Genomic DNA, 50,184 nt, shown 5'->3' with positions numbered 1-50,184 from the left:
GCCCGGCACGCCGCAACGCATCCGCCATCGCACTGTTCCCAGGCGGCGACGCCTGACGCGCCCCACCGCCACCGCCACCGCGGCCCTGCCGCTGCTGCTGCCCCCGCTGCTGCGGCGGACGCCCCCCACGCTCACGCTGGGGCCGCCCCCCACCCTGCGGCCCCTGCGGAGCAGCCTCGTCATCCAGCCGCAGCGTCAGCGAGATCCGCTTCCGCGGAATGTCGACGTCCAGCACCTTCACCTTGACGATGTCTCCGGGCTTCACCACATCCCGCGGATCCTTGACGAACGTCTTGGACATCGCGGAGACGTGCACGAGCCCGTCCTGGTGGACGCCGACGTCCACGAAGGCACCGAAGGCGGCCACGTTCGTGACGACCCCTTCCAGCACCATCCCGGAGGAGAGGTCGGAGATCTTCTCCACGCCCTCCTTGAAGGTCGCCGTCTTGAAAGCGGGCCGCGGGTCACGCCCCGGCTTCTCCAGCTCCTTCAGGATGTCCGTGACGGTCGGCAGACCGAACGTCTCGTCCACGAAGTCGGTCGGCTTCAGCGAGCGCAGCACACTCGTGTTTCCGACCAGCGAGGCGACCTCACTGCCCGCCGTCTTCACCATCCGCCGCACCACGGGATACGCCTCCGGGTGCACGCTGGACGCGTCCAGCGGGTCGGCACCCCCGCGAATCCGCAGGAAGCCCGCGCACTGCTCGTACGCCTTCGGACCCAGCCGCGCCACGCTCTTCAGCTCCGAGCGCGACTTGAACGGGCCGTTCGCGTCGCGGTGCGCCACGATGTTCTCGGCGAGCCCGGAGGTGATGCCGGAGACCCGGGAGAGCAGTGGCGTGGACGCCGTGTTCACGTCCACCCCGACGCCGTTCACACAGTCCTCGACCACCGCGTCCAACGAGCGCGACAGCTTCACCTCGGACAGGTCGTGCTGGTACTGCCCGACGCCGATCGACTTCGGGTCGATCTTCACCAGCTCGGCGAGCGGGTCCTGCAGGCGCCGCGCGATGGAGACGGCGCCGCGCAGCGACACGTCCATGCCGGGCAGCTCCTGGGAGGCGAAGGCCGAGGCCGAGTACACGGAGGCGCCGGCCTCGGACACCATGACCTTCGTGAGCTTCAACTCCGGGTGCTTGGTGATGAGTTCACCGGCGAGCTTGTCCGTCTCCCGCGACGCCGTGCCGTTGCCGATCGCGATCAGCTCGACCGCGTGCTCCTTGGCGAGCCGCGCGAGCTTGGCGATGGCCTCGTCCCACTTGTTCTGCGGAACGTGCGGGTAGATGACATCCGTGGCGACGACCTTGCCGGTCGCGTCGACGACGGCCACCTTCACGCCCGTACGGAACCCGGGATCGAGCCCCAGCGTCGTGCGCGTGCCCGCCGGGGCGGCGAGCAGCAGGTCGCGCAGGTTCGCCGCGAAGACGTTGACCGCCTCGTCCTCGGCGGCCGTCCGCAGCCGCAGCCGCAGATCGATGCCGAGGTGCACGAGGATGCGGGTGCGCCAGGCCCAGCGCACCGTGTCCGCCAGCCACTTGTCGGCGGGCCTGCCCCGGTCGGTGATCCCGAAGCGGTTCGCGACGATCCCCTCGTACGAAGAAGGCCCGTCCGTCGCCTCCTCGGGCTCCAGGACGAGATCCAGGATCTCCTCCTTCTCGCCGCGCAGCATGGCGAGGATGCGGTGCGAGGGCAGGTCCGTGAAGGGCTCGGCGAAGTCGAAGTAGTCGGCGAACTTGGCGCCCGCCTCCTCCTTGCCCTCCCGCACCTTGGCGGCCAGCCGCCCGCGGACCCACATGCGCTCGCGCAGCTCGCCGATCAGGTCGGCGTCCTCCGAGAACCGCTCGGTGAGGATCGCGCGAGCACCGTCGAGAGCCGCCTGCGGGTCGGCGACGCCCTTGTCGGCGTCGACGAACGCGGCCGCGGCCGCCAGGGGGTCGACGGACGGGTCGCCGAGCAGGCCCTCGGCCAGCGGTTCCAGACCCGCCTCACGCGCGATCTGCGCCTTCGTCCGCCGCTTCGGCTTGAACGGCAGATAGATGTCCTCCAGGCGCGCCTTCGTCTCGGCGCCGCGGATCCGCGCCTCCAGCTCGTCGGTGAGCTTGCCCTGCTCGCGCACCGACTCGAGGATCGCCGTCCGCCGATCCTCCAGCTCCCGCAGATAGCGCAGCCGCTCCTCGAGCGCGCGCAGCTGCGCGTCGTCGAGCATCTCGGTCGCTTCCTTGCGGTAGCGGGCGATGAAGGGCACCGTCGAACCGCCGTCGAGCAGCTCCACGGCAGCCCTGACCTGCCGCTCCCGTACGCCGAGCTCCTCGGCGATCCTGCCTTCGATGGACCCTGCTTCGATGGACCCGGGTGTCGTCACGATCCCGTACCGCCTTCTTCCCTGAGGTTGCGCGGCAATTGTGGCAGGTGACACCGACAACGGGGGATCAGGGCGGCATCAGAGCACGAGGAGAGCCGGACACGTTCTGGGCGTGCCCGGCTCCGATGGCGGTCCGCGGTCACACGCGGTGGGCCCGCCCGGTGCGGCGCGTCGAGTGCGAGGCGCCGCCGAAGAGCCGGGCCAGCGCCCGGAACGGCAGCGTCACCACTGTGGCGAGCGCCGCGCCTATCTGCCGCAACACGTCTGCAATCGCACGGAGCACGTGCTCCTCCTTTCATCTCCCGGCCAGGTCGGTCAACGGCCGGGGACGTCCGGGTACCTCGCAGCCGGGTCCCGAATCCCGAGCGGACCAGGGCCCTCAGCCCTTGCCGATCATGCCCTCGGGGAACGCTCCCGCGGCGAGCGCCGTCATCAGCAGGCCCGTCGCCAGCTCCGTGAGGCGCTCGACGCCCGCCGCGCCCAAGTGCTCGTACGGGGCCCGGTCGAGGCGGTCCGTCCGCGACTCGATCTCCTGGCGCAGGTCGATGCCCGCCGCCGTCAACTCGCCCTCGGCGTCGAGCAGCCCGCGTTCCCGCAGGCGGCCCGCCGCCGCATCCCAGTCCTCGCGCGTCCAGCCACGCGTGGCGAGGATCCACTTCGGCGCCATGCCCTTGCCGGTCGCGGTGTGGCTGACCAGCGCCTCCAGAGGGTCGAGTTCCGCGCCGAGCAGCACGGTGAGATGGCCGTCTCCGCGATGCTCGCGCAGCAGCGTGGCCGCGTGCCAGAGCGCGAGGTGCGGTTCGTCGGGCACCGGCAGGTCCGCGTGCGCCGCGTACAGCGGGCGCGCGGTCCGCACACACGCCTCGGCCGCCCGCAGCGCGAGCTCCGCCGCCTCGGCCATCTCCTCGGACGCGATCACCTCGTCACCGAGCAGCCGCCGCAGCGTCGCGTCGACGGCACGCGCGCGTGCCGCGAGCACAGCCGCCGGAGACGCGGTCCGCCACACCTCGGGCACGTGCTTCGCCACCAGCTCATGGCGGAAGTTGTAGAACGCCGCCGTCACCACGCCCGCACCCACCGCCCCCATGGCCGCGGCCCGCACCGCGAAATACGCGGCATTGCGGTCGGCGATCCCGATCGCGGCCAGCTCCCGCCCCAGATCCGGCGAGAAGTAGTGCGCGGAGTGAAGCGGATTGAGGACGTTGTGGCAGCGCCGCCCGGCGCGCACCTCCAGAGCAGTGGTCATGGCCCCGAAGAGTACCGACTGGTCGGTACGAGCGGAACGCCGGGGACGTCGATCCCCGTCGACAGGGTTCACCGTCATGGCAGGAAAGGTGGGGTGCTCGTCATTGCGGCCGTCGCACCGCGCGCCAAGAATCGGGACATGGCACCCCGAACCGTTCTTGTCGTCCTCTTCGAGGACATCCAGAGTCTCGACGTCACGGGCCCCGTGGAGGTCTTCGCGGGCGCCGAGACCGGCCACCCGGGAACGTACCGCATCCGCACGGCCACCCTGGACGGCGCCCCCGTGCGCACCTCCAGCGGCCTCACCCTGGTCCCGGACCACTCCCTCGCCGACGCGCCCGCCCCGCACACCCTGCTCGTCCCGGGCGGCCAGGGCACCCGGAACCCGGACCCGGACCTCGTCGCCTGGCTGCGCGAGCACGGCCCGCGCGCGGAGCGACTGGTATCCGTCTGCACCGGTGCCATCCTGCTCGCCGCGGCGGGCCTCCTGGACGGCCGGCGGGCGACGACCCACTGGGCGGCCTGCGGCATGCTCGCCCGCGACCACCCGGCGATCGACGTCGACCCGGACCCCATCTTCGTACGCGACGGGAACGTGGCCACCTCCGCCGGTGTCACCTCCGGCATCGACCTCGCCCTCGCGCTCGTCGAGGAGGACCTGGGCCGCAAGACCGCCCTCACCATCGCCCGTCACCTGGTGGTCTTCCTCCGACGCCCGGGAAACCAGGCCCAGTTCAGCGCCCAGCTCGCCGCCCAGACCGCTCAGCGCGCACCGCTCCGCGATGTTCAGCTGGGGGCACCTCCCACGCCCTTTAGGCAGTGGGGGAGGATCAGCGAGCACCCCGGCGAGGACCTGACCGTCGAGTCGCTCGCAGCCCGCGCCAGCCTCTCCCCGCGTCATTTCGCCCGCGCCTTCCAGACGGAGACGGGCATGACCCCGGGCCGGTACGTCGACCGCGTCCGCATCGAACAGGCCCGCCGCCTCCTGGAGGACACCGCCGACGGCATCGAGGAGATCTCCCGCGCCTGCGGCTACGGCACTCCGGAGGCGATGCGCCGCGCCTTCGTCAAGGCACTGGGCACGGCCCCGGCGGAGTACCGCCGCCGCTTCCGGCCCACGCCCGCGCCCACGTCCACGCACTGAAGTCACCGACCGACCCCGACCCGAAAGGACTCCGATGCAGATCGCCATCGTCCTCTTCGACCGCTTCACCGCCCTGGACGCCGTCGGCCCGTACGAGACTCTCGGCCGCCTCCCCGACGCGGAAACCGTGTTCGTGGCCGAGCAGACCGGCCCCGTCCGCACCGACACCGGCGCCCTCGCCATCACCGCCGACAAGACCCTCGCCGAGGTTCCGAGCCCCGACATCGTCGTGGTCCCCGGAGGACCCGGCCAGTTCGCGCAGATGGAGAACGAGACGCTCCTCGACTGGCTGCGCGCCACCGACGCCACGAGCACCTGGACGACCTCCGTGTGCACCGGTTCCCTGCTGCTCGCCGCGGCCGGACTGCTCGACGGCCGCCGCGCCACCTCCCACTGGCTGACCCTCGACTTCCTCAAGCAGTACGGCGCCGAGCCGACGGGGGAGCGGGTCGTGACCGACGGGAAGTACGTCACCGCGGCCGGGGTCTCCTCCGGCATCGACATGGGTCTCACTCTGGTCGGCAGGATCGCGGGCGACGAACACGCCCAGTCCGTACAGCTGTTGACGGAGTACGACCCGCAGCCGCCCTACGACGCGGGGTCCCCGCAGAAGGCGCCCGCGCATCTCGTCGAGGAGTTCCGCACGAACAGCCGCTTCAGCCTGATGTAGTCCACGTGAAGCGCGGCTGACGGCGCTCCAGGAAAGCGGTGACACCCTCCGCGGTGTCGCCGCTGCCACGCGCCTGCTCGGCCCAGTACGCGTCCCGGTCCCTGCGGCCGTCCGCGAACTCCTTCGCCGCGGCCTGCGTCAGCTGCGAACGTGCGGCCAGTACCCGCGTGAACTCCGCCACTCGCTTGTCCAGTTCGCCTTCCGGCAGGACCTCGTCCACCAGACCGGTCCGCAGCGCACGCTCCGTATCGATCAACTCGCCCGAGAACAACAGGTACTTGGCGGTGGCGGGCCCCACCAGCGACACCAGCCGCCGCGTGGAGGAGGCCGCATACACGATCCCCAGCTTCGCCGGAGTGATCCCGAACAGCGCGCCCTCGTCCGCGAACCGCAGATCGCATGCCGCCGCGAGCTGGCACCCGCCGCCCACGCAGTGGCCGCGCACCGCGGCGAGCGTCGGCTTGGGAAACGCGGCGAGCGCGTCCTCAGCACGCACGGCCAGCCCCTGGGCCTCGGCGGCGGAGCCCCGCAGCGTCGAGATGTCGGCCCCGGCACAGAAGGTCCCGCCCTCACCGGTGAGCACGAGCGCCCGTACGGCGGGGTCGGTGGCCAGCGCGTCGAGCAGGGGCGGCAGCTCCGCCCACATGCCGGCGGTCATGGCGTTGCGCTTCGCCGGATGGTGGATCACGACGGTGGCGACCCCGTCGACGACGCTGTGCAGCAGCTGCGGCTCCATACGCCGGATGCTATCCGTACCCGTACAACCCGAAGAGTTCCGAATTCGGCACAAGAAGGGCAGTGAGCAGTCTCGCGGCCAACGGTGTCATACGCGGACGGTCAGAAACCGTCGATACCCGCTGACTTCTGTTCAGCTCTTGGGAAGGCACCGGTGCGTTACCAACACTCGACATGTGGTGACAATCGAGCGCAGGGGTGGCGACCGGACAATGGACGACGATGGGCGGGGGCCCGGCCCACGTCCTGAAGGCGGCGGGGACATGAATGCCGACGGAAGACCGCCAGGCCCGCTGCCGTACGAGGGGGTCTGGCGGTTCACCGCTCCCGCCGTCGACGCCTCGGTGCCGCAGGCGCGGCACGCCGTCCGTGACCTGCTGGGCCGCCAGGGCGTGCCCGCCTCGGACGACCTCGTCCAGGGCCTGCTGCTGATCGTCTCCGAGCTGGTGACCAACGCGGTCCGGCATGCGGCGCTGCTCTCCCCGATGCTCGCCGTGGAGGTCGCCGTCGGCGCCGAGTGGGTGCAGGTCTCCGTCGAGGACAACCATCCCTACCGTCCGACCGCCCTGGAGGCCGACCACGGCCAGACCGGCGGCCGCGGCCTGCTCCTGGTGACGGAGATCGCGAAGGAGGCGGGCGGTGTGTGCGACGTCGAACACACCGCGAGCGGCGGCAAGGTGATCTGGGCCGCCCTGCCGCTCAAACCCACACCGCCGGACCAGTCCGCACCACCGAACTAGTTCACACCGCCGAACCAGTCCACGCCACCGATCCAGTCCACAGCGCCGAACTGGTTACCAGCCCGCGGTTGGCCCCGTCAGTTCCCTGATCGCCGGGCGGGCCGCGTCCAGGACTGTCATGAACCACGTGGAGAAGGGGTCCTCGACGTGCCGTTCCGTCAGCTCGGTGGCGGTCACGAAGGCCGTCGAGCCGACCTCCTCCGGATCCGGCCGCAGCGGCGACTGGACCATGCCGACGAAGAGATGGTTGAACTCCTGCTCCACCAGACCGGAGTGCGGGTCCGGGTGGTTGTAGCGGACCGTGCCCGCCTCGGCGAGCAGCGAGGGAGAGACCCCGAGCTCCTCGTACGTCCGCCGCGCGGCCGCCGCGAAGGGCGCCTCACCCGGGTAGGGGTGGCCGCAGCAGGTGTTGGACCAGACGCCGGGGGAGTGGTACTTGCCGAGCGCGCGCTGCTGCAACAGCAACCGGCCACGCTCGTCGAACAGGAACACGGAGAACGCCCGGTGCAGCATCCCGGGCGGCTCATGCGCGGCGAGCTTCTCAGCGGTGCCGATCGTCGTGCCGTCCTCGTCGACCAGTTCCAGCAAGATCGCTTCGGCGGTGCCGTTCGACGAGCTGTGCGTCGCGGTGCCACGTGTGATCGGCATACCCATCCTTCGCATTGGTCTTCAGGCCCCAAGTCTGCCGTACGAAACCGGCACTCCCGACACCACGCGGTGTCCCGCTTGTCCGGTTCCGCCACGTGGCGGAACCGGACAAGCGGGCGTCACCGATCAGACGCCGAAAGCGGCCGGATACTTGATCGTGCCCGGCGGCACGGAGGAGGAACCGTCCAGCACAAGGGCCATCATCGCCTCGTCCGGGACCTCGAAACCGGGCCGGATGCCGTACTCCGAGGCGGCCACGAAGCCGAAGCGCGGGTAGTACTCCGGGTGGCCGAGTACGAGCACCAACCGCTCCCCACGCGCGCGTGCCGCCTCCAGCACCGCGCGTACGACGGCCGCTCCGGCGCCCTGCCGCTGATACGGCGGCCGTACGGCCACGGGCGCCAGCGCGAGCGCGGGCGCGCGCTCGACAAGGCAGCGGGTGAGCAGCGCGTACGCCGCGACCGTGCCGTCCGGTGCTTCGGCGACGTACGACAGGCCCGGCAGCCACGCCTCAGGGTCGGCGCGCAGCGCGTCCACCAGGTCCGCCTCCGTCTCGGTCGGGAAGGCCGAGGCATTGACCGCGTGCACTTCGGCGCGGTCGGCGGCGGTCTCCGGACGGGTGAGCCAGCCGGACGCGTCCTTCGGCCGCAGTACGTATCCGGTGTAGCCGTACTCGCCGCTGTGCTCCCGGCGCAGCGTGATCTCCGCGCGGGCCCCTGCCACGGCCTCGGCCATGCCGGGTACGGCGACGTCGGTCGCGTCGGCCTTGGCGCCGAGCGGGATGTAGTACTCGTCCCAGTCGGACTGCGGCTGCGGGTGCACGCCGAGGACGGTGTACCCGGCGGCCTCGGCGGCACGGCGGTTCCCCTCGGTCGTACGCAGCTCGGTCTGTTCCTCCCAGAAGGCGCGGGCCCGGGGTGAGGGGGTGTCGGTGGTCCACTCGCAGTGGGTGAGCACGAGCGTGCCGCCGGGGGCGAGCAGGCGCCGCCATGAGCGCAACGCGGTGTCGAAGCCGATGATGTAGGCCGAGCCCTCGGCCCAGACGAGGTCGAACGAACCGTCCGGGCAGGGGAGTTCTGGGAGTTCGCCCATGTCTGCCTTGACGGTGTGGATCGCGTCGGCGAGCCCGCGCGCCTCGGCGGCCACCCGCAGCTCGTCGAGGAACGGCTCGTGCAGATCGACGGCGGTCACCTCGGCGCCCGCCTCCGCGGCGAGCAGCAACGCGGAGCGGCCGGGACCGCAGCCCAGGTCGAGCACGCGCGGACGGGCGGGCAGCGGGCCCGCGAGCGAGAGGAGGTGCCGGGTGGTGGCGTCGGAGCCGGGGCTCTGGCGCGGAAGTCCGTGGTGCAGGGTGAAGAACGCGTTGTGTTCAGCGTTGTCGGTCAACGTGGAAACCCTTGGGTGAAGGGCCCGGCCGACGATCCTGAACGATCAGCGAAGTCCAGCGAATGTCAGCCGTGGGCCCGGGAGATGGGGATGCCTGAGTCGCTGCGCACAGCAGCGCCGAACGCGGCAGTCATCAACCCACCTCCTGAATCGCGGGCCACGGTAGCACCGAGGGTGACGGCTCCGCCTCCCGATTGACCGACGTGAACCGGTCCTCGGTGCTTCCGTGTTCGCGGCGTACGCGGTGCGAGCGGCGTGAGCGGCGCGATCAGCCGGCCCGGTGGAGCTGCCAGCCCCGCCAGGCCGACTCGACCATCTCGCGCACCCCGCGCCGCGCGGCCCAGCCCAGTTCCTCGGCGGCCAGTGCGGCCGAGGCGACCGCGCGCGGGGCATCGCCCGGGCGGCGCGGCTCGACGAGTGCGGGACGGGTGTCGCCGGTGACCTCGCCGATGAGCGTCACGAGCTCGCGCACCGAAACCCCCTCACCGCGGCCGATGTTCACCGTCAGGTCGCCTGTCGCGCCGGGCACGGTCAGCCGCCGGGCCGCCGCGACGTGCGCGTCGGCGAGGTCGGCGACGTGGATGTAGTCGCGTACGCAGGTGCCGTCCGGCGTCGGGTGGTCGTCGCCGAAGATCCGCGGGGCCTCGTCGCGGGTGAGCCGGTCGAAGACCATCGGGACCACGTTGAAGACGCCGGTGTCGGCCAGTTCGGGTGCTGCCGCGCCCGCCACGTTGAAGTAACGCAGGCACACCGTCGCGATGCCGTGCGCCCGGCCCGCGGCCCGCACCAGCCACTCACCGGCCAGCTTCGTCTCGCCGTACGGGCTCATGGGAGCACAGGGGGTGTCCTCCGTGATGAGATCCACCTCCGGGTTGCCGTAGACGGCCGCGGACGAGGAGAAGAGGAACCGCCGGATGCCCGCCTCGGCGACCGCTTCGAGGAGGGTGGCGAGGCCGCCGACGTTCTCCTGGTAGTAGCGCGTCGGCTGTGCCACGGACTGGCCCACCTGCTTGCGCGCGGCGAGATGCACCACTCCCGTCACCGTGTGTTCAGCGAACGTCCGCTTCAGTAGATCGCCGTCGAGCGAAGAGCCCTGAATGAGAGGGATGTCCGGCGGTAGTCGGTGGGGAACGCCGGCCGAGAGATCGTCGAGCGCGATGACCTGCTCTCCCGCCTCGGCCATGGTCCGCGCCACATGTGCCCCGATAAATCCGGCTCCGCCGGTGATCAGCCATGTCATGGTCATTCACCCTATGCCGGACCGATCCGCTCCCGCGCGGGCCGCGGGAATTGCTCGGAAAAGCACCCTTCTGGAAGCGCGATTTGGGGCGCGGGACCCGGATCCATGATGATGATCGCAGCGGACGCAACGAGCACAGCGAGCAGATCGTGCTGATCGGGCCGTGAACGGGCGGTGAACGGCAGTTTCCCATCATCCGATAGCCTCTGCCGACACACCGCCCGGCCGCCCTCGGCCCGGGGCGCCCCCACCACGTACATGCCGACGCCGTGGACGCGTCGGAACCAGGGAGTGAGTTCGTCTGTCGACCGCCATCCTCACCGGCCAGCCGGTCCTCGGATCGTCGCTCGAGGGCGATCTGAGGTCGCTGGGCTTCGACGTGCGGCTCGCCTCCGACGCGGCCGACGCCGAGACACTCCTCGCCGCCGTGCCCGCTGACCAGCGGGTCGCCGTCGTCGACACTCGCTTCGTGGGACATGTCCACGCGCTGCGCCTCGGGCTCACCGACCCCCGCTTCGACGCCGCCGCGATCCCCGGCGCCGTGACCGCCCGGCCCGCGGCGCGTCCCGCGCTGAGCCGCGCGCTGCGTACGGCCGCCGGTGACGCCTCGAACGGCTCCGTGGTGGTCGGCATCGTCGCCGACCGCGTCGCGGAGGCGCTCGAGACCGATCTGCACCGCCCCGAACTCGGCGAACTCGTGGCCGTCGTCCCCCGCGACCCGCAGGCCCGCAACGAGGCCCGCCAGTCCGTGGCGGCCATCGACGACGAGGCGATCAGGCTGCGTACGGCGGTGAAGGCCCGCGACGGCTTCTTCACGACGTACTGCATCAGCCCGTACTCCCGCTATATCGCCCGCTGGTGCGCCCGCCGCGGTCTGACCCCGAATCAGGTCACCACGGCCTCGCTGCTCACCGCGCTCGTCGCGGCGGGCTGCGCGGCGACCGGCACCCGCGCCGGCTACGTCGTCGCCGGTCTGCTGCTCCTCTTCTCCTTCGTCCTGGACTGCACGGACGGGCAGCTCGCCCGCTACTCGCTGCAGTACTCGAAGCTCGGCGCCTGGCTCGACGCGACCTTCGACCGCGCCAAGGAGTACGCCTACTACGCGGGCCTCGCGCTCGGCGCGGCGCGCGGCGGTGACGACGTGTGGGCCCTCGCTCTCGGCGCGATGGTTTTGCAGACCTGTCGACATGTCGTCGACTTCTCCTTCAACGAGGCGAATCACGACGCGACCGCCAACACCAGTCCCACGGCTGCCCTTTCGGGTCGCCTCGACAGCGTCGGCTGGACGGTCTGGCTGCGCCGGATGATCGTCCTGCCGATCGGCGAGCGCTGGGCGATGATCGCCGTCCTCACGGCGGTCACGACGCCGCGTATCACCTTCTATGTGCTGCTCATCGGGTGCGCGTTCGCGGCGACTTACACCACGGCGGGGCGCGTGCTGCGGTCCCTGACGCGCAAGGCCCACCGCACCGACCGGGCGGCACGGGCGCTGGCGGACCTCGCGGACAGCGGACCGCTCGCGGAGGGCATGGCGCGGCTGCTGAAGAAGCTCCCCGCCCATCCGCCGTTCGGCTCCCGCACCCTCGTCGCGCTGCAGGGCGCGGTGATCCTCGTCGCAGCTGCCTGGTTTGCTCCGTACGGCAGTTGGTGGCCCGTCCTTGCCGCCGCGTTCTACGCGTTCGTCTCCGGCGCGGCCGTCGCCCTGCCCCTGAAAGGTGCCCTGGACTGGCTGGTGCCGCCCGTCTTCCGCGCCGCCGAATACGGCACCGTCCTCGTACTGGCAGCCAAAGCCGAGGTAAACGGAGCCCTTCCAGCGGCTTTCGGGCTGGTGGGGGCCGTCGCCTACCATCATTACGACACGGTGTACCGCATCCGCGGCAACGCCGGCGCGCCGCCGCACTGGCTGGTGCGGGCGATCGGCGGGCACGAAGGCAGGACGCTGCTGGTCACCGTTCTGGCCGCGCTGCTCGCCGCCACTGATTTCAAGGTCGCACTCACGGCGCTCGCCGTGGCCGTGGCCCTCGTGGTGCTCGTGGAGAGCATCCGCTTCTGGGTGTCCTCCGGTGCACCCGCCGTACACGATGAAGGAGAACCCGCATGATCGGCCTCGTGCTGGCGGCCGGCGCCGGACGGCGTCTGCGCCCCTATACCGACACCCTGCCCAAGGCGCTGGTGCCGGTGGGACCCGAAGGCAACGAGGACAGCATCACCGTGCTCGACCTCACCCTCGGCAACTTCGCCGAGATCGGCCTGACCGAGGTCGCGATCATCGTCGGCTACCGCAAGGAGGCCGTCTACGAGCGCCGCGAGGCGCTGGAGCAGAAGTACGGCCTGAAGATCACCCTCATCGACAACGACAAGGCCGAGGAGTGGAACAACGCCTACTCCCTGTGGTGCGGGCGTGACGCCATCAAGCACTCGGTGATCCTCGCCAACGGCGACACCGTGCACCCGGTCTCCGTCGAGAAGACCCTGCTCGCCGCCCGCGGCGACGGCAAGAAGATCATCCTGGCCCTCGACACGGTGAAGTCGCTCGCCGACGAGGAGATGAAGGTCGTCGTCGGCCCCGAGGGCGGTATGACGAAGATCACCAAGCTGATGGACCCGGCCGAGGCCACCGGTGAGTACATCGGCGTCACCCTCATCGAGGGCGATGCCGCCGACGAGCTCGCCGACGCGCTGAAGACGGTCTTCGAGACCGACCCGCAGCAGTTCTACGAGCACGGCTACCAGGAGCTCGTGAACCGCGGCTTCCGTATCGACGTCGCGCCCATCGGCGACGTCAAGTGGGTCGAGATCGACAACCACGACGACCTGGCAAAGGGGCGTGTGATCGCGTGCCAGTACTGACGAGGCTCATTCCTTCGCCCGTCGTCGTCGACATCAACGCCGGTGCCCTGGACGACCTGGCGGCCGTGCTGGCCGATCAGCGGATCTCCGCATCCGGCAAGCTGGCGATCGCCATAAGCGGGGGTTCGGGACAGGCGCTGCGGGAGCGGCTCGAGCCGGTTCTGCCCGGAGCCGACTGGTACCCCGTCGCCGACGGCACCATCGACTCGGCGGTGAAGCTCGCCGACGACATCAAGGGCAAGCAGCGCTACGACGCCGTGGTCGGGCTCGGCGGCGGAAAGATCATCGATGTGGCGAAGTACGCCGCGGCGCGGGTCGGACTTCCCATGGTCGCGGTGGCCACCAACCTCTCCCACGACGGACTGTGCTCGCCGGTGTCCATCCTGGACAACGACAACGGCCGCGGCTCGTACGGCGTACCGACGCCGATCGCGATGGTGATCGACCTCGACGTCATCCGCGAGGCCCCCATCCGCTTCGTCCGCTCCGGCGTCGGCGACGCGATCTCCAACATCTCGGCGATCGCCGACTGGGAGCTCTCGCACAAGATCCACGGGGAGCCCATGGACGGGCTGGCGGCGGCGATGGCCCGGACCGCCGGCGAGTCGGTGCTGCGACACCCGGGTGGTGCGGGCGACGACGAGTTCCTCACAGTGCTCGCTGAGGCCCTGGTGCTCTCCGGCATCGCGATGTCGATCAGTGGTGACACCCGGCCCTCTTCCGGGGCCTGCCACGAGATCAGCCACGCCTTCGACCTGCTCTACCCGAAGCGGGCCGCGAGCCACGGCGAGCAGGTCGGTCTGGGGGCTGCCTTCGCCATGTACCTGCGCGGCGCCCACGAGCAGTCCGGCTACTTCGCCCAGGTGCTGCGCAGGCACGGTCTGCCGGTGCTGCCGGAGGAAATCGGATTCAGCGTGGACGAGTTCGTCAAGGCCGTCGACTACGCGCCGCAGACCCGGCCGGGCCGTTTCACGATCCTCGAACACCTCGCCCTGTCCACCGACGAGATCAGGGACGCATACGCCGACTATGCAAAAGCCATCGGTAGCTGAGCTCCGCCCGGTCGTTCACCCCCCGGGTGTGAAGGACCGGCGGAGCGGCGAGCACTGGGCCGGCCGGCTCTACATGCGCGAGCTCTCGCTGCGCATCGACCGGCACCTGGTGAACACGCGGGTCACGCCCAACCAGCTGACCTATCTGATGACCGTCTTCGGCGTCCTCGCCGCCCCGGCCCTGCTGGTGCCGGGGATCCCGGGCGCCGTGCTCGGCGTACTCATGGTCCAGCTGTACCTGCTGTTCGACTGCGTCGACGGCGAGCTCGCCCGCTGGCGCAAGCAGTACTCGATGGCCGGGGTCTACGTGGACCGGGTCGGTGCCTATCTGTGCGACGCCGCGGTTCTTGTCGGCTTCGGACTGCGCGCCGCCGACCTGTGGGGTTCCGGGCGGATCGACTGGCTGTGGGCCTTCCTCGGCACCCTGGCCGCCCTCGGCGCCATACTGATCAAGGCCGAGACCGACCTCGTCGCTGTCGCCCGGCACCAGACCGGCAAGCCGCCGGTCCAGGAGTCCGCCTCCGAGCCGCGCTCCTCCGGTGTGGCGCTGGCCCGCAAGGCCGCCGCCGCGCTGAAGTTCCACCGGCTCGTCCTCGGGGTCGAGGCGTCCCTGCTGATCCTGGTCCTCGCGGTCCTGGACACGGCCCGGGACGACCTCTTCTTCTCGCGGCTCGGCGTCGCCGTGCTGGCCGGCATCGCGGTCCTGCAGACCCTGCTGCACCTGGTGTCCATCCTGGCGTCGAGCAGGCTGAAGTGACGTCCGCCATGAAGGTCGGCGCGGTGATCATCACCATGGGCAACCGCCCCGACGAACTCCGCGCCCTCCTCGACTCGGTCGCCAAGCAGGACGGCGACCCGGTCGAGGCGGTCGTGGTCGGCAACGGCTCACCCGTCCCGGACGTCCCCGAGGGCGTACGGACGATCGAGCTGCCCGAGAACCTCGGCATCCCCGGCGGCCGCAACGTCGGCATCGAGGCCTTCGGCCCCGGCGGCACGGACGTCGACATCCTCCTCTTCCTGGACGACGACGGCCTGCTCGCGCACCACGACACCGCCGAGCTGTGCCGCAAGGCCTTCGAGGCCGACCCCGGGCTCGGCATCATCAGCTTCCGCATCGCCGACCCGGACACCGGCTCCACCCAGCGCCGCCACGTCCCGCGCCTGCGCGCCGCCGACCCGATGCGCAACTCGCGCGTCACCACCTTCCTCGGCGGCGCCAACGCCGTCCGTACGAAGGTCTTCGCCCAGGTCGGCGGGCTGCCCGACGAGTTCTTCTACGCCCACGAGGAGACCGACCTGGCCTGGCGGGCCCTTGACGCGGGCTGGATGATCGACTACCGCGCGGACATGGTGCTGTATCACCCCACGACCGCCCCCTCACGGCACGCGGTCTACCACCGCATGGTGGCGCGCAACCGCGTCTGGCTCGCGCGCCGCAACCTGCCCGCGCCGCTGGTTCCGGTGTACCTCGGTGTCTGGATGCTGCTGACTCTCGCCCGCCGACCCTCGCGACCTGCCCTGAAGGCCTGGTTCGGCGGTTTCAAGGAGGGCTGGATCACCGCGTGCGGCCCCCGGCGCCCCATGAAGTGGCGTACGGTATGGCGCCTGACTCGACTGGGCCGCCCACCTGTCATCTGACAAGCTCGATATCTGAGAGCATTCGGCGGTACCCGGTTCCTGGCTGCTTGCCCAGGCCCCCACCAGGCTGCGCATCTTGAGGACGAAAGTTTCCATCTGTGAGTGAGACAACGCATGACGGCGGAGTCGCGGTGAGCGCACCCCCGTCGCCCGATGACGGGCTCTCCGCGGCGGACCTCGCCGCCAAGTACGGGCTCGCCGTGAGCGGCGCCCGGCCCGGACTCGTCGAGTACGTCCGCCAGCTCTGGGGACGGCGTCACTTCATCCTCGCCTTCTCCCAGGCGAAGCTCACCGCCCAGTACAGCCAGGCGAAGCTCGGACAGCTGTGGCAGGTCGCCACGCCCCTGCTGAACGCGCTCGTGTACTTCCTGGTCTTCGGGCTGATCCTGGGGGCCGACAAGGGCATGGGCCGTGATGTCTACATCCCCTTCCTGGTGACCGGTGTGTTCGTCTTCACCTTCACCCAGAGCTCGGTGATGGCCGGAGTGCGGGCGATCTCCGGAAACCTCGGCCTGGTCCGGGCCCTGCACTTCCCGCGCGCCGCGCTGCCCATCTCCTTCTCGCTGCAGCAGCTCCAGCAACTGCTCTTCTCGATGATCGTGCTGTTCGCGGTGGCGGTCGGATTCGGCAGTTACCCGCGCCTGTCCTGGCTGCTGATCCTCCCGGTCCTTGTCCTGCAGTTCCTCTTCAACACCGGGCTCGCGATGATCATGGCCCGGATGGGATCCAAGACCCCGGACCTCGCCCAGCTGATGCCGTTCGTGATGCGTACGTGGATGTACGCGTCCGGCGTCATGTTCTCCATCCCGGTGATGCTGAAGGACAAGCCCGCCTGGATCGCCGACATCCTCCAGTGGAATCCGGCCGCCATCTACATGGACCTGATGCGCTTCGCGCTGATCGACGGATACGGCTCCGAGAACCTGCCCCCGCACGTCTGGACGGTCGCCCTCGGCTGGTCCCTCCTCGTCGCTGTCGGCGGGTTCGTGTACTTCTGGAAGGCGGAGGAGCGGTACGGCCGTGGCTGAGCAGATCACCGACACCCGGATCCCCACCGTCATCGCGGACGACCTGCACATCGTCTACCGCGTCAACGGCGCCAAGACCGGCAAGGGCAGCGCCACCGCCGCCCTCAGCCGCATACTCAAGCGAGGCGGCGAGGAGCGCGGCGTCCGCAAGGTGCACGCCGTGCGCGGCGTCTCCTTCATCGCCTACCGCGGCGAGGCCGTCGGCCTGATCGGCTCCAACGGCTCCGGCAAGTCCACGCTGCTGCGGGCCATCGCCGGTCTGCTCCCCGCCGAGGAGGGCAAGGTCTACACCGACGGCCAGCCCTCGCTCCTCGGCGTCAACGCGGCCCTGATGAACGACCTCACGGGCGAGCGGAACGTCATACTCGGCGGTCTCGCGATGGGCATGTCCCGCGAACAGATCCGTGAGCGCTACCAGGACATCGTCGAGTTCTCGGGCATCAACGAGAAGGGCGACTTCATCACGCTGCCCATGCGGACGTACTCCTCCGGCATGGCCGCCCGCCTGCGCTTTTCCATCGCGGCCGCCAAGGACCACGACGTCCTGATGATCGACGAGGCGCTCGCGACCGGCGACCGCTCCTTCCAGAAGCGCTCCGAGGCCCGCATCCGCGAGCTGCGCAAGCACGCGGGCACGGTGTTTCTGGTCAGTCACAACAACAAGTCGATCCGTGACACCTGTGACCGCGTCCTGTGGCTCGAGCGCGGCGAGCTGCGCATGGACGGCCCGACCGACGAGGTCCTCAAGGAGTACGAGAAGTTCACGGGCAGGTAGGCCCGAGCGCACCCTCTGGACCCCGCCGGAAAGTCTCTGGCGGGGTCCCTTTGTGCAAGGAAAGATCAAGCCGGGCAAAAGGGGAACCCAACTCTGGTTCCTCTTAGGAATCTTGACGCCAATCGGTGTGTTGTTGTGATGTCCAGGACACCCCGGCGAGGCACGTCACGTTGTACAACGTAAGCTGTACCGGTGCTGATTCGCGGCAAGTAGGGCGATAATGCGCGAGACCGGCGCCGGGCACACGCGCGGACGTCCGGGCGGCGTGTCCGAAATGGGCAGTATTGGGTCAGCGGTGTAGAACGGGAGACGTGACGGCAATGGCTACGGAAACTCTCCAGCTCCGCGAAGCGTGTGCCGTCCCCGTAGCGGGCAGCGAGCGGTGACGGGAGCCGGGACGGCGCGCGACTCCGGCTCGGAGCGCACCACCCTCGACAAGGCCGCGGACGAGAACTTCCCCGTGGCCCCGTTCTTCCTGCCCAAGGCCTGGCGCGCCGACCTCATGGCCGTGTACGGCTTCGCCCGGCTCGTCGACGACATCGGCGACGGCGACCTGGCTCCCGGCGGTGCCGACGCCCGCCTCCTCGGTGTGTCCCCCGAAGAGGCCGAGGACCGCCTGGTCCTCCTCGACGCCTTCGAGGCCGACCTGCGCAAGGTCTTCGACTCGACTCCGGGCCACCCGCTGCTGCGCCGCCTCCAGCTGACGGTCCGCCGTGCCGGCCTCACCCCCGAGCCGTTCCTCGGCCTGATCGCGGCCAACCGCCAGGACCAGCTCGTCAAGCGGTACGAGACGTACGACGACCTGCTCGCCTACTGCGAGCTGTCCGCCAATCCGGTCGGCCGCCTCGTCCTCGCCGTCACCGGCACCTCGACCCCCGAGCGTGTCCGCCGCTCCGACGCCATCTGCACGGCCCTGCAGATCGTCGAGCACCTTCAGGACGTCGGCGAGGACCTGGGCCGGGACCGCATTTACCTTCCCGCCGCGGACATGAAGCGCTTTCATGTCCAAGAGGCGGATCTCGCCACGGCCACAGCAGGCGCATCGGTGCGCGCGCTGGTTGCATACGAAGCAGAACGCGCCCTGAACCTCCTGAATGAAGGCACCCCCCTGGTGGGTAGCGTCCACGGCAGGCTGAGGCTGCTGCTCGCAGGGTTCGTGGCAGGGGGAAAGGCGGCAATCCACGCGATTGCCGCCGCCGAATACGACGTACTTCCCGGCCCGCCCAGGCCCGGCAAGCTCCGGCTGCTGCGCGAGGCGGGCATGACTCTGCGAGGAGAGGGGTGATCCGGACCGTGGAGTCTTCATCACACGTGTCCGCACCGGTACTCGCCGCATACAGCTACTGCGAGTCAGTCACCGGTCAGCAGGCCCGTAACTTCGCGTACGGCATCAGATTGCTGCCGACGCCCAAGCGCCGAGCGATGTCGGCGCTCTACGCGTTTTCGCGGCGTGTCGACGACATCGGCGACGGCGCGCTGGCATCAGAGGTCAAGCAGGCGCGTCTGGAGGACACCCGGGCGCTGCTCGCCCGGGTCCGCGCCCGTTCCGTGGCCGAGGACGACACCGACCCGGTCGCGGTCGCCCTCAGCCACACCGCCGAGCGATTCCCCATCCCGCTCGGCGGCCTCGATGAACTCATCGACGGCGTGCTGATGGACGTACGCGGCGAGACCTACGAGACCTGGGACGACCTGAAGGTCTACTGCCGCTGCGTGGCCGGGGCGATCGGGCGGCTCTCGCTCGGTGTGTTCGGCACGGAACCGGGGGCGCGCGGAGCCGAGCGTGCGCCCGAGTACGCCGACACGCTCGGGCTCGCACTGCAACTCACCAACATTCTCAGGGACGTTCGCGAGGACGCCGAGGGCGGGCGAACCTATCTGCCCGCGGACGATCTCGCGAAGTTCGGCTGCTCGGCCGGGTTCAAGGGGCCCCAGCCACCGCCCGACTCCGATTTCGCGGGCCTTGTGCACTTCGAGGTGCGCAGGGCCCGAGCGCTCTTCGCGGAGGGCTACCGGCTGCTGCCGATGCTGGACCGACGCAGCGGCGCCTGCGTCGCCGCGATGGCCGGCATCTACCGCCGGCTGCTCGACCGCATCGAGCGTGAGCCGGAGGCCGTCCTGCGCGGCCGCGTCTCGCTGCCCGGACGCGAGAAGGCGTACGTCGCCGTGCGCGGCCTCTCCGGCCTCGACGCCCGGCATGTCTCCCGCCGGACCGTCAGGAGGCGCGCTTGATGGACACCCTGGGCCAAGGTGACGCAACTCCCGGGAAACGGTGCGCAACCCTCCGGTCGGCGCAGGCGTCCCTGACTTCAACGGCCTGCCGTGCATTGTTCAATCAGCACGGCGCGGCCGCGGGGGAGGACGCACGATGAGCGACACCACACAGACCGAGGGGTTCGACGCGGACAGCCAGGGCCGCCCGGAGAGGGCGGCCGTCGTGGTCGGCGGAGGCCTCGCCGGTATCACCGCCGCGCTGGCGCTCGCCGACACGGGCGTACGCGTGACGCTGCTCGAAGGCCGGCCACGGCTCGGCGGGCTCGCCTTCTCGTTTCAGCGCGGCAACCTCACCGTGGACAACGGCCAGCATGTGTACCTGCGCTGCTGCACCGCGTACCGCTGGTTTCTCGACCGCGTCGACGGAGCCGGGCTCGCACCGCTGCAGGACCGGCTCGACGTGCCCGTTCTCGACCTGGCGAAGCCAGCGGGGAGCCGGCTCGGCAGACTACGGCGCGACGCACTGCCCGTACCGCTGCATCTCGGACGCAGCCTCGCCTCGTACCCGCATCTCTCGCTCGCCGAGCGTGCCAAAGTCGGACGTGCCGCGCTCGCACTCAAGGGGCTCGACCTCGCCGATCCGGCCCTCGACACGGAAGACTTCGGCAGCTGGCTGACCCGGCACGGTCAGTCGGCGCGTGCCGTCGAAGCGCTGTGGGACCTCGTCGGGGTCGCCACCCTCAACGCGGTGGCCGGCGACGCATCGCTCGGGCTCGCCGCGATGGTGTTCAAGACCGGTCTGCTGTCCGACCCGGGCGCGGCCGACATCGGCTGGGCGCGCGTCCCGCTGGGCGAACTGCATGACCGGCTGGCCCGCAAGGCGCTCGACTCCGCGGGCGTCCGTACCGAACTCCGAACACGCGTCACCTCCATCTCCTCCAACGAGAACGGACGTTGGAGCGTTCAGGTTCCCGGCGAGACGCTCGACGCCGACGCCGTCGTGCTCGCCGTGCCCCAGCGCGAGGCCCACGATCTGCTGCCCGCGGGCGCGCTCGACGCCCCTGAGCGGCTGCTCGACATCGGCACCGCGCCGATCCTCAACATCCATGTCGTCTACGACCGCAAGGTGCTCAGCAAGCCGTTCTTCGCCGCACTCGGCACTCCGGTGCAGTGGGTGTTCGACCGGACCGAGGCGTCCGGGCTCTCGGAGGGCCAGTACCTCGCACTGTCGCAGTCGGCCGCACAGGACGAGATCGACGCACCCGTCTCGGCGCTGCGGGAGCGTTATCTGCCGGAGCTGGAGCGGCTGCTGCCCGCGGCGCGTGGCGCCGAGGTCCGGGACTTCTTCGTGACCAGGGAGCGTACGGCGACGTTCGCTCCGACCCCCGGCGTCGGGCGGCTGCGGCCCGGCGCCCGCACCAAGGCACCCGGCTTCTACCTGGCCGGAGCGTGGACCGCCACAGGGTGGCCCGCGACCATGGAGAGTGCGGTCCGCAGTGGTGTCAGTGCGGCGGGCGCCGCGCTGAGCGCCCTGGGCCGGCCCAGGGATCACCTCTTCGACCTGTTCGAGGAGGCGGCGTGACGCTCGATCTGAGCAGGGCAGGCTCCCGCACCCCCCGTATCGCAAATAGAGGAGAGACTGTGCCCACTGTGCCCCCGGCCTCGAAGGCTGCCGACGCGGTGGACGTGTCCGCGCTCCTGGAGCGCGGCCGGACCCTGGCCACACCGGTGCTGCGGGCGGCCATCGACCGCCTGGCCCCTCCCATGGACACTGTCGCCGCCTACCACTTCGGCTGGATCGACGCCGAGGGCAACCCCGCGGACGGCGACGGCGGCAAGGCCGTACGCCCCGCGCTCGCCGTCCTGTCCGCGCAGGCCGCCTATGCCTCTCCCGAGGTGGGTGTGCCGGGAGCGGTCGCCGTTGAACTGGTGCACAACTTCTCGCTGCTGCACGACGACCTGATGGACGGCGACGAACAGCGCCGACACCGCGACACCGTGTGGAAGGTGCACGGCCCCGCCCAGGCCATCCTCGTCGGCGACGCCCTGTTCGCACTGGCCAACGAGGTTCTCCTGGAGCTCGGCACGGTCGAGGCGGGCCGCGCCACGCGCCGTCTGACCACCGCCACGCGCGCACTGATCGACGGCCAGGCGCAGGACATCTCGTACGAGCACCGGGAGCGCGTCACCGTCGAGGAGTGCCTGGAGATGGAGGGCAACAAGACGGGCGCCCTGCTCGCCTGTGCCTGTTCCATCGGCGCGGTGCTCGGCGGCGCCGACGACCACACGGCCGACACGCTGGAGAAGTACGGCTACCACCTGGGCCTCGCCTTCCAGGCCGTGGACGACCTGCTGGGCATCTGGGGCGACCCGGAGGCCACCGGCAAGCGGCCCTGGAGCGATCTGCGCCAGCGCAAGAAGTCCCTGCCGGTCGTGGCCGCCCTCGCGGCGGACGGACCGGCCTCCGAGCGGCTCGGCGAACTGCTCGCCGAGGACGCCAAGGCCAGCGACTTCGAGAACTTCTCCGAGGAGGAGTTCGCCGCGCGTGCCGCCCTCATCGAGGAGGCGGGCGGCCGCGAGTGGACCGCGCAGGAGGCCCGCCGCCAGCACACGACCGCCATCGAAGCCCTGGACGCGATCCGGATGCCGGACCGGGTGCGGGCCGAGCTGGTGGCGCTCGCCGACTTCGTCGTCGTACGGAAGAGATGATCACTATCGGTCGAACAAACCTCGCGTAGTCGCCGGCCGGTGCCGCGGGAGAACGAGCACCGGCCGACGGCGGACCCACAGCAGAGACATGCCACTGCACGAAGGGGAAGCCATGACAGCGACGACCGACGGAAGCACCGGGGCCCTGCCGCCCCGCGCTGCCTCGGCCAGCGAAACCATCACGAAGACTCCCGTGGCGGCCGGGAGAACCGATGTGCAAGACGCCGCCCGGCACGCGATACAGCGCGCCACCGACTTCCTGCTCGCCACGCAGGACGCCCAGGGCTGGTGGAAGGGCGACCTCGAGACGAACGTCACGATGGACGCCGAGGACCTGCTGCTCCGCCAGTTCCTGGGCATCCGCGACGAGAAGACCACGCACGCCGCCGGACTGTTCATCCGCGGCGAACAGGGCGAGGACGGCACGTGGGCCACGTTCTACGGCGGGCCCGGCGAACTCTCCACCACCATCGAGGCGTACGTCGCCCTGCGGCTGGCCGGTGACAGCCCGGACGCGCCGCACATGGCGAAGGCCTCGGCATGGATCCGCGAGCAGGGCGGTATTGCCGCGGCCCGGGTCTTCACGCGGATCTGGCTGGCCCTGTTCGGCTGGTGGAAGTGGGACGACCTGCCCGAACTCCCGCCGGAACTCATCTACTTCCCCAAGTGGATGCCACTCAACATCTACGACTTCGGGTGCTGGGCGCGGCAGACCATAGTGCCGCTCACCATCGTGTCGGCCAAGCGTCCGGTGCGGCCCGCGCCGTTCCCGCTGGACGAGCTGCACACCGACGCGAGCAACCCGAACCCGGTCAAGCCGCTTGCCCCGGTGGGTAGTTGGAACGGCGTCTTCCAGCGGCTCGACAAGGCGCTGCACGTGTACCACAAGGTCGCGCCGCGTCGGCTGCGCAGGACGGCGATGAACACCGCCGCCCGCTGGATCATCGAGCGGCAGGAGAACGACGGCTGCTGGGGAGGCATCCAGCCGCCCGCCGTCTACTCGATCATCGCGCTGCACCTGCTGGGCTACGACCTCGAACACCCGGTGATGCGCGAGGGGCTGGCGTCGCTTGACCGGTTCGCCGTGTGGCGCGAGGACGGGGCCCGGATGATCGAGGCCTGTCAGTCGCCGGTGTGGGACACCTGCCTCGCGACCATCGCGCTCGCCGACGCGGGTGTGCCCGCCGATCATCCGCAGCTCGTCAAGGCCGCGGACTGGATGCTCGGAGAGGAGATCGTCCGCCCCGGTGACTGGGCGGTCAAACGGCCCCAACTGCCGCCCGGTGGCTGGGCGTTCGAGTTCCACAACGACAACTACCCCGACATCGACGACACCGCCGAGGTGGTCCTCGCGCTGCGCCGCGTCAAGCACCACGACCCGGAGCGCGTGGAGAAGGCCATCGGGCGGGGGGTGCGCTGGAACCTCGGCATGCAGTCGAAGAACGGCGCGTGGGGCGCCTTCGACGTCGACAACACCAGCGCCTTCCCCAACCGCCTGCCGTTCTGCGACTTCGGCGAGGTCATCGACCCGCCGTCCGCCGACGTCACCGCGCACGTCGTGGAGATGCTCGCCGTCGAGGGGCTGTCCCACGATCCCCGCACCCGGCGGGGCATCGAGTGGCTGCTCGCCGCACAGGAGACGGACGGGTCCTGGTTCGGCCGCTGGGGCGTCAACTACGTATACGGGACGGGGTCGGTGGTGCCCGCGCTGGTCGCCGCCGGGCTGCCCGGCGCGCATCCGGCGATCCGCCGTGCCGTCGCCTGGCTGGAGACGGTGCAGAACGACGACGGCGGCTGGGGCGAGGACCTGCGCTCCTACCGCGATGTCGCCGAGTGGAGCGGCCGGGGCGCCTCGACCGCCTCGCAGACGGGCTGGGCCCTGCTCGCGCTGCTCGCGGCGGGGGAGCGGGAGTCCAAGGCCGTGGAGCGCGGGATCACCTGGCTCGCCCAGACCCAGCGGGAGGACGGCACCTGGGATGAGCCGTACTTCACCGGCACCGGGTTCCCGTGGGACTTCTCGATCAACTACCACCTCTACCGGCAGGTCTTCCCGCTGACCGCGCTCGGCCGGTACGTCCATGGCGAGCCGTTCACCGATCGGCAGGCGAAGGGGAGTTGATGACCAACACACCTGCCGCCGCCCCGCTGCTGATCGCCTGCGCGCTCGGCATCGAGCGGCTCGCCCTGCGCAGTGGCGACCGTGGTGGTGCGGACGGGCCGGTCACCGTGCTGCGTACCGGCATGGGACCCCTGGCCGCCGACCGTGCGGTCACCCGGGCGCTCGCCGGTCCGGCGCTGAGCGAGGCGGCCGTCCTGGCCACGGGCTTCTGCGCCGGACTGGCGCCCGGTATGCACCCCGGCGATCTGGTCGTCGCCGAGGAGACCCGGGACGCGCGGGGCGGCACCCCGTGCGTGGGCACCGAGCTGCTCGTCAAGGAACTGGTGCGTGCCGTGCCCGGGCGCACTGTCCATACCGGGCCGCTCACCGGTTCCGACCACGTCGTCCGCGGACCCGAACGGTCGGATCTGCTCGCGACCGGCGCAATCGCGGTCGACATGGAGTCGGCGGCCACGCTCCACAGCGCCGTCCGTGCGGGCGCGCGCCCGGTTGCGGCCGTCCGGGTGGTCGTGGACGCTCCAGAACATGAACTCGTCCGGATCGGCACGGTGCGCGGTGGAATATCAGCTTTCCGCGTTCTTCGTGCCGTTCTTCCCGCTTTCTTCGAATGGCACCGTTCTTTGCTGCTCCCCAGGAGGTGAGCCAGATGGCCATGCCACTCCGCCAGACCATCAAGGTCGCGACGTATCTCTTTGAACAGAAGCTTCGCAAGCGGGACAAGTTTCCGCTGATCGTCGAGCTGGAACCGCTGTACGCCTGCAATCTGAAGTGCGAGGGCTGCGGCAAGATCCAGCACCCGGCCGGAGTGCTCAAGCAGCGCATGCCGGTGGCGCAGGCCGTGGGGGCGGTGCTCGAATCCGGAGCTCCGATGGTGTCCATCGCCGGCGGTGAGCCCCTGATGCACCCTCACATCGACGAGATCGTGCGGCAGCTGGTGGCCCGGAAGAAGTACGTCTTCCTGTGCACCAACGCCATGCTGTTGCGCAAGAAGATGGACAAGTTCAAGCCCTCGCCGTTCTTCGCGTTCGCCGTGCACATCGACGGTCTGCGCGAGCGGCACGACGAGTCCGTTGCGAAGGAGGGTGTGTTCGACGAGGCCGTGGAGGCCATCAAGGAGGCCAAGCGGCGCGGCTTCCGGGTCACCACCAACTCGACCTTCTTCAACACCGACACCCCGCAGACGATCATCGAGGTGCTCAACTTCCTCAATGACGACCTGCAGGTGGACGAGATGATGATCTCGCCCGCGTACGCCTACGAGAAGGCGCCAGACCAGGAGCACTTCCTGGGTGTCGAGCAGACCCGCGAGCTGTTCAAGAAGGCCTTCGCGGGCGGCAACCGGCGGCGGTGGCGGCTCAACCACTCGCCGCTGTTCCTCGACTTCCTCGAGGGCAAGGTCGACTTCCCCTGCACGGCGTGGGCGATCCCCAACTACTCGCTCTTCGGCTGGCAGAAGCCCTGCTATCTGATGAGCGACGGGTACGTCACGACGTACAAGAAACTCATCGAGGAAACCGACTGGGACGCCTACGGCCGGGGCAAGGACCCGCGCTGCGCCAACTGCATGGCGCACTGCGGCTACGAACCGACCGCCGTCATGGCCACCATGGGCTCACTGAAGGAGTCCCTGCGGGCCGCCCGTGAGACCGTCTCCGGAAACCGCGGGTGACGTCATGACCGCCATTTCCTTGGGTGTCCCCGAGGTGCCGGTCCGGCCGATCGCGGAGCGCCGCGTCTCGCGGCAGATCCAGGTCGGACCGGTGGCGGTCGGGGGAGGCGCACCGGTGTCCGTGCAGTCGATGACGACGACGCGTACGTCGGACATCGGCGCCACATTGCAGCAGATCGCCGAGCTGACGGCGTCCGGCTGCCAGATCGTCCGGGTCGCCTGTCCCACGCAGGACGACGCGGACGCGCTGGCCACCATCGCGCGGAAGTCGCAGATCCCGGTGATCGCGGACATCCACTTCCAGCCGAAGTACGTGTTCGCCGCGATCGAGGCGGGCTGTGCGGCGGTGCGGGTGAACCCCGGCAACATCAAGCAGTTCGACGACAAGGTGAAGGAGATCGCGCGGGCCGCCAAGGACCATGGCACGCCGATCCGCATCGGCGTGAACGCGGGCTCGCTGGACCGTCGGCTGCTCCAGAAGTACGGCAAGGCGACGCCCGAGGCGTTGGTGGAGTCGGCCTTGTGGGAGGCGTCGCTCTTCGAGGAGCACGACTTCCGGGACATCAAGATCTCGGTGAAGCACAACGACCCGGTCGTGATGGTCAACGCGTACCGGCAGTTGGCCGCTCAGTGCGACTATCCGCTGCACCTCGGTGTGACGGAGGCCGGTCCCGCCTTCCAGGGGACCATCAAGTCGGCTGTCGCCTTCGGCGCGCTGCTCTCCGAGGGGATCGGCGACACCATCCGGGTGTCCCTGAGCGCCCCGCCCGCGGAGGAGTGCAAGGTCGGCATCCAGATCCTGGAGTCGCTGGGGCTGCGGGAGCGACGCCTGGAGATCGTGTCGTGTCCGTCCTGCGGACGTGCCCAGGTGGACGTCTACAAGCTGGCCGACGAGGTCACGGCCGGCCTGGAGGGGATGGAGGTGCCGTTGCGCGTCGCGGTCATGGGCTGCGTCGTGAACGGGCCTGGTGAGGCGCGGGAGGCGGACCTGGGTGTCGCCTCCGGCAACGGCAAGGGGCAGATCTTCGTCAAGGGCGAGGTCATCAAGACGGTGCCCGAGTCGAAGATCGTGGAGACCCTGATCGACGAGGCGATGAAGATCGCCGAGCAGATGGAGGCGGACGGCGTCGCGTCAGGCGAGCCGGAGGTCACAGCGCCGGGGAAGCCCTCCGTCACTGTGAGTTGACTGCGTCCTCGACGCAAGTCTGAGTGGAACGGCACGGACCGAGAGGGGGCCCTAGCGTGACGATTCTGGAGAACATCCGGGGACCACGCGACCTGAAGGCGCTGTCCGAGGCGGATATCAACCAACTGGCGGACGAGATCCGGGAGTTCCTGGTGCACGCGGTCGCCAGGACCGGCGGTCATCTCGGGCCCAATCTGGGGGTGGTGGAACTCTCCATCGCCCTCCACCGGGTCTTCGAGTCGCCCGTCGACCGCATTCTGTGGGACACCGGCCACCAGAGCTACGTACACAAACTGCTGACGGGACGTCAGGACTTCTCCAAGCTGCGCGGCAAGGGCGGTCTGTCCGGCTACCCGTCGCGTGAGGAGTCCGAGCACGACATCATCGAGAACAGCCACGCCTCCACCGCGCTCGGCTGGGCCGACGGGCTCGCCAAGGCCCGCCAGGTGCAAGGAGAGAAGGGGCACGTCGTCGCGGTCATCGGGGACGGTGCGCTCACCGGCGGTATGGCGTGGGAGGCGCTGAACAACATCGCGGCCGCCAAGGACCGGCCGCTGATCATCGTCGTCAACGACAACGAGCGCTCGTACTCGCCGACCATAGGCGGACTGGCCAATCACCTGGCGACGCTGCGGACGACGGACAGCTACGAGAAGGTGCTCGCCTGGGGCAAGGACGTACTGCTGCGTACGCCGGTCGTCGGGAACACGATCTATGAGTCGCTGCACGGCGCGAAGAAGGGTTTCAAGGACGCGTTCGCGCCGCAGGGCATGTTCGAGGATCTGGGACTGAAGTACGTGGGGCCCATCGACGGTCACGACGTCGGGGCCATGGAGTCGGCGCTGCGGCGCGCGAAACGGTTCCACGGGCCGGTCCTCATCCACTGCCTCACCGAGAAGGGGCGCGGTTACGAGCCCGCGCTCGCGCACGAGGAGGACCACTTCCACACGGTCGGCGTGATGGACCCGCTCACCTGCGAGCCGCTCGCCCCCTCCAACGGCCCCACCTGGACCTCGGTGTTCGGCGACGAGATCGTACGGATCGGGGAGGAGCGCGAGGACGTCGTGGCGATCACGGCGGCCATGCTGCACCCGGTGGGCCTGGCGAAGTTCGCGCAGCGGTTCCCCGACCGGGTGTGGGACGTCGGCATCGCCGAGCAGCACGCCGCGGTGTCCGCGGCCGGGCTCGCGACGGGCGGCCTGCATCCGGTCGTCGCGGTGTACGCGACCTTCCTCAACCGCGCCTTCGACCAGCTTCTGATGGATGTCGCGCTGCATCGCTGCGGCGTGACCTTCGTGCTCGACCGGGCCGGGGTCACCGGAGCCGACGGGCCGTCGCACAACGGCATGTGGGACATGTCCATCCTTCAGGTCGTGCCGGGGCTCAGGATCGCCGCGCCGCGGGACGCCGACCAACTGCGGGCCCAGCTGCGGGAGGCGGTGGCCGTGGACGACGCGCCGACGCTGATGCGCTTCCCCAAGGAGTCGGTGGGGCCGTCGATCGAGGCGGTCGACCGGGTGGGCGGCGTGGATGTCCTGCACCGGGCCGACCGGCCCGAAGTGCTCCTGGTCGCCGTCGGTGTGATGGCGCCGGTGTGCCTCCAGGCGGCCGAGCTGCTGGAGGCCCGGGGCGTCAACTGCACAGTGGTGGACCCGCGTTGGGTCAAGCCCGTCGATCCCGCGCTGCCCCCGCTCGCCGCAGAGCACCGTATGGTCGCCGTCGTCGAGGACAACAGCAGAGCCGCCGGTGTGGGTTCGGCGGTCGCCCTCGCGCTCGGGGATGCCGAAGTCGACGTACCCGTACGCCGGTTCGGGATTCCGGAGCAGTTCCTCGCGCACGCCAAGCGCGGGGAGGTGCTGGCCGACATCGGTCTCACGCCCGTCGAGATCGCGGGACGGATCAGCGCGGGTCTGGCGACCCAGGAGGCGCCCCAGGAGACGATCCTGGCCGAGGCGACCCTGGCTGTCACGGAGGCCGAACTCGCCGCCAAGGAGCACATGCCCAAGGAGAAACAGGAATGACCGCGGAACCCTCCTCGCAGTCCGGGAACTTCGACCTCGGCAAACTACTCGCCGGGCGTGCGGCCGAACGCTATGAGCTGCACGCCCGGCACCTCAACCACCAGCTCCCGCGCATGCTGCACACCATCGGTTTCGACAAGTTCTACGAGCGGGCCGAGGGCGCGTACTTCTGGGACGCGGAGGGCAACGACTACCTGGACATGCTCGCCGGGTTCGGGGTGATGGGCCTGGGGCGTCATCACCCCGTCGTCCGCAAGGCGCTGCACGACGTCCTCGACGCCTCGCTCGCCGACCTCACCCGTTTCGACTGCCAGCCCCTGCCGGGACTCCTCGCCGAGCAACTCCTCACCCACAGCCCGCACTTGGACCGGGTGTTCTTCGGCAACAGCGGTACGGAGGCCGTCGAGACGGCGTTGAAGTTCGCCCGGTACGCGACCGGTAAGCCGCGCGTTCTCTACTGCACGCACGCCTTCCACGGGCTGACCACCGGCTCGCTGTCCGTGAACGGCGAGGACGGGTTCCGCGACGGGTTCGCGCCGCTGCTGCCCGACACGGCGGTTCCGCTCGGCGATCTGGACGTACTGGAAAGGGAGTTGAAGAAGGGCGATGTCGCCGGGCTGATCGTCGAGCCGATCCAGGGCAAGGGCGTGCACGAGTCGCCGCCCGGATATCTGCGCGCCGCCCAGGAGTTGCTGCACCGGCACAAGGCGCTGCTCATCGCGGACGAGGTGCAGACGGGACTCGGGCGGACCGGCGACTTCTACGCCTACCAGCACGAGGACGGCGTCGAACCGGACCTGGTGTGCGTGGCGAAGGCGCTGTCCGGCGGCTATGTGCCCGTGGGCGCGACCCTCGGCAAGGACTGGATCTTCAAGAAGGTCTACTCGTCGATGGACCGCGTCCTCGTGCACTCCGCGAGCTTTGGCGCCAACGCACAGGCCATGGCGGCCGGCCTCGCCGTGCTCTCCGTGATGGAGAACGAGGAGATCGTCGCGAACGCCCGTGCCATGGGAGAGGAGCTGAAGTCGCGGCTCGGGGCGCTCGTCGACAAGTATGAGCTGCTCAGTGAGGTACGCGGCCGGGGGCTGATGATCGGCATCGAGTTCGGCAGGCCCAAGTCGCTGAAGCTGCGCAGCCGCTGGACGATGCTGCAGGCCGCGCGCAAGGGGCTGTTCGCGCAGATGGTGGTCGTACCGCTGCTCCAGCGGCATCGGATCCTCACGCAGGTCTCGGGCGATCACCTGGAGGTGATAAAGCTCATTCCGCCGCTGATCATCGGGGAGCGGGACGTGGACCGGTTCGTGGACGCCTTCACCGACGTGATGGACGACGCGCACAACGGCGGCGGATTGATGTGGGACTTCGGCAAGACACTCGTGAAGCAGGCGGTCGCCAACAGGTAGAGGTACGTACCGCCTCTGAGCGGTATTGCCTCTGAGGCAATAAATTTGCCGCACAGGCAAGCCTCCGGCTGAATGGAGGCATGAGCCCCATCGAGCCGGAGGCGGCCGAAGAGCCGTCCGCCGAGTTGCCCGGCGAGCTGCCCGCCGTCGCGCCGCAACTGCGTGAGCTGCGGCGCCGCGCCTCACTCACCCTGGAGGCCGCGGCCCGCGCCGCAGGTTTGTCGCCCGCCCACCTCTCCCGCCTGGAGACCGGGCGGCGCCAGCCCTCGCTGCCGATGCTGCTCGCGCTGGCCCGTATCTACGGTACGACCGTCTCGGAGCTGCTCGGCGAGGCGGTTCCCGAACGGGACGCGGTCGTCCGCGCCGCCGACATGGAGCCCACGCAGGCGGGCGGCTGGACGTACTGGCAGGCCGGCGCGGCCGGGCGCGGCATGCAGGCCCTGCGTGTGCACGTCCCGTACGGGACGCAGGGGGACATCGTGCGCGTCCATCCCGGCGAGGAGTGGCTGTATGTCCTGGAGGGGCGGCTGAGGCTGCGTCTCGGGGACACCGCGCATGTGCTTGCGCCCGGTGACAGCGCGCATTTCGACTCGCTGACCCCGCACCGGATCGCCGCCGCGGGCCGGGGCGGCGCCGAACTGCTCTTCGTGCACACCCTGCTGCAGAGCCCCACGGCCGCGCTGTGTCTCGGCCCGACGACCACAGGAGCGAACCCGTGAGAGATATGGAAGAGAAGTTCCCCCGTGCTCTGTGGGTGCGGCTCATCATCTACGTGGCTGTCGGGCATCTGTTCGCGGCCTTCGTCTACCTGTTGTTCTCGCTCGGCGCGCAGAACCAGTAGGCGCGCAGAACCAATAGGCGCCCGGGGCCGGTGCGGCGGTCAGTCGAGGAAACGCTTCCGCAGCCGCTCCTGGGTCTCCGGGGTCACGCCAAGGCCCTGCTCCAGGTACGTGTCGACTCCGCCCCAGGTCTCCTCGATCGTGTCGAACGCCGCCGTCAGGTACTCGGCGCGTGCGTCGAAGAGGGGACTGAGCAGCTCCATCACCTCGGGGGAGTACGCCGCGGCCGCGGAGCTGCTGCGCCGCACCTTGTACCGGCGGTGTGGAGCGCTCGACTTGAGGTAGTCCGCCACGATGGCCTCGTGCTCGACACCGAGGGCGAGGAGCGTCACGGCTATCGACAGGCCGGCGCGGTCCTTGCCCGCCGCGCAGTGCATCAGCGCCGGCACGCTGTCCTCGGCCAGTGCGTGCAGCACCTGGGAGTGCTCGGCCGTGCGCTCCTTGATGATCGAGCGGTAGGACCGGATCATCCGGTTCGCCGCCTTGCCGTCCGCGAGGATCGAGCGCAGCTGGTCCAGATCGCCGTCGCGGACCATCGTCCAGAACTCGGCGCCGTGCGCCGGGTCGGTCAGCGGCAGGTTCACATTGCGCACGCCCGGCAGCTCGACGTCCGGCCCCTCCAGCTTCATGTCCGCGGCATTGCGGAAGTCGAAGATCGTGTGCAGGCCCAGCGAGGAGAGGAACGCGGTGTCCTCCTCGGTCGCGTGCGCGAGATGGCCGCTGCGGAACAGCCGTCCGTGCGCCACGCGCCGGCCGTCCACGGTCGGCAGGCCACCCACATCGCGGAAGTTGCGCACTCCGGCAAGTTCGGGCTCGGTCGACGGGACCTGCTGCGTCACGAGGGCTCCTCCCAATCGGCGGCCGACGCTCTTGTCGGCAGGGCGCGCTCTCGACGATACGACATGGATGCCTGGGCCAATGAGTTGTCCACAGGCGGTGCTTCCGAGGTGCGGGCGCCTGAGATGATGTTGTTCTTGAGCGTGTCTGTTCGGATCTGTGAGGGCTTGATGGTGGAGATCGGCAAAGACGGTCGTACGTGGCTGCTTTCGGGGCGCACGAGCAGTTATGCCCTCCGGCTGACGGACGAGGACGAGCTGCTGCATCTGCACTGGGGGCCGCGCATCACGCTCGCCGACGCCGAGTCGCTGGCCGCCCGTCCCGGGCCGACGTACTGGCCGTTCGAGTCGCCGCTCGACGGGCACGAGGAGTACCCGGTCGAGGGCGGCCCCCGTTTCGTACGGCCGGCGCTGTCCGTGCGCACGGACGAGCGGCGCGGCACGGAGTGGCGCTTCGAGGCGTACGAGGTCGACGAGGCGGGCGAATCGGACGGGGCCGAACTGCGGCTGCGGTTCTCCGACTCCGGGCTCGGCATCACGCTGCACTACCGGATGCGCCCCGCCACCGACGCTGTGGAGCGCTGGGTGACCCTCGCCAACGAAGGGCCCGCCCTGGAGGTCCTGCGCGCCGACTCCGCGACCTGGACGCTGCCGGAGCGCGACGGCTGGCGGTTGTCGCAGCTGCACGGACGGTGGGCGGCCGAGTCGCGACTCGTGCGTACGGACCTCACCTACGGTGAGAAGGTCATCGGCAGCCGGCGCGGGCACACCGGGCATCAGCATCTTCCGTGGGTCGCGCTGGACGTCGAGGGCGCGGCGACCGAGGAGCGCGGCGAGGTGTACGGATGCGCGCTCGCGTGGTCCGGCTCGTGGCGGATCGCCGTGGCCCAACTTCCCGACGCGCGCGTGCAGATCACCGGCGGTGCCGGGTACGACGACTCCGGCCTGGTGCGGCTGGAGCCGGGGGAGAGCTTCGTCACGCCGGTCTTCGCGGGGCTGTGGAGTGACGGCGGTTTCGGTGGGGCGAGCCGGGCCTGGCACGCGTACCAGCGCGCGTATGTGATTCCGGACGCGGACCAGGACCGGCCCGTGCTCTACAACTCCTGGGAAGCCACGGAGTTCGACATCTCCGAGGAGCAGCAGCGGGCGCTCGCGCGGCGGGCGGCGGCGATGGGCGTCGAGCTGTTCGTGGTCGACGACGGCTGGTTCGGGAAGCGCACCAGCGACCGGGCCGGGCTCGGGGACTGGACGCCCAACCCCGACCGCTTCCCGGCCGGACTCAAGCCTCTGGCGGACGACGTACACGCCATGGGTATGCAGTTCGGGATCTGGGTCGAGCCGGAAATGGTCAATGCGGACAGCGACCTGTATCGCACGCATCCCGACTGGATTCAGTACCAACCGGGACGAAAGAAGACGGAGCTCCGCAATCAGCTCGTACTGAACGTCGCGCGCGACGACGTCCAGGAGTACCTGTGGGAGCAGCTTCACGGGCTGCTCTCCAGCGCCCCGATCGACTATGTGAAGTGGGACTTCAACCGCTGCTTCACGGACGCCGGCTGGCCAGGGGAGGAATATCCGCAGCGGCTTTGGGTCGACCATGTGCACGCCCTGTACGGCCTGTTGGACCGGCTGCGGGCCGCGCATCCGGGTGTCGCCTTCGAGTCCTGCTCGGGTGGTGGCGGCCGGATCGACCTCGGGGTCATGGCGCGTACGGACCAGGTGTGGACCTCGGACAACACCGATCCGCTCGACCGGCTCGCCATCCAGCACGGCTTCAGCCAGCTGCATCCGGCGCGGGTCATGGCCGCCTGGGTCACCGACAGCCCGAACAATCAGCTCAACGGGCGCGTGAGTTCGCTGCGCTTCCGCTTCGTGAGCGCCATGGCCGGGGTGCTCGGGGTCGGTGGCGACCTGACCGAGTGGAGTGATGAGGAGCTCGCCGAGGCGCGGACGTGGGTGGAGCTGTACAAGGAGATCCGGCCCGTCGTGCAGCGCGGCGACCTCTACCGGCTGCGGGCGCCGGAGGGCGGGCTGAGTGCGGTGCAGTACGTCCATGGGGATCAGTCCGTCGTCCTCGCCTGGCTCCAGGCGCAGCACTACGGCGAGCCCGTAGCACCGGTCCGGCTGCGTGGGATTGACCCGACAGCGACGTACGAATGCCTCGAAACGGGCGAAGTTCACAGAGGTGCGGTGTTGCTCCATCACGGACTGCGGACGGGTTTGCGCGGCGACCTCGATGCGGCAGTTTTCCGGCTGCGTCGCATCTGAGCGTTGTGTCCGTATTGGAGTGCCTTCATTCCAACTCGCTCTTAAATAGGCACTCCTGAATCGTGGTTCCGTGAGGAGCGTCATATTCGTGACGGTCCGCTGTCGCCATGTTCACGTAATTCAACTGGGTTTACAGGGGATTTCAAGAATGCGGCAGACCGCTGATTCACGGAGGGTGACGTGATTTCGGTCGAGGATCAAGAGAATGGGTGCGCATAGGGAACCCAAAGGTTGTCCCTGCGCGTCTTGGTCGCTTACGTTCGCCACCAATCCGGACGGACGCCTAATCCTGCCGCCGCCCGGAATCCGCACACAACACCCGTACACGGCAGGAGCGGGGGACCCACAGGTACAACGCCTGTTCTGGTCTCTGGAACAGGCTTGGGGTAAAGCTGCGCGAAAGCGCGGCCGGGCATCTCCAGCTCGCACCCGACAGCTCACCTCGCAGGCACCGGAGAGGAATTCGTCATGCCCGCGAAGGGTAAGCACCGCCGCCCGAAGTCCCTGCGCTTCACCCGCTCGATCGCCGTCGCCGGAACCGGTGGCGCCGCGCTCGCACTGCCGTTGCTCGGAGCGGCCGGCGCCAACGCCGCTACTCCACAGACCACGCCCGTGTCTGTATCCAATAAGGCCGAATCCGTTTCGGAGAAGGCGGTCGAATCCGCTCCGGCCGCCGCCCAGAAGAAGGCCGCGACCAGGACGTACGAAGTGAAGGCGGGCGACTATCTCTCGAAGATCGCCGGCGAACAGAACGTCAGCGGTGGCTGGAAGAAGCTGTACGCGGACAACCGCGAAGCCGTGGGCAGCGACCCGAGCCTCATTCACCCGGGCCTGGAGCTGACGATCGGCAAGAAGGCCGCCTCCGCGCCTTCCGGCTCCAACGAGGCCAAGGCCCCCAAGGCGGCCAAGGCTCCCAAGGCAGCCGAGGCCCCTCAGGCGCCCGCGAAGAAGGCCACGACCGCCAAGGCGGCCGAGGCGCCCAGCAATGCGAGCGGCTTCGCCCTGCCGGTCGAGGGCGCGACGATCAGCACCCCCTACAAGATGTCGGGCGGCATGTGGTCCAGCGGGTACCACACCGGTGTGGACTTCGCGGCCTCGACCGGCACTTCGCTCAAGGCCGTGGGTGCGGGCACGGTCGTCTCCGCCGGCTGGGGCGGTGCGTACGGCAACGAGGTCGTCATCAAGCTCAACGACGGCCACTATGCCCAGTACGCCCACCTTTCCTCCCTTTCCGTCTCGGCCGGACAGTCCGTGACCGCGGGTCAGCAGGTCGGTCTCTCCGGCGCGACCGGCAACGTCACCGGTCCCCACCTGCACTTCGAGATCCGCACCACGCCGGACTACGGCTCGGACGTGGACCCGCTGGCGTTCCTGCGCTCGCACGGCGTCTCCGTCTGACGCCTCCCGCGCACCGCCGCGAGCGGATCGCTTCTCCCTCGCGCACCGAAGGCCGGACCCCGATCCCCGGGTCCGGCCTTCGGCTTGTCCCGGACGTCGAAAGGGTCGACAACGGCAGGGAGTTGCGGCCAGAGTGATCCGGAGTAAGCGCTTTCTATCCATGAGCGCGAGCTCCGCACAACCCCTCGCAGGCCATCAAAGGAGACCCTTCATGACGACCCGCAGAGCCTTCGGAGCCCTGGCCACCGGTGCCGCCCTGGCGGCCCTCGCCCCCGCGCACACCGCGAGCGCGTCGGCACGCCACCGCCGAGGACGGCTCATCGCCCGCGACGACTTCCGGCACGGACTGGGCCAGTGGGCCACCGAGTTGCAGGACGGCGGGAGCGTCACCGCCTCCCGCGGGGTCCTGGAGATCGACGTGCCGAGCGGCGCGACGGTCTGGTTCAAGCGGAAGCTCCACGGGCCGTACGTCATCGAGTACACGGCCACACCGGTCTCCGCGGGCGGCGCCAACGACCGGGTGTCGGACCTCAACAACTTCTGGAACGCGGTCGACGTACGCTCCCCGGACGACCTCTTCGCCACCGAGCGCGGCGGCGCGCTGGACGAGTACGACTACCTCAAGACGTACTACTCCGGCTACGGCGCCAACTACAACACGACCACGCGGCTGCGCCGTTACGTGGGCGAGGCGGGCGTCCGGCCGCTGATCCACGACTACACGGAGCCACTCCTGGTGGCGAACGAGCCCCACCGCGTCCGGATCGTCTCGCACGGCTCGACCGTCCAGTGGTGGAACAACGGGCGGCTCGTCTTCGACTACGCCGACCCGGAGCCGTACACGCGTGGGCACTTCGCGTTCCGGACCGTATGGAGTCATTTCCGGATCACGGATTTCCGGGTGTGGAAGCTGGTTATTCCGAGTTGACCAACACTTGACGCGTGGCTTATCTCACCGCAAGTCAACCCCTTCCTACGGTCGCGTAGCTCACATCGGAAGGTGAATCATGGGCCGATGTGGCAGACGATTCGAAGAATGACAGCAGATCAGTGATCGGGTCGTACGTGGCGGTGGGGGACAGCTTCACCGAAGGCGTCGGCGACCCCGGCCCCGACGGAGCGCTCGTCGGCTGGGCCGACCGGTTCGCGGTACTGCTCGCCGACCGGCGGCCCGAGGGCGACTTCGACTACACCAACCTCGCCATACGGGGAAAACTCCTCGACCAGATCGTCGAGGACCAACTTCAGCAGGCCAAGGAACTCGCCCCGGACCTGGTCTCGTTCAGCGCGGGCGGCAATGACATCCTGCGGCCGGGCACCGATCCCGACGAGGTCGCCGAGCGCTTCGAACGCGCGGTCGCGGAACTCGCGGCGGCCGTCGGCACGGTGCTCGTGACCACCGGCTTCGACACCCGTGGCGTACCCGTGCTCAAGCATCTGCGCGGCAAGATCGCCACGTACAACGGGCATGTGCGGGCCATCGCCGACCGGTACGGCTGTCCCGTGCTGGACCTGTGGTCGCTGAAGACCATCCAGGACCGGCGGGCCTGGGACGACGACCGGCTACACCTGTCGCCGGAGGGCCACACGCGCGTCGCGCTCCGCGCCGGCCAGGTCCTCGGCCTGGCGGTGCCCGCGGACCCTGACCAGCCCTGGCCGCCCCTGCCTCCGCGCGGCACCCTCGAGGTGCGGCGCGACGACATCCACTGGGCGCGGGAGTACCTGGTGCCGTGGATCGGGCGGCGGCTTCGTGGGGAGTCGTCGGGGGATCGTGTGGTGGCAAAGGGAAGTTTGTCGCCGGACGACATCAAGACGCGGATTGGGGCGGCGGTTTGAGGGGTCGCCTCGGGCGGTTGGGTTCGTTGTCGGCTGCAGCGCCGTCGTGGCTGGTCGCGCAGTTCCCCGCGCCCCTAAAAGACCAAGGACGAGCCCCAAGCCAAAAAACGAGCCCCAGCTCCCACACACCCACCACCCACACACACCCGCACTCACCCACCGGCGGGAGGGGCCGTGGGCCGGTGCGTCGTACGCCCGTCGCGTAGGTTCGGTCTCAGGAAACCCGCACTGTGTACCGACACCGGGCCGTATGCCCACCCTGCGACGGGCTGACGCACCGGCCCACGGCCCCGACCCACCACCCACCCAGGGGCGCGGGGAACTGCGCGACCAGCCACAACGAACCCGCACAAAACAACGAACCCAACCGCTCAACCGCCGGAGGCAACCAGCCCCAGCTCGCGAGCAAGCGCTTCGTCCGCCCACCGCTGCGTACGAGCACGCGACACCGCGCCCCCATACGCCGTCATCTGGACGGCGAGCCCGTCGAGAAGCGCGGTGAGACGCAACGCCGCATCCATGGGGTCAGGGCAGTGGAACTCACCCGCCGCCACCCCCTCCGCGATGACCTCGGCGATCGCGGCCTTCCACTGCCGGTCGAGATCGCGCGTGACATCGCGCAGCGCCGGCTCGCGCAGCGCCGCCGACCAGCCCTCGATCCACAGGCGCCAGCCCTTGGCCTGCCCCGTCGGGGCGTACCAGCGCACGGCCGCCCGCAGTCGGCGCAGTGCCGTCGTACGGCGCCCGAGCAGCTTGCGCAGATGGGCCAGGTCGCCCTCGGCCGCGTACGAGAACGCGGCGGCGACCAGCTTCTCCTTGGTCGAGAAGTGATACAGCACCAGCGCGTTGCTCACCCCGAGCGCGGCCGCCACATCGGCGATCCGTACCGCAGCTACACCCCGTGCCTCGATCTGCGTGACGGCGGACCGCAGCAACTCCTCGCGCCGTTCCTCCACGCTCAACCGCACCCTGGCCACGCGGGCAACCCTACACAGGCCCTTTTGAGGCCTCATTCGCCGATGCCGCAGCGCGCTGTTGCTGACTATCCACTCAGTCGACTCACTCAGTACCCAGTCAACTCACTCAGTCGACTCACTCAGTCGACGTCACCGATACCACCCGAACCGTTCGGAAATCACCGGCAGCCGGTCACCGACGATCGCGTGCGCGGCGGCCCGCGGCGTCGTCCCGTCGACATCCGCGCGCGCCAGCATCTGGTCGATCAGGGTGCGCATCGAGCGTCGCGTATGGGCGAACGCCTCCTCCGCGTCGGCCCCGATGTCGCCGAACAGCGTCCACCACCACCAGGCGTTCGTCCCGGAGTTGACGACGACGTCCGGCAGGACGGTCACTCCGCGCGCGGCGAGCAGTTCCTCCGCATCCGGCAGTACGGGCATGTTCGCGGCCTCGACGATCCAACGAGCCGTGATCCCGGCCTGGTTGGCGGTGTCGATCGCGTACGAGACCGCCGCCGGCACCAGCACCTCGGCCTCGGCGGACAGCCAGGCGTCGCCGGGCAGTTCGAGGTCGGCCGGGCGCAGCGCCGAGCGGTCGACCGTTCCGTACGCGTCGCGGGCGGCGAGCAGCGCCTCGATGTCGAGCCCTTCGGGGTTGGCGATCGTGCCCTTCACGTCGGCGACGGCCACGATCGTGAGTCCCGCGCGCGCGAGGAACCGTGCGGTGGCCCCGCCCATGGTGCCCAGACCCTGCACGGCCACCCTCGTCCCCGCGTACGGCTGGTTCGACCGGTCCAGCGCCGCGAGGACGGATTCGGCCACCCCGCAGCCGCCGACCAGCTCGTCGAGTCCGATGCCGTCCACCTCGACGGCGAACGCGTCCGCCAGCCGCCGCCGGGCCACCGCCTCGTCGTCGAGCAGCGGATACACGGCCTGGATGGACGAGACGAGCCCCGCCTCGGCGGTGGCCCGGTCGACGACGTCCTGAGTGAGACCGAGGTCCTCGCCGGTGGTCCAGAAGTTCTCGATGTACGGGCGCATGGCGCGCAGGTAGCGCACGAGAATCCCGTACGCCTCCGGGGCCCGGGGATCGCAGTCGATGCCGCCCTTGGCGCCGCCCAGCGGAACGTAGTTGCTCTCCGGGTTGTAGTGCAGGGCTTCCTTCATGGTCATGCCGCGGGCGAGTCCGGTGACTTCGTCGAGCGTGCAGCCGTCCCGCATCCGCAGCCCGCCGCTGGACACACCGCGGACCAGCCGGTCGACGACGAGGTGCCCCTGGCGGCCGGTGACGTGGTCGGTCCAGGTGAGCGTGATCAAGGGGCGGCTGTCGGGGCCCGTCATGAGGTCTCCGTAAGTTGTCGGTCGGCCCAGGAGGTCTGCGTGTCTGGCTGATCACACCGTAATTACTGAACAGTGAGTCAGTGTGAGAAGTCGTGCGTGAACCTGCCAATGTTGCTGAATGGATATTCAGTAGGTTCGGTGCTGTCAGAGGTGATGCCCATAATGGAAAGCCAGACCGATTCCATCTGGAGGTGCCGTGACCGGTTTCCGTTCCCTGAGCTCCGGGCTCCGTGCGCGGCGGCCTGCCGCCTTCGGCGCGGATCCCGCAGGTGAGCGCATGGAGCGCATCCGCAGATCGCCGAATTTCGCGGACGGCGTCTTCCGGAATCCAGAGGGTGCTCCTCGGCCCGACGGTGCCATGCTCGAGTTTGCGAAGGCCTTCTTCCGTAAGGAGGAGCGCGTCCGCCGCGCACCGTCCGGCACGGTGCCGGTGCACGCCACGACGCTCGCCGACCTCGGCAAGCCCCCCGTCCACGGGTTGCGGCTCACCTGGATGGGGCACTCCAGTGTGCTCGCGGAGATCGACGGGCACCGCGTGCTCTTCGACCCCGTCTGGGGCGAGCGGTGCTCCCCGTTCAGCTTCGCCGGGCCCAAGCGGCTGCACCCCGTGCCGCTGCCGCTGGCCGCGCTCGGCCCGGTCGACGTGGTCGTCATCTCGCACGATCACTACGACCACCTCGACCTGCCCACGATCAAGGCCCTGGCCGACACGGACACCGTGTTCGCGGTGCCGCTCGGCGTCGGCGCCCACCTGGAGCACTGGGGCGTCTCGGCGGACCGGCTGCGCGAGCTGGACTGGAACGAGTCGACGCAGGTGGGTGGCATCTCCCTGACCGCCACGCCCGCGCGCCACTTCTGCGGGCGTGGCATGCGCAACACGCAGCACACGCTGTGGGCCTCCTGGGTCGTGGCGGGCGAGGAGCACCGGATCTACCACAGCGGGGACACCGGCTATTTCGCCGGTTTCGAGGACATCGGCGCCGCGCACGGCCCCTTCGACGCCACGATGATCCAGATCGGCGCGTACAGCGAGTTCTGGCCCGACATCCACATGACCCCCGAGGAGGGCATGCGCGCCCACCTGAACCTCCAGGGCGGGCAGCCCAGCGGCGTGATGCTGCCGATCCACTGGGCGACCTTCAATCTGGCGGCGCACCCGTGGGCCGAGCCCGGTGAGGGGACCATCACCGCCGCCCGGGCGGCCGGTGCCCGGATCGCGCTGCCCCGTCCCGGCGAGCCCTTCGAGCCCACGGCCGAGACCGTGCCGTCCGAGCCCTGGTGGCGCGGCGTGGCACTCACACCGGCCGGTGGCTGGCCCGTCGTCGAAGAGCCGGTCGCTGATACGCCGGGTGACGCCACGGAGGACACCGGAGAGCCGGAGACCGTCCCGGCCAGGTGACCGGGGCGTACACGAAGACGGTCGGCGAGGGCCGAGGAGCAATCTGCTCCTCGGCCCTCGCCGTTTTTCCCTGACCGGTCCTGACCAGGTCTGATCGATCCGATCACGTACGGGAACACGCATACGAGGGGCTTATCGGTCTGTCGTACGAGCCCTCATACCAGAGCGGGACGCTGCCTGCCGGACTTTGGCAACTGCCCACCGAGTGTGATGCGCTGGCAACTACTGTGAGTGGCCGCCGGGCGACGCGGGGCCGGATTTTCGGCGCGCGCGAACGGCACCGCGATGGCGCATGCCCGACTCGCAGATCCGCGGGAGCCGCCACGGCCCCGACATACCAGTACGAGGACGTCGATGTCTCACCTTCGCGCACCGGCCGCACGCGCAGACCGCCGCGAGGGCGGGCGCCACGGGCGACCGGTCGCCCGCACCGCCCCCTCGCTGCCCGAGACCCACATACGGCCCCAGCTCCTCCGTCTCGCGGTTCTGCCACCCGTCGCGGTGGCCCTCAGCGCCAGCGCCGCCGTGCTGTTCACCGTCCGCTCGACCATGGCCAGGCCCGGCCTCACCCTGTGGGTCGTGCTCGGTGGAGCCGCCGCGGTCGCCCTCGCGGGCATCGTGATCGCCGCCGTGGCAGCCGAGCGCGCCGCCAGGTCCGTACGCGAGCGTGTCGGCACGCTGCGCCGCACCAGCGCCCGCGACCAGGACGATCTGCGCGGTCTCGTCGAGGCGCTGCGGCGCGGGGACGGACCGCCCGCGAGCCGGAAGCGCAGCGACCCCGCCCCGGACGCCGACGACTTCGACCTGCTCGCCGACGACCTCGCGCGCGCTCACGACGGCGCTGTCAGCGCGGTCGTCCAGGCCTCCCAGCTGTCCAGTTACGCGGGCAGCGAGCAGAAGGTCGAGGTCTTCGTCAATCTGGCCCGGCGGCTGCAGTCCCTCGTACACCGCGAGATCTCGATCCTGGACGAGCTGGAGAACGAGATCGAGGACCCGGACCTGCTCAAGGGCCTCTTCCACGTCGACCACCTCGCCACCCGCACCCGCCGCCACGCCGAGAACGTCGCCGTGCTCGGCGGCGCCGTCTCCCGCCGTCAGTGGAGCAACCCGGTCTGCATGACCGAGGTGCTGCGCTCCGCCATCGCCGAGGTCGAGCAGTACTCGCGCGTCAAGCTCGTACCGCCGATCGACGGCACCGTACGCGGTCACGCCGTCGCCGACGTGATCCATCTGCTGGCCGAACTCATCGAGAACGCCACGGTGTTCTCGGCCCCGCAGACGCAGGTCCTGCTACGGGCCAACGTCGTCACCTCGGGGCTCGCCGTCGAGGTCGAGGACCGCGGGCTCGGCATGCCGCCCGCCGAGCAGACCAAGATGAACGCACTGCTCGCCGACCCGGACCAGGTGAACGTCGCCAGCCTGTTGCAGGACGGCCGCATCGGGCTGTTCGTGGTCTCGCAGCTCGCCCGCAGGCACGGCATCGCGGTCCGGCTGCAGACCAACATCTACGGCGGTGTCCAGGCCGTACTCATCGTTCCGCAGGGGCTTCTCGGCGCGGAACAGGAGCAGCCGCAGGCGGGGGCGGGGCGGGCGCGGAGGGTGGTGTCGGAGGCCGGTGCGCCGGCCGAGGGTGCTCCCACGTACAGCACGCCGGCCCATGGTGTTCCGGCGCACGGGACGTTCGTACAGGGGGCGTCGGCTCCGCAAGGCGTGACGTCGGCTCCTCACGGCGTTTCGGTCCAGGGAACAGTGGTCCACGGCATGCCGATCCCGGTGCAGGGTGTCGCGCCGGGCGCCCCCGGCGACGTATCGCATGCGTCGTGGCAGGAGGCGACGGCGAACGGGCACCTGGGCGCGAGGGCCGCCATGCCGTGGCAGCAGTGGGACGACGCGCCGGTCGGAACCACGGCGGCGAACGGCAGCCGCTCGGTGCCGCTCCCGGTGCGCGGCGCCGAGGCGCGGCCCAATCCGGCGGAGGCACTGCCCGGTATCCGCCCCGACGACCGGCGGATCGTGATCGAGAACCTCGAGAGCATGGACAAGGCGGTCGCGTCGCCGACAGGGCGGGGCGGCGCGGTGCGCGGCACCATGGGCAAGCCCCAACTGCCCAGACGACGGGCCCAGGAGCACATCGTGCCCGAACTGCGCGACGGGCCCGTACCTCGCCAGGACCCGGACCTCCTCATCGGTCACGACCCGGGCCTGATGGCGGCGTTCCAGCGGGGCATCGGGCTCGCCGAGGCCCAGCAGCGGGACGCGGCGCGCAGAGATGCGGCACGTAGTGACGTGACAAGTAGTGACGCGGCACGGAGTGGCGAGCAAGAACCGGTCGAGGCGCACATCCTGCGCGAGCCGACGCCCGCGCCCGGTCACGACTTCACCGCCCGGCACGACGGGAGCACATCAGCCGGATGATCAACGCCACCCCCACCTCCACGTCCACCCACACCTCCGCTCCCACAGACGTACGTACTTCAAGGAGTCGATCCCCCATGGCGAGCGATGTGCCGACCGCCCATGTATCCGATCTCGACTGGCTGATGAGCGGCCTGGTGCAGCGCGTCCCGCACACCAAGAGCGCGGTGCTGCTCTCCTGTGACGGACTGGTGAAATCGGTCCACGGCCTCGACCCCGACAGCGCCGACCACATGGCGGCCCTCGCCTCCGGGCTCTACTCCCTGGGACGCAGCGCGGGCGTCCGCTTCGGGGACGGCGGTGACGTACGCCAGGTCGTCGTCGAGCTCGACTCCACCCTGCTGTTCGTGTCCACCGCGGGCTCCGGGACCTGCCTCGCCGTCCTCGCCGGACGCGAGGCGGACGCGGCCGTGCTCGGATACGAGATGGCGATGCTGGTCAAGAGCGTCCGCCCGTATCTGATGACCGCGCCGAGGCAGTCCGCCGTCGAACCCCCGGCGATGAGGCCTTGAGCGTGGCCGCGGCCGGCGACGGGCCTTGGCTCGATGACGCGGCCGGACGCCTTGTACGCCCCTACACGGTCAGCAACGGCCGGACCCGGCCGAGCACCGCGCTCGACCTCCTGTCGCAGATGAGGACCACCGGAGCCACCCCTCTCGGTTACCTCGGCCCCGAGCACGCCCAGGCACTCGAACTGTGCCGGATGCCCGTCTCGGTCGCCGAGGTGGCCGCACATCTGAAGCTGCCGGCGGCGGTCACCAAAGTGCTGCTGTCCGACCTCGTCGACTGCGGGGCGCTGTCCACGAAGCCCCCGGCCTTCCACCACAAACCCACTGACCGGTCCCTTCTGGAGGCAGTGCTCGATGGACTACGACGACAGCTCTGACCCCTTCCCCACCGCACTGAAGATCCTGGTGGCGGGAGGGTTCGGGGTAGGCAAGACCACCTTCGTCGGCGCGGTGAGCGAAATCGCGCCACTGAGTACGGAGGAACTGCTCACCACGGTCAGCGCCTCGACCGACAACCTCGACGGCATCGAGAACAAGATCGAGACGACCGTCGCGATGGATTTCGGGCGCATCACCCTCGATCCGGAACACGTGCTGTATCTGTTCGGCACCCCCGGGCAGGAGCGGTTCTGGTTCATGTGGGACGAGCTCTCCGAGGGCGCGCTCGGCGCGGTCATCCTCGCCGACACCCGCCGCCTGGAGGACTGCTTCGCCGCCGTCGACTTCTTCGAGCAGCGCGGCATGGGGTTCATCGTGGCCGTCAACGAGTTCGACGGCGCGTACCGCTACGACCCGGAGGAGGTGCGGGCGGCCATCGACCTGGACCCGGAGATCCCCATCGTGCGCTGCGACGCGCGGATCTCCAGTTCAGGGGTGCAGACCCTGCTGACCCTCGTCCGCCACCTGATCGCCCACGCGCCCACGCGCGCCGCCAGCTACGGAGCCCATACATGAGGTACGACCCGCCGCGCCCGGCCGGTCGGCTGCTGCTCACCCCCGAGGACAAGGAGGCGCCCGCCCGTACGCGGCGGTTGCGCCGGCTCGGTCTGGGGGAGCGGGCCGAGCCGGCCTTCGACGCCTTCGCGGACCGGCTCGCGGAGATCGCCGCGGTGCCGTACGCGATGGTCAACTTCATCGACGAGAACGGGCAGTTCTTCGCCGGTCTGCACACCCCGGACGGCACCGGCTCGGGCGACCGGCCGGCTGTGGTCGTCGCCGCGGACGGTACGGAGTACGGGTTCGGCCGCTCCATGGCCCGCGACCACGGCTTCTGTCCCCATGTGGTGGTCCGGGGCAAGGCGCTGGCCCTGGAGGACGTCCGCGACTATCCACGGTTCGCCGGAAACCCGGTCGTCGACGAGATCGGTATCCGCTCCTACCTGGGAGCCCCCCTCATCGACCACACAGGCATCGTGCTCGGCACGGTGTGCGTCGAGGACGTCGAGCCGCGGCCCTGGGGCATGGCAGGCCTGGACACCATCAAGGCCATGGCGGCGGAACTCGTCGAGCGGATCGAGCTGCGGGAGAGCGGCGGGTTCTGAGAGGCCCTTCGGGCGGTTGTGAAGGGCCTCTCAGGTGGCTTCATGCCGAGACGGTGTCCCCTTCGGGGAGCGTTCATGCGGAAACGTGTCCCCTTCTGGGAGCCTTCATACGGAAATGGTGTCCCCTTCGGGGAAGGTGATCCGGACTTCTTGGTCCTCCACCACGCAGGCCACCGACTCCCGTAACGCCTGAGGATGCACGGCATCCCGGGTCAGCGCGAGCAGCGTGACGTACACACCCCTGCCGCCCGGACGGCCGGCCGCGCACCGGACGTACGGGGTCGCCGAATGCGGACCGAAGGCGTTGGCCTCGACCTCGCGCGCGATGCCCGCGTCCTCGTCCCAGCCGTGCAGCGCGACGACCACACTGGTCAGCCCGTCCGCGGTCCGCGCCAGCGCCCAGCCCGCACCCCGCTCCGCCGTGGGCCTGGCCTCGGCAGCGACCGCGTGACCGCCCTCCCGCACCGCCACACCGGCCGGAGCCTGCACCCGGTGCACGCGGATCTCCCATGGACCGCGCAGCACACTGGTCGTCTCGATCGGGAACTCGGCGTCGGTGCCCGGCAGTTGAGCGTGATAACGGGAGGCCGCCGTACGCCCGGAGCAGCGCAGCGGAAGGATCAGGCGGCGGCGTGAGGCGGTGCCGTCCGGCGCGAGGAGCGCGATGTGTCCGTCCACGGTCCGCTCCCAGGCGTGCGCGCCCGCCTCGGGAGCGGTGGCCGTCGAGTACCCGAACTTCGCGTAGTGCGGATCGTCCTCGGGGGGCCGGTCCGGGGAGTTGTGGTCGCTGCCGTGGTTGACCAGGCGGACGATGCCGTCGTGCTTCGTGCCGTGCAGCAGCCAGCCCGGGGCCGGGAGGGCGGTGTACTGGTCCGACTCCTCGACGGGGAGCGGAAGTTCACGCGCCGTCCACACCGGGTGGTCCGCGGGCAGCAGCAGTCCGAGGAAACCTTTGCTCGCCCAGTACGGTGACGCGGGCCCCGAGTACGGCTGGGTCATCGGCAGGAACGTGCCGTACCAGCCGAGCGGCAGCAGCCCCCGCTCATCGGGCACCCCGCGCTCCACGAAGTGGCTCACCGCGCCGGAGGCGAGCCGGCGCGTGAGCCCCGGAGCCAGCGGGGTGCAGCCCGCGAGGGCCCCCAGCCACACCGGGGCCGTGGTGGCGAATCGGTACGTCAGGGATCGGCCCTGGTGCACCGGCGCACCGTCCGCGCCGAAGAACTGCGGGTAGACGGCGAGGAATTGGGCCAGCCGGTCCCGGTAGACCCGGCCGCGGCCACCGCCCTCGCCGCCCGTCATCCGGGACCACAGCAGGGGGTACAGGTGCATGGCCCAGCCGTTGTAGTAGTCGAAGGCGCGGCCCTGGCCGTCGCTGTACCAGCCGTCGCCGACGTACCAGTCCTCGATGCGGTCGAGTCCCGCGTCGATGTCGTCCTGCCGGTACGGCGCGCCGACCGAGGCCAGGAACTGCTCGGCCACCACCTGGTACAGGCGCCAGTGGTTGTCCCAGGTGCGGCGGCCGACGAAACCCCACAGCCAGTCCACAACACGCTCCCGCACATCGCCGTCCAGACGGTCCCAGATCCAGGGGCGGGTCTCATGCAGTCCGACGGCGATCAGGGCCGCCTCCGCCATCTGCTGGGAGCAGTCGGTGAGTTCGGGCCAGGCTTCGCCGCTGTCGCGGTCCGTGCCCGTTGTCAGACCCCGCGCATACCGTTCTACGAGACGGGGATCCACCTCCCCCCGCGCCCCCGCGATCCGGAAAGAGGCCAGTAGAAATGACCGTGCGAAACCTTCCAGTCCGTCCGACACCACACCCGACCAGGAAGTCCGGCCGGGCAGCCGATACTGCGCCAGGCCCGGCGTGGCATACGGAACCAGCGCTTCCAACTGCCGGTCGGCGAGCGCCTCCCAGTGCGCCCGCGTCCAGCCGGTGAGCGGCGAAAGGACGCGGTCGGTGGGTGGCAGGGCCAGATGCGGTGCGGGCATGACAGGGTCCTGACTCCTCGGTGGCCGGGCGCTTACGGATGTCTGAGGAGGGATACGGTCGGTTGCCGCCAATAGATCAATTGAGTTGCCCTAAGAGATCAATTGAGCCGTGACGGGTCCGGGGGTGGTGAACCCGGGGGGTGATGAAGGTGCGGAACGCCCGGCGCGGGGGTGTGGATCTGTTGTTCATATCCGGGATATCATCCCAGATATGAGAAGAGCTGCGAGGGGTGAGAGCTCGGAGGTCGGGCTGGTCGGGCTGCAAGATCCCGTCGACGCCCGTCTGGCCGCCCGACTCGCCGAGCTTCGTGCCGAACGTGGCTGGTCCCTCGGCGAGTTGGCCGAGCGTAGCGGGGTGAGCCGGTCGACGCTCTCCCGGGCCGAGCGTGCCGAGATCAGCCCCACGGCGTCCCTGCTCAACCGCCTGTGCGCGGTGTACGGGCGGACCATGTCGCAGCTGCTCAGCGAGGTCGAGGCGGGGCATGCGCCAGTGGTACGCGCGGCCGAGCAGAGCGTGTGGGAGGACAAGACCTCCGGGTTCGTACGCCGGTCGGTGTCGCCGCCGCATGCGGGGTTGCGCGGCGAGTTGGTCGAGGGCCGGCTGGCGTCGGGCGCGGACGTCTCGTACGACAGGCCTCCCGTGCCCGGCCTTGAGCAGCACATCTGGATCCTCGACGGGCGGCTCGACATCACGGCGGAGGGCACCGAGCACCGTCTCGGCACCGGCGACTGCCTTCGACTGCGGGTGTGGGGACCGACGCGTTTCCACTGCCCGGGGCCGGAGGACGTGCGCTACGCCCTGGTGGTGGTCCTGCCGTGAGCGCGCCGACGCCTCCGACGCCTCCAGTGCCTCTGACACGGCTGTCCGCCGCATCGCTGCTCGACTGCGCCGACGGTCTCGCCGACCTGCTCGCCGACGTGGTGGACGGCGGATCCTCGGTCGGCTTCCTCGCGCCGCTCGACCGCGCCGCGGCCGCGGCCTGGTGGCGGGCGCTCGCCCCCGAACTCGACGCCGGCCGCCGCGCGATGTGGATCGCGCGTGACGTCACGCGCGACGACGGCCGGATCCTCGGCACCGTCGGCGTCGCCTTCTCCGACCTGCCCAACGGCCGCCACCGGGCCGAGATCGTCAAGCTGATGGTGCACCGGGACGGTCGCGGCCGGGGACTGGGCCGGACCCTGCTCACCACCGCCGAACGCGCGGCGGCCGACGCGGGCGTGACCCTGCTCGTTCTCGACACCGAGACCGGGAGCCCCGCCGAGTCCCTGTACCGCTCGGCCGGTTGGTCCCGGTCGGGGGTCGTGCCGGACTACGCGACGGATCCGCACGGAATCCTGCGCTCCACGACGATCTACTACAAGAACCTGCGGGAGCGTGCGACGGCGGCGGGAGCCGGTTCCGCGGTCCGGCTTGGCTGAGCAGGTGGTTGTCAGTGGTATTGGCTACGGTGCGAGTCATGCCGGACGCAGAAGATGTACGCCGTATCGCCCTGTCCCTGCCGGACACGACGGAGAAGATCGCGTGGAGCATGCCCACGTTCCGGGTCGGGGGCAAGATGTTCGCCACCCTGCCGGAGGACGAGACGTCCATCGCCGTGCGCTGCCCGAAGGAGGAGCGCGACGAACTCGCCCTCGCGGAGCCCGAGAAGTTCTGGATCGCCGACCACGAGGCGGCATTCGCCTGGGTGCGCGTCCGGCTCGCCGCTCTTGAGGACGACGGCGAACTGCGGGACATCCTCGCCGACTCCTGGCGGCAGGCCGCAAGCTCTCGGCTTCTGGAGTCGTACCCGGAGTTGGGGCTTCCGGCAGCGGACTGAAAACCCTTGGGGCGTTGTCAGTGCCCCGTGGCATGATCCGGACGGTGGCTGACCGACCGCGGCGGGGAGGGGTGCCGCGGTCGGATACGCGGCAGGGGCGGTCCGAGGCTGGAGGGGCGAGGCCGAGGCTGGAAAACGTTGTCGTACGACGGTCGTTCGCGGCCGCCGCGGTGACGCCGCCGACGGGGCACAGGGGGAGGGGC

General features: G+C 70.0%; 47 protein-coding genes and 1 riboswitch. Of the genes, 36 read left to right on the top strand and 11 right to left on the bottom strand.

All coding sequences use genetic code 11. From position 1 onward, the window contains the following. The 3 genes from G5C60_RS20790 to G5C60_RS20780 form a co-directional block, all read right to left on the bottom strand. Positions 1-2,362: helix-hairpin-helix domain-containing protein (locus G5C60_RS20790; protein ID WP_165261490.1), on the bottom strand; the 2,362-nt coding region annotated here is incomplete at its 3' end. Between the two features lie 139 nt (positions 2,363-2,501). Beyond that, positions 2,502-2,645, bottom strand: a complete 144-nt coding sequence (locus tag G5C60_RS20785) for an LPFR motif small protein (protein ID WP_165261488.1) — start codon at positions 2,643-2,645, stop codon at positions 2,502-2,504. A gap of 96 nt (positions 2,646-2,741) precedes the next feature. Then, positions 2,742-3,608 carry an SCO6745 family protein gene (locus G5C60_RS20780; RefSeq protein WP_165261486.1) on the bottom strand — a complete coding sequence of 289 codons (867 nt, stop codon included), beginning with the start codon at positions 3,606-3,608 and terminating at the stop codon, positions 2,742-2,744. A gap of 138 nt (positions 3,609-3,746) precedes the next feature. Between G5C60_RS20780 and G5C60_RS20775 the strand changes: the two genes are divergently transcribed. Both G5C60_RS20775 and G5C60_RS20770 read left to right on the top strand, forming a co-directional pair. Then, positions 3,747-4,751, top strand: a complete 1,005-nt coding sequence (locus G5C60_RS20775; protein WP_165261484.1) for a GlxA family transcriptional regulator — start codon at positions 3,747-3,749, stop codon at positions 4,749-4,751. Between the two features lie 34 nt (positions 4,752-4,785). Continuing rightward, positions 4,786-5,421 carry a DJ-1/PfpI family protein gene (locus G5C60_RS20770; RefSeq protein WP_165261482.1) on the top strand — a complete coding sequence of 212 codons (636 nt, stop codon included), beginning with the start codon at positions 4,786-4,788 and terminating at the stop codon, positions 5,419-5,421. On the opposite strand, the gene G5C60_RS20765 is transcribed toward G5C60_RS20770, so the two are convergent. Then, complete coding sequence (locus tag G5C60_RS20765; protein WP_165261480.1) at positions 5,408-6,157, bottom strand: enoyl-CoA hydratase/isomerase family protein; 750 nt, start codon at positions 6,155-6,157, stop codon at positions 5,408-5,410. The genes G5C60_RS20770 and G5C60_RS20765 overlap by 14 nt on opposite strands. Positions 6,158-6,368: 211 nt before the next feature. On the opposite strand from G5C60_RS20765, the gene G5C60_RS20760 reads away from it, so the two are divergent. Further along, complete coding sequence (locus G5C60_RS20760; protein ID WP_165261478.1) at positions 6,369-6,896, top strand: ATP-binding protein; 528 nt, start codon at positions 6,369-6,371, stop codon at positions 6,894-6,896. A gap of 54 nt (positions 6,897-6,950) precedes the next feature. On the opposite strand, the gene idi is transcribed toward G5C60_RS20760, so the two are convergent. From idi to galE, 3 genes are all read right to left on the bottom strand, one after another. Beyond that, positions 6,951-7,544, bottom strand: coding sequence for an isopentenyl-diphosphate Delta-isomerase (gene idi / locus G5C60_RS20755; protein WP_165261476.1), 594 nt, complete (start codon positions 7,542-7,544; stop codon positions 6,951-6,953). Between the two features lie 126 nt (positions 7,545-7,670). Then, positions 7,671-8,930: a bifunctional class I SAM-dependent methyltransferase/N-acetyltransferase gene (locus G5C60_RS20750; RefSeq protein WP_165261474.1), complete on the bottom strand. Its 1,260-nt coding sequence runs from the start codon at positions 8,928-8,930 to the stop codon at positions 7,671-7,673. A 268-nt stretch (positions 8,931-9,198) separates the two neighbouring features. Then, the gene (gene galE / locus G5C60_RS20745) at positions 9,199-10,170 is read right to left on the bottom strand and encodes a UDP-glucose 4-epimerase GalE (protein WP_165261472.1); all 972 of its coding nucleotides are present in this window, start codon (positions 10,168-10,170) and stop codon (positions 9,199-9,201) included. A gap of 301 nt (positions 10,171-10,471) precedes the next feature. Between galE and G5C60_RS20740 the strand changes: the two genes are divergently transcribed. The 20 genes from G5C60_RS20740 (at position 10,472) to G5C60_RS20650 (ending at position 31,675) form a co-directional block, all read left to right on the top strand. Then, positions 10,472-12,271 (top strand): DUF5941 domain-containing protein, encoded by a 1,800-nt coding sequence (locus G5C60_RS20740; protein WP_165261494.1) that lies wholly within the window; start codon positions 10,472-10,474, stop codon positions 12,269-12,271. Further along, complete coding sequence (locus G5C60_RS20735) at positions 12,268-13,020, top strand: phosphocholine cytidylyltransferase family protein (RefSeq protein WP_165261470.1); 753 nt, start codon at positions 12,268-12,270, stop codon at positions 13,018-13,020. The genes G5C60_RS20740 and G5C60_RS20735 overlap by 4 nt, the downstream gene beginning before the upstream one ends. Then, a complete protein-coding gene (locus G5C60_RS20730) occupies positions 13,008-14,072 on the top strand; it encodes an iron-containing alcohol dehydrogenase (protein WP_165261468.1) in 1,065 nt (354 codons plus the stop codon). The genes G5C60_RS20735 and G5C60_RS20730 overlap by 13 nt, the downstream gene beginning before the upstream one ends. Before the next feature lie 28 nt (positions 14,073-14,100). Beyond that, the gene (locus G5C60_RS20725) at positions 14,101-14,829 is read left to right on the top strand and encodes a CDP-alcohol phosphatidyltransferase family protein (protein ID WP_165261466.1); all 729 of its coding nucleotides are present in this window, start codon (positions 14,101-14,103) and stop codon (positions 14,827-14,829) included. Next, the gene (locus G5C60_RS20720) at positions 14,826-15,710 is read left to right on the top strand and encodes a glycosyltransferase (RefSeq protein WP_165261464.1); all 885 of its coding nucleotides are present in this window, start codon (positions 14,826-14,828) and stop codon (positions 15,708-15,710) included. The genes G5C60_RS20725 and G5C60_RS20720 overlap by 4 nt, the downstream gene beginning before the upstream one ends. A 98-nt stretch (positions 15,711-15,808) precedes the next feature. After that, entirely contained in the window at positions 15,809-16,738 is a 930-nt protein-coding gene (locus G5C60_RS20715; RefSeq protein ID WP_165261462.1) for an ABC transporter permease, read from the top strand. Continuing rightward, entirely contained in the window at positions 16,731-17,513 is a 783-nt protein-coding gene (locus tag G5C60_RS20710) for an ATP-binding cassette domain-containing protein (protein ID WP_165261460.1), read from the top strand. Before G5C60_RS20715 ends, G5C60_RS20710 begins: the two co-directional genes overlap by 8 nt. A 382-nt stretch (positions 17,514-17,895) precedes the next feature. Beyond that, positions 17,896-18,798: a squalene synthase HpnC gene (gene hpnC, locus G5C60_RS20705; RefSeq protein ID WP_165261458.1), complete on the top strand. Its 903-nt coding sequence runs from the start codon at positions 17,896-17,898 to the stop codon at positions 18,796-18,798. Then, on the top strand, positions 18,795-19,745 hold the full coding sequence (gene hpnD, locus G5C60_RS20700; RefSeq protein WP_165261456.1) for a presqualene diphosphate synthase HpnD: 951 nt from the start codon (positions 18,795-18,797) through the stop codon (positions 19,743-19,745). Before hpnC ends, hpnD begins: the two co-directional genes overlap by 4 nt. Beyond that, positions 19,745-19,885 (top strand): DUF6380 family protein, encoded by a 141-nt coding sequence (locus tag G5C60_RS54195; protein ID WP_420907393.1) that lies wholly within the window; start codon positions 19,745-19,747, stop codon positions 19,883-19,885. Before hpnD ends, G5C60_RS54195 begins: the two co-directional genes overlap by 1 nt. After that, positions 19,882-21,309, top strand: coding sequence for a hydroxysqualene dehydroxylase HpnE (gene hpnE, locus G5C60_RS20695; protein ID WP_165261444.1), 1,428 nt, complete (start codon positions 19,882-19,884; stop codon positions 21,307-21,309). Before G5C60_RS54195 ends, hpnE begins: the two co-directional genes overlap by 4 nt. Then, entirely contained in the window at positions 21,306-22,436 is a 1,131-nt protein-coding gene (locus tag G5C60_RS20690; RefSeq protein WP_165261442.1) for a polyprenyl synthetase family protein, read from the top strand. Before hpnE ends, G5C60_RS20690 begins: the two co-directional genes overlap by 4 nt. A gap of 112 nt (positions 22,437-22,548) precedes the next feature. Further along, a complete protein-coding gene (gene shc, locus G5C60_RS20685; protein WP_165261440.1) occupies positions 22,549-24,555 on the top strand; it encodes a squalene--hopene cyclase in 2,007 nt (668 codons plus the stop codon). Beyond that, the gene (locus G5C60_RS20680; RefSeq protein ID WP_165261438.1) at positions 24,555-25,196 is read left to right on the top strand and encodes a phosphorylase family protein; all 642 of its coding nucleotides are present in this window, start codon (positions 24,555-24,557) and stop codon (positions 25,194-25,196) included. The genes shc and G5C60_RS20680 overlap by 1 nt, the downstream gene beginning before the upstream one ends. 5 nt (positions 25,197-25,201) lie before the next feature. Next, positions 25,202-26,224: an adenosyl-hopene transferase HpnH gene (gene hpnH, locus G5C60_RS20675; protein WP_165261436.1), complete on the top strand. Its 1,023-nt coding sequence runs from the start codon at positions 25,202-25,204 to the stop codon at positions 26,222-26,224. 4 nt (positions 26,225-26,228) lie between these two features. Next, positions 26,229-27,410, top strand: coding sequence for a flavodoxin-dependent (E)-4-hydroxy-3-methylbut-2-enyl-diphosphate synthase (ispG, locus tag G5C60_RS20670; RefSeq protein ID WP_165261434.1), 1,182 nt, complete (start codon positions 26,229-26,231; stop codon positions 27,408-27,410). A 56-nt stretch (positions 27,411-27,466) separates the two neighbouring features. Then, positions 27,467-29,431, top strand: a complete 1,965-nt coding sequence (dxs, locus tag G5C60_RS20665) for a 1-deoxy-D-xylulose-5-phosphate synthase (protein WP_338145878.1) — start codon at positions 27,467-27,469, stop codon at positions 29,429-29,431. After that, positions 29,428-30,834, top strand: coding sequence for an aspartate aminotransferase family protein (locus G5C60_RS20660; RefSeq protein WP_165261432.1), 1,407 nt, complete (start codon positions 29,428-29,430; stop codon positions 30,832-30,834). Before dxs ends, G5C60_RS20660 begins: the two co-directional genes overlap by 4 nt. Before the next feature lie 80 nt (positions 30,835-30,914). Next, on the top strand, positions 30,915-31,553 hold the full coding sequence (locus G5C60_RS20655) for a helix-turn-helix domain-containing protein (RefSeq protein ID WP_165261430.1): 639 nt from the start codon (positions 30,915-30,917) through the stop codon (positions 31,551-31,553). After that, the gene (locus G5C60_RS20650; RefSeq protein ID WP_165261428.1) at positions 31,550-31,675 is read left to right on the top strand and encodes a DUF6126 family protein; all 126 of its coding nucleotides are present in this window, start codon (positions 31,550-31,552) and stop codon (positions 31,673-31,675) included. Before G5C60_RS20655 ends, G5C60_RS20650 begins: the two co-directional genes overlap by 4 nt. Before the next feature lie 39 nt (positions 31,676-31,714). On the opposite strand, the gene G5C60_RS20645 is transcribed toward G5C60_RS20650, so the two are convergent. Beyond that, complete coding sequence (locus G5C60_RS20645) at positions 31,715-32,512, bottom strand: tyrosine-protein phosphatase (RefSeq protein WP_165261426.1); 798 nt, start codon at positions 32,510-32,512, stop codon at positions 31,715-31,717. A 168-nt stretch (positions 32,513-32,680) separates the two neighbouring features. Between G5C60_RS20645 and G5C60_RS20640 the strand changes: the two genes are divergently transcribed. From G5C60_RS20640 to G5C60_RS20625, 4 genes are all read left to right on the top strand, one after another. Next, a complete protein-coding gene (locus G5C60_RS20640) occupies positions 32,681-34,780 on the top strand; it encodes an alpha-galactosidase (protein ID WP_165261492.1) in 2,100 nt (699 codons plus the stop codon). Positions 34,781-35,066: 286 nt separating this feature from the next. Next, positions 35,067-35,244: riboswitch (cyclic di-AMP (ydaO/yuaA leader) on the top strand. 4 nt (positions 35,245-35,248) lie between these two features. After that, complete coding sequence (locus G5C60_RS20635) at positions 35,249-36,178, top strand: LysM peptidoglycan-binding domain-containing M23 family metallopeptidase (protein ID WP_165261424.1); 930 nt, start codon at positions 35,249-35,251, stop codon at positions 36,176-36,178. 211 nt (positions 36,179-36,389) lie between these two features. Then, a complete protein-coding gene (locus G5C60_RS20630; RefSeq protein ID WP_165261422.1) occupies positions 36,390-37,106 on the top strand; it encodes a DUF6250 domain-containing protein in 717 nt (238 codons plus the stop codon). Positions 37,107-37,228: 122 nt separating this feature from the next. Continuing rightward, positions 37,229-38,014 (top strand): GDSL-type esterase/lipase family protein, encoded by a 786-nt coding sequence (locus G5C60_RS20625; RefSeq protein ID WP_165261420.1) that lies wholly within the window; start codon positions 37,229-37,231, stop codon positions 38,012-38,014. Between the two features lie 371 nt (positions 38,015-38,385). Here G5C60_RS20625 and G5C60_RS20620 read toward each other — a convergent pair whose 3' ends face one another. Next, entirely contained in the window at positions 38,386-38,991 is a 606-nt protein-coding gene (locus G5C60_RS20620; RefSeq protein WP_338145877.1) for a TetR/AcrR family transcriptional regulator, read from the bottom strand. A gap of 129 nt (positions 38,992-39,120) precedes the next feature. Further along, the gene (locus tag G5C60_RS20615) at positions 39,121-40,311 is read right to left on the bottom strand and encodes a glutamate dehydrogenase (RefSeq protein ID WP_165261416.1); all 1,191 of its coding nucleotides are present in this window, start codon (positions 40,309-40,311) and stop codon (positions 39,121-39,123) included. 196 nt (positions 40,312-40,507) lie between these two features. Between G5C60_RS20615 and G5C60_RS20610 the strand changes: the two genes are divergently transcribed. The 6 genes from G5C60_RS20610 (at position 40,508) to G5C60_RS20585 (ending at position 46,175) form a co-directional block, all read left to right on the top strand. Next, complete coding sequence (locus G5C60_RS20610) at positions 40,508-41,710, top strand: MBL fold metallo-hydrolase (protein WP_165261414.1); 1,203 nt, start codon at positions 40,508-40,510, stop codon at positions 41,708-41,710. Between the two features lie 354 nt (positions 41,711-42,064). Then, positions 42,065-44,125 (top strand): sensor histidine kinase, encoded by a 2,061-nt coding sequence (locus tag G5C60_RS20605; protein ID WP_165261412.1) that lies wholly within the window; start codon positions 42,065-42,067, stop codon positions 44,123-44,125. A gap of 77 nt (positions 44,126-44,202) precedes the next feature. Continuing rightward, positions 44,203-44,637 (top strand): roadblock/LC7 domain-containing protein, encoded by a 435-nt coding sequence (locus tag G5C60_RS20600; protein ID WP_165261410.1) that lies wholly within the window; start codon positions 44,203-44,205, stop codon positions 44,635-44,637. A 2-nt stretch (positions 44,638-44,639) separates the two neighbouring features. Further along, positions 44,640-45,011, top strand: coding sequence for a DUF742 domain-containing protein (locus tag G5C60_RS20595; protein WP_165261408.1), 372 nt, complete (start codon positions 44,640-44,642; stop codon positions 45,009-45,011). Further along, entirely contained in the window at positions 44,989-45,588 is a 600-nt protein-coding gene (locus tag G5C60_RS20590; protein WP_165261406.1) for a GTP-binding protein, read from the top strand. The genes G5C60_RS20595 and G5C60_RS20590 overlap by 23 nt, the downstream gene beginning before the upstream one ends. Next, positions 45,585-46,175, top strand: a complete 591-nt coding sequence (locus tag G5C60_RS20585; RefSeq protein WP_165261404.1) for a GAF domain-containing protein — start codon at positions 45,585-45,587, stop codon at positions 46,173-46,175. Before G5C60_RS20590 ends, G5C60_RS20585 begins: the two co-directional genes overlap by 4 nt. 105 nt (positions 46,176-46,280) lie before the next feature. On the opposite strand, the gene G5C60_RS20580 is transcribed toward G5C60_RS20585, so the two are convergent. Further along, a complete protein-coding gene (locus G5C60_RS20580; RefSeq protein WP_165261402.1) occupies positions 46,281-48,164 on the bottom strand; it encodes a DUF2264 domain-containing protein in 1,884 nt (627 codons plus the stop codon). A 211-nt stretch (positions 48,165-48,375) separates the two neighbouring features. Between G5C60_RS20580 and G5C60_RS20575 the strand changes: the two genes are divergently transcribed. Genes G5C60_RS20575 through G5C60_RS20565 form a run of 3 tightly spaced genes read left to right on the top strand, consistent with a single transcriptional unit; the run spans position 48,376 to position 49,981 of the window. Beyond that, complete coding sequence (locus G5C60_RS20575; protein WP_165261400.1) at positions 48,376-48,984, top strand: helix-turn-helix domain-containing protein; 609 nt, start codon at positions 48,376-48,378, stop codon at positions 48,982-48,984. 26 nt (positions 48,985-49,010) lie between these two features. Continuing rightward, positions 49,011-49,583: a GNAT family N-acetyltransferase gene (locus G5C60_RS20570; RefSeq protein WP_165261398.1), complete on the top strand. Its 573-nt coding sequence runs from the start codon at positions 49,011-49,013 to the stop codon at positions 49,581-49,583. 38 nt (positions 49,584-49,621) lie between these two features. Beyond that, positions 49,622-49,981: an MmcQ/YjbR family DNA-binding protein gene (locus G5C60_RS20565; RefSeq protein ID WP_165261396.1), complete on the top strand. Its 360-nt coding sequence runs from the start codon at positions 49,622-49,624 to the stop codon at positions 49,979-49,981. Positions 49,982-50,184 lie beyond the last annotated feature (203 nt).

Source organism: Streptomyces scabichelini, from assembly GCF_011045015.1.
Classification (GTDB): Bacteria; Actinomycetota; Actinomycetes; order Streptomycetales; family Streptomycetaceae; genus Streptomyces; species Streptomyces scabichelini.
The sequence above is the reverse complement of the archived record's forward strand: the minus strand, read 5'-3'. Positions and strand labels throughout refer to the sequence as shown.

Bases quoted from the DNA above. Each gene is read 5' to 3' on its own strand.
- G5C60_RS20770 (WP_165261482.1), top strand. From the start codon at position 4,786: ATGCAGATCGCCATCGTCCTCTTCGACCGCTTCACCGCCCTGGACGCC.
- G5C60_RS20635 (WP_165261424.1), top strand. From the start codon at position 35,249: ATGCCCGCGAAGGGTAAGCACCGCCGCCCGAAGTCCCTGCGCTTCACC.
- idi (WP_165261476.1), bottom strand. From the start codon at position 7,544: ATGCCGATCACACGTGGCACCGCGACGCACAGCTCGTCGAACGGCACC.
- shc (WP_165261440.1), top strand. From the start codon at position 22,549: ATGACAGCGACGACCGACGGAAGCACCGGGGCCCTGCCGCCCCGCGCT.
- G5C60_RS20680 (WP_165261438.1), top strand. From the start codon at position 24,555: ATGACCAACACACCTGCCGCCGCCCCGCTGCTGATCGCCTGCGCGCTC.
- G5C60_RS20615 (WP_165261416.1), bottom strand. From the start codon at position 40,311: ATGACGGGCCCCGACAGCCGCCCCTTGATCACGCTCACCTGGACCGAC.
- G5C60_RS20575 (WP_165261400.1), top strand. From the start codon at position 48,376: ATGAGAAGAGCTGCGAGGGGTGAGAGCTCGGAGGTCGGGCTGGTCGGG.
- G5C60_RS20565 (WP_165261396.1), top strand. From the start codon at position 49,622: ATGCCGGACGCAGAAGATGTACGCCGTATCGCCCTGTCCCTGCCGGAC.
- G5C60_RS20600 (WP_165261410.1), top strand. From the start codon at position 44,203: ATGGCGAGCGATGTGCCGACCGCCCATGTATCCGATCTCGACTGGCTG.
- G5C60_RS20640 (WP_165261492.1), top strand. From the start codon at position 32,681: ATGGTGGAGATCGGCAAAGACGGTCGTACGTGGCTGCTTTCGGGGCGC.
- G5C60_RS20630 (WP_165261422.1), top strand. From the start codon at position 36,390: ATGACGACCCGCAGAGCCTTCGGAGCCCTGGCCACCGGTGCCGCCCTG.
- hpnH (WP_165261436.1), top strand. From the start codon at position 25,202: ATGGCCATGCCACTCCGCCAGACCATCAAGGTCGCGACGTATCTCTTT.
- hpnE (WP_165261444.1), top strand. From the start codon at position 19,882: ATGAGCGACACCACACAGACCGAGGGGTTCGACGCGGACAGCCAGGGC.
- G5C60_RS20760 (WP_165261478.1), top strand. From the start codon at position 6,369: ATGGACGACGATGGGCGGGGGCCCGGCCCACGTCCTGAAGGCGGCGGG.
- G5C60_RS20605 (WP_165261412.1), top strand. From the start codon at position 42,065: ATGTCTCACCTTCGCGCACCGGCCGCACGCGCAGACCGCCGCGAGGGC.
- G5C60_RS20590 (WP_165261406.1), top strand. From the start codon at position 44,989: ATGGACTACGACGACAGCTCTGACCCCTTCCCCACCGCACTGAAGATC.
- G5C60_RS20780 (WP_165261486.1), bottom strand. From the start codon at position 3,608: ATGACCACTGCTCTGGAGGTGCGCGCCGGGCGGCGCTGCCACAACGTC.
- galE (WP_165261472.1), bottom strand. From the start codon at position 10,170: ATGACATGGCTGATCACCGGCGGAGCCGGATTTATCGGGGCACATGTG.
- G5C60_RS20580 (WP_165261402.1), bottom strand. From the start codon at position 48,164: ATGCCCGCACCGCATCTGGCCCTGCCACCCACCGACCGCGTCCTTTCG.
- G5C60_RS20660 (WP_165261432.1), top strand. From the start codon at position 29,428: ATGACCGCGGAACCCTCCTCGCAGTCCGGGAACTTCGACCTCGGCAAA.
- G5C60_RS20735 (WP_165261470.1), top strand. From the start codon at position 12,268: ATGATCGGCCTCGTGCTGGCGGCCGGCGCCGGACGGCGTCTGCGCCCC.
- G5C60_RS54195 (WP_420907393.1), top strand. From the start codon at position 19,745: ATGGACACCCTGGGCCAAGGTGACGCAACTCCCGGGAAACGGTGCGCA.
- G5C60_RS20775 (WP_165261484.1), top strand. From the start codon at position 3,747: ATGGCACCCCGAACCGTTCTTGTCGTCCTCTTCGAGGACATCCAGAGT.
- G5C60_RS20585 (WP_165261404.1), top strand. From the start codon at position 45,585: ATGAGGTACGACCCGCCGCGCCCGGCCGGTCGGCTGCTGCTCACCCCC.
- ispG (WP_165261434.1), top strand. From the start codon at position 26,229: ATGACCGCCATTTCCTTGGGTGTCCCCGAGGTGCCGGTCCGGCCGATC.
- G5C60_RS20765 (WP_165261480.1), bottom strand. From the start codon at position 6,157: ATGGAGCCGCAGCTGCTGCACAGCGTCGTCGACGGGGTCGCCACCGTC.
- G5C60_RS20655 (WP_165261430.1), top strand. From the start codon at position 30,915: ATGAGCCCCATCGAGCCGGAGGCGGCCGAAGAGCCGTCCGCCGAGTTG.